Source organism: Roseibium sp. MMSF_3544 (assembly GCF_030732845.1).
Lineage (GTDB): Bacteria > Pseudomonadota > Alphaproteobacteria > Rhizobiales > Stappiaceae > Roseibium.
The window spans coordinates 114,645-170,797 of sequence record NZ_JASHKA010000011.1 but is presented as its reverse complement, the minus strand read 5'-3'; the positions used below and the strand labels follow the sequence as shown (position 1 = coordinate 170,797).

56 protein-coding genes (2 of these 56 cut by a window edge) are annotated in these 56,153 nt (G+C 57.2%); 27 read left to right on the top strand and 29 right to left on the bottom strand.

The window, feature by feature from the left end:
* Positions 1–948 carry the 3' portion of a DUF1963 domain-containing protein gene (locus RBB47_RS17430; protein ID WP_305987133.1) on the top strand. It extends 720 nt beyond the left edge of the window, so 948 of the gene's 1,668 nt are visible here — the last part of the coding sequence; its start codon lies beyond the left edge, outside the window; it ends in the stop codon at positions 946–948.
* A 345-nt stretch (positions 949–1,293) separates the two neighbouring features.
* Positions 1,294–1,887, top strand: a complete 594-nt coding sequence (locus RBB47_RS17425) for a L,D-transpeptidase (RefSeq protein ID WP_305987132.1) — start codon at positions 1,294–1,296, stop codon at positions 1,885–1,887.
* Positions 1,888–2,007: 120 nt separating this feature from the next.
* Here RBB47_RS17425 and RBB47_RS17420 read toward each other — a convergent pair whose 3' ends face one another.
* The 3 genes from RBB47_RS17420 to RBB47_RS17410 all read right to left on the bottom strand — a co-directional run bounded on the left by RBB47_RS17420 (position 2,008) and on the right by RBB47_RS17410 (position 4,782).
* Complete coding sequence (locus RBB47_RS17420) at positions 2,008–2,715, bottom strand: DNA helicase (RefSeq protein WP_305987131.1); 708 nt, start codon at positions 2,713–2,715, stop codon at positions 2,008–2,010.
* Between the two features lie 195 nt (positions 2,716–2,910).
* The gene (locus RBB47_RS17415) at positions 2,911–3,279 is read right to left on the bottom strand and encodes a DUF971 domain-containing protein (RefSeq protein ID WP_305987130.1); all 369 of its coding nucleotides are present in this window, start codon (positions 3,277–3,279) and stop codon (positions 2,911–2,913) included.
* Between the two features lie 66 nt (positions 3,280–3,345).
* Entirely contained in the window at positions 3,346–4,782 is a 1,437-nt protein-coding gene (locus RBB47_RS17410; protein WP_305987129.1) for a deoxyribodipyrimidine photo-lyase, read from the bottom strand.
* 288 nt (positions 4,783–5,070) lie between these two features.
* On the opposite strand from RBB47_RS17410, the gene moaA reads away from it, so the two are divergent.
* The gene (gene moaA / locus RBB47_RS17405; RefSeq protein WP_305987197.1) at positions 5,071–6,060 is read left to right on the top strand and encodes a GTP 3',8-cyclase MoaA; all 990 of its coding nucleotides are present in this window, start codon (positions 5,071–5,073) and stop codon (positions 6,058–6,060) included.
* Positions 6,061–6,087: 27 nt separating this feature from the next.
* Here moaA and RBB47_RS17400 read toward each other — a convergent pair whose 3' ends face one another.
* Positions 6,088–7,326 carry a multidrug effflux MFS transporter gene (locus tag RBB47_RS17400; protein WP_305987128.1) on the bottom strand — a complete coding sequence of 413 codons (1,239 nt, stop codon included), beginning with the start codon at positions 7,324–7,326 and terminating at the stop codon, positions 6,088–6,090.
* A gap of 355 nt (positions 7,327–7,681) precedes the next feature.
* Here RBB47_RS17400 and RBB47_RS17395 point away from each other — a divergent pair, with 355 nt between their 5' ends.
* Positions 7,682–8,380, top strand: a complete 699-nt coding sequence (locus tag RBB47_RS17395) for a hypothetical protein (RefSeq protein ID WP_305987127.1) — start codon at positions 7,682–7,684, stop codon at positions 8,378–8,380.
* A gap of 55 nt (positions 8,381–8,435) precedes the next feature.
* Here RBB47_RS17395 and apbC read toward each other — a convergent pair whose 3' ends face one another.
* Entirely contained in the window at positions 8,436–9,578 is a 1,143-nt protein-coding gene (apbC, locus tag RBB47_RS17390) for an iron-sulfur cluster carrier protein ApbC (protein ID WP_305987126.1), read from the bottom strand.
* Between the two features lie 201 nt (positions 9,579–9,779).
* Between apbC and RBB47_RS17385 the strand changes: the two genes are divergently transcribed.
* The 7 genes from RBB47_RS17385 (at position 9,780) to glp (ending at position 15,323) form a co-directional block, all read left to right on the top strand.
* Positions 9,780–10,460 (top strand): SDR family oxidoreductase, encoded by a 681-nt coding sequence (locus RBB47_RS17385; protein WP_305987125.1) that lies wholly within the window; start codon positions 9,780–9,782, stop codon positions 10,458–10,460.
* Positions 10,461–10,491: 31 nt separating this feature from the next.
* Positions 10,492–11,082 carry a GNAT family N-acetyltransferase gene (locus RBB47_RS17380; protein ID WP_305987124.1) on the top strand — a complete coding sequence of 197 codons (591 nt, stop codon included), beginning with the start codon at positions 10,492–10,494 and terminating at the stop codon, positions 11,080–11,082.
* A gap of 207 nt (positions 11,083–11,289) precedes the next feature.
* Positions 11,290–11,748, top strand: coding sequence for a BLUF domain-containing protein (locus RBB47_RS17375; RefSeq protein WP_305987123.1), 459 nt, complete (start codon positions 11,290–11,292; stop codon positions 11,746–11,748).
* 269 nt (positions 11,749–12,017) lie between these two features.
* Positions 12,018–12,881 carry a formate dehydrogenase accessory sulfurtransferase FdhD gene (gene fdhD, locus RBB47_RS17370; RefSeq protein ID WP_305987122.1) on the top strand — a complete coding sequence of 288 codons (864 nt, stop codon included), beginning with the start codon at positions 12,018–12,020 and terminating at the stop codon, positions 12,879–12,881.
* Entirely contained in the window at positions 12,878–13,531 is a 654-nt protein-coding gene (gene mobA / locus RBB47_RS17365) for a molybdenum cofactor guanylyltransferase MobA (RefSeq protein WP_305987121.1), read from the top strand. Before fdhD ends, mobA begins: the two co-directional genes overlap by 4 nt.
* Positions 13,528–14,049 carry a molybdopterin-guanine dinucleotide biosynthesis protein B gene (gene mobB, locus RBB47_RS17360; RefSeq protein ID WP_305987120.1) on the top strand — a complete coding sequence of 174 codons (522 nt, stop codon included), beginning with the start codon at positions 13,528–13,530 and terminating at the stop codon, positions 14,047–14,049. The genes mobA and mobB overlap by 4 nt, the downstream gene beginning before the upstream one ends.
* Entirely contained in the window at positions 14,046–15,323 is a 1,278-nt protein-coding gene (gene glp / locus RBB47_RS17355) for a gephyrin-like molybdotransferase Glp (RefSeq protein ID WP_305987119.1), read from the top strand. Before mobB ends, glp begins: the two co-directional genes overlap by 4 nt.
* A gap of 40 nt (positions 15,324–15,363) precedes the next feature.
* Here the strand turns inward: glp and RBB47_RS17350 are convergent, their stop codons facing one another.
* Positions 15,364–16,359 carry an MBL fold metallo-hydrolase gene (locus RBB47_RS17350; protein WP_305987118.1) on the bottom strand — a complete coding sequence of 332 codons (996 nt, stop codon included), beginning with the start codon at positions 16,357–16,359 and terminating at the stop codon, positions 15,364–15,366.
* A 183-nt stretch (positions 16,360–16,542) separates the two neighbouring features.
* On the opposite strand from RBB47_RS17350, the gene RBB47_RS17345 reads away from it, so the two are divergent.
* Positions 16,543–17,481 (top strand): LysR family transcriptional regulator, encoded by a 939-nt coding sequence (locus RBB47_RS17345; protein ID WP_305987117.1) that lies wholly within the window; start codon positions 16,543–16,545, stop codon positions 17,479–17,481.
* On the opposite strand, the gene RBB47_RS17340 is transcribed toward RBB47_RS17345, so the two are convergent.
* Positions 17,478–18,125, bottom strand: a complete 648-nt coding sequence (locus RBB47_RS17340; RefSeq protein ID WP_305987116.1) for a glutathione S-transferase family protein — start codon at positions 18,123–18,125, stop codon at positions 17,478–17,480. The two genes, RBB47_RS17345 and RBB47_RS17340, sit on opposite strands and share 4 nt — an antisense overlap.
* 405 nt (positions 18,126–18,530) lie before the next feature.
* Between RBB47_RS17340 and RBB47_RS17335 the strand changes: the two genes are divergently transcribed.
* The 4 genes from RBB47_RS17335 to RBB47_RS17320 all read left to right on the top strand — a co-directional run bounded on the left by RBB47_RS17335 (position 18,531) and on the right by RBB47_RS17320 (position 22,189).
* Complete coding sequence (locus RBB47_RS17335; RefSeq protein WP_305987115.1) at positions 18,531–19,307, top strand: ABC transporter substrate-binding protein; 777 nt, start codon at positions 18,531–18,533, stop codon at positions 19,305–19,307.
* Positions 19,308–19,433: 126 nt separating this feature from the next.
* Positions 19,434–20,147: an ABC transporter permease gene (locus RBB47_RS17330; RefSeq protein WP_305987114.1), complete on the top strand. Its 714-nt coding sequence runs from the start codon at positions 19,434–19,436 to the stop codon at positions 20,145–20,147.
* Positions 20,144–20,971 (top strand): ABC transporter permease, encoded by an 828-nt coding sequence (locus RBB47_RS17325; RefSeq protein ID WP_305987113.1) that lies wholly within the window; start codon positions 20,144–20,146, stop codon positions 20,969–20,971. The genes RBB47_RS17330 and RBB47_RS17325 overlap by 4 nt, the downstream gene beginning before the upstream one ends.
* A gap of 51 nt (positions 20,972–21,022) precedes the next feature.
* The gene (locus tag RBB47_RS17320; protein WP_305987112.1) at positions 21,023–22,189 is read left to right on the top strand and encodes a PLP-dependent aspartate aminotransferase family protein; all 1,167 of its coding nucleotides are present in this window, start codon (positions 21,023–21,025) and stop codon (positions 22,187–22,189) included.
* A gap of 72 nt (positions 22,190–22,261) precedes the next feature.
* On the opposite strand, the gene RBB47_RS17315 is transcribed toward RBB47_RS17320, so the two are convergent.
* Positions 22,262–23,167, bottom strand: a complete 906-nt coding sequence (locus tag RBB47_RS17315) for a LysR family transcriptional regulator (protein ID WP_305987111.1) — start codon at positions 23,165–23,167, stop codon at positions 22,262–22,264.
* Between the two features lie 450 nt (positions 23,168–23,617).
* On the opposite strand from RBB47_RS17315, the gene RBB47_RS17310 reads away from it, so the two are divergent.
* Both RBB47_RS17310 and RBB47_RS17305 read left to right on the top strand, forming a co-directional pair.
* Complete coding sequence (locus tag RBB47_RS17310; RefSeq protein ID WP_305987110.1) at positions 23,618–24,499, top strand: NAD(P)-dependent oxidoreductase; 882 nt, start codon at positions 23,618–23,620, stop codon at positions 24,497–24,499.
* Between the two features lie 11 nt (positions 24,500–24,510).
* Positions 24,511–25,212: a DNA alkylation repair protein gene (locus RBB47_RS17305; protein WP_305987109.1), complete on the top strand. Its 702-nt coding sequence runs from the start codon at positions 24,511–24,513 to the stop codon at positions 25,210–25,212.
* A 7-nt stretch (positions 25,213–25,219) separates the two neighbouring features.
* Here the strand turns inward: RBB47_RS17305 and RBB47_RS17300 are convergent, their stop codons facing one another.
* The 3 genes from RBB47_RS17300 to RBB47_RS17290 all read right to left on the bottom strand — a co-directional run bounded on the left by RBB47_RS17300 (position 25,220) and on the right by RBB47_RS17290 (position 29,714).
* On the bottom strand, positions 25,220–26,293 hold the full coding sequence (locus tag RBB47_RS17300; protein WP_305987108.1) for a hybrid-cluster NAD(P)-dependent oxidoreductase: 1,074 nt from the start codon (positions 26,291–26,293) through the stop codon (positions 25,220–25,222).
* A gap of 4 nt (positions 26,294–26,297) precedes the next feature.
* Positions 26,298–27,533 carry an aromatic ring-hydroxylating dioxygenase subunit alpha gene (locus RBB47_RS17295; RefSeq protein ID WP_305987107.1) on the bottom strand — a complete coding sequence of 412 codons (1,236 nt, stop codon included), beginning with the start codon at positions 27,531–27,533 and terminating at the stop codon, positions 26,298–26,300.
* Positions 27,534–27,677: 144 nt separating this feature from the next.
* Positions 27,678–29,714 carry an NADH:flavin oxidoreductase gene (locus RBB47_RS17290; RefSeq protein ID WP_305987106.1) on the bottom strand — a complete coding sequence of 679 codons (2,037 nt, stop codon included), beginning with the start codon at positions 29,712–29,714 and terminating at the stop codon, positions 27,678–27,680.
* 183 nt (positions 29,715–29,897) lie between these two features.
* Here RBB47_RS17290 and RBB47_RS17285 point away from each other — a divergent pair, with 183 nt between their 5' ends.
* A complete protein-coding gene (locus RBB47_RS17285; RefSeq protein ID WP_305987196.1) occupies positions 29,898–30,527 on the top strand; it encodes a TetR/AcrR family transcriptional regulator in 630 nt (209 codons plus the stop codon).
* A 25-nt stretch (positions 30,528–30,552) separates the two neighbouring features.
* Here the strand turns inward: RBB47_RS17285 and RBB47_RS17280 are convergent, their stop codons facing one another.
* Together RBB47_RS17280 and RBB47_RS17275 are read right to left on the bottom strand one after the other, a co-directional pair.
* A complete protein-coding gene (locus RBB47_RS17280; protein WP_305987195.1) occupies positions 30,553–31,038 on the bottom strand; it encodes an Lrp/AsnC family transcriptional regulator in 486 nt (161 codons plus the stop codon).
* A 169-nt stretch (positions 31,039–31,207) separates the two neighbouring features.
* Positions 31,208–31,846: a uracil-DNA glycosylase family protein gene (locus RBB47_RS17275; protein ID WP_371932808.1), complete on the bottom strand. Its 639-nt coding sequence runs from the start codon at positions 31,844–31,846 to the stop codon at positions 31,208–31,210.
* A gap of 132 nt (positions 31,847–31,978) precedes the next feature.
* On the opposite strand from RBB47_RS17275, the gene RBB47_RS17270 reads away from it, so the two are divergent.
* Positions 31,979–33,529, top strand: a complete 1,551-nt coding sequence (locus RBB47_RS17270) for a HAMP domain-containing sensor histidine kinase (protein WP_305987105.1) — start codon at positions 31,979–31,981, stop codon at positions 33,527–33,529.
* A gap of 126 nt (positions 33,530–33,655) precedes the next feature.
* On the opposite strand, the gene cobT is transcribed toward RBB47_RS17270, so the two are convergent.
* On the bottom strand, positions 33,656–34,678 hold the full coding sequence (cobT, locus tag RBB47_RS17265) for a nicotinate-nucleotide--dimethylbenzimidazole phosphoribosyltransferase (RefSeq protein ID WP_305987104.1): 1,023 nt from the start codon (positions 34,676–34,678) through the stop codon (positions 33,656–33,658).
* A 105-nt stretch (positions 34,679–34,783) separates the two neighbouring features.
* On the opposite strand from cobT, the gene cobS reads away from it, so the two are divergent.
* From cobS to RBB47_RS17245, 4 genes are all read left to right on the top strand, one after another.
* Positions 34,784–35,656, top strand: coding sequence for an adenosylcobinamide-GDP ribazoletransferase (gene cobS, locus RBB47_RS17260; RefSeq protein ID WP_305987103.1), 873 nt, complete (start codon positions 34,784–34,786; stop codon positions 35,654–35,656).
* Positions 35,657–35,684: 28 nt separating this feature from the next.
* Positions 35,685–36,872 (top strand): alpha/beta hydrolase, encoded by a 1,188-nt coding sequence (locus RBB47_RS17255; protein ID WP_305987102.1) that lies wholly within the window; start codon positions 35,685–35,687, stop codon positions 36,870–36,872.
* Positions 36,873–36,943: 71 nt separating this feature from the next.
* The gene (locus RBB47_RS17250) at positions 36,944–37,123 is read left to right on the top strand and encodes a DUF1289 domain-containing protein (RefSeq protein WP_305987101.1); all 180 of its coding nucleotides are present in this window, start codon (positions 36,944–36,946) and stop codon (positions 37,121–37,123) included.
* Entirely contained in the window at positions 37,123–37,836 is a 714-nt protein-coding gene (locus tag RBB47_RS17245; RefSeq protein ID WP_305987100.1) for a TIGR02281 family clan AA aspartic protease, read from the top strand. Before RBB47_RS17250 ends, RBB47_RS17245 begins: the two co-directional genes overlap by 1 nt.
* A 10-nt stretch (positions 37,837–37,846) precedes the next feature.
* Here RBB47_RS17245 and dusA read toward each other — a convergent pair whose 3' ends face one another.
* From dusA to RBB47_RS17215, 6 genes are all read right to left on the bottom strand, one after another.
* Entirely contained in the window at positions 37,847–38,848 is a 1,002-nt protein-coding gene (dusA, locus tag RBB47_RS17240; RefSeq protein WP_305987099.1) for a tRNA dihydrouridine(20/20a) synthase DusA, read from the bottom strand.
* A gap of 604 nt (positions 38,849–39,452) precedes the next feature.
* Entirely contained in the window at positions 39,453–40,142 is a 690-nt protein-coding gene (locus RBB47_RS17235; protein ID WP_305987098.1) for an imm11 family protein, read from the bottom strand.
* 1,111 nt (positions 40,143–41,253) lie between these two features.
* Complete coding sequence (locus RBB47_RS17230) at positions 41,254–42,096, bottom strand: sugar phosphate isomerase/epimerase (RefSeq protein ID WP_305987097.1); 843 nt, start codon at positions 42,094–42,096, stop codon at positions 41,254–41,256.
* Positions 42,096–43,247, bottom strand: coding sequence for a dihydrodipicolinate synthase family protein (locus tag RBB47_RS17225; RefSeq protein ID WP_305987096.1), 1,152 nt, complete (start codon positions 43,245–43,247; stop codon positions 42,096–42,098). Before RBB47_RS17225 ends, RBB47_RS17230 begins: the two co-directional genes overlap by 1 nt.
* Before the next feature lie 10 nt (positions 43,248–43,257).
* Positions 43,258–44,028, bottom strand: coding sequence for a 3-ketoacyl-ACP reductase (locus tag RBB47_RS17220; RefSeq protein ID WP_305987095.1), 771 nt, complete (start codon positions 44,026–44,028; stop codon positions 43,258–43,260).
* On the bottom strand, positions 44,025–45,170 hold the full coding sequence (locus RBB47_RS17215; protein WP_305987094.1) for an acyl-CoA dehydrogenase family protein: 1,146 nt from the start codon (positions 45,168–45,170) through the stop codon (positions 44,025–44,027). The genes RBB47_RS17220 and RBB47_RS17215 overlap by 4 nt, the downstream gene beginning before the upstream one ends.
* Positions 45,171–45,299: 129 nt before the next feature.
* Between RBB47_RS17215 and RBB47_RS17210 the strand changes: the two genes are divergently transcribed.
* Positions 45,300–46,313 carry an aldo/keto reductase gene (locus RBB47_RS17210; RefSeq protein WP_305987093.1) on the top strand — a complete coding sequence of 338 codons (1,014 nt, stop codon included), beginning with the start codon at positions 45,300–45,302 and terminating at the stop codon, positions 46,311–46,313.
* The gene (locus RBB47_RS17205; RefSeq protein ID WP_305987092.1) at positions 46,310–46,780 is read left to right on the top strand and encodes a MaoC family dehydratase; all 471 of its coding nucleotides are present in this window, start codon (positions 46,310–46,312) and stop codon (positions 46,778–46,780) included. The genes RBB47_RS17210 and RBB47_RS17205 overlap by 4 nt, the downstream gene beginning before the upstream one ends.
* A gap of 54 nt (positions 46,781–46,834) precedes the next feature.
* Here the strand turns inward: RBB47_RS17205 and RBB47_RS17200 are convergent, their stop codons facing one another.
* Genes RBB47_RS17200 through RBB47_RS17190 form a run of 3 tightly spaced genes read right to left on the bottom strand, consistent with a single transcriptional unit; the run spans position 46,835 to position 49,518 of the window.
* On the bottom strand, positions 46,835–47,146 hold the full coding sequence (locus tag RBB47_RS17200; RefSeq protein WP_305987091.1) for a Dabb family protein: 312 nt from the start codon (positions 47,144–47,146) through the stop codon (positions 46,835–46,837).
* Positions 47,147–47,164: 18 nt separating this feature from the next.
* Entirely contained in the window at positions 47,165–47,938 is a 774-nt protein-coding gene (locus RBB47_RS17195; RefSeq protein WP_305987090.1) for an enoyl-CoA hydratase/isomerase family protein, read from the bottom strand.
* Entirely contained in the window at positions 47,935–49,518 is a 1,584-nt protein-coding gene (locus tag RBB47_RS17190; RefSeq protein ID WP_305987089.1) for an acyl CoA:acetate/3-ketoacid CoA transferase, read from the bottom strand. Before RBB47_RS17190 ends, RBB47_RS17195 begins: the two co-directional genes overlap by 4 nt.
* A gap of 127 nt (positions 49,519–49,645) precedes the next feature.
* Here RBB47_RS17190 and RBB47_RS17185 point away from each other — a divergent pair, with 127 nt between their 5' ends.
* Complete coding sequence (locus tag RBB47_RS17185; RefSeq protein ID WP_305987088.1) at positions 49,646–50,461, top strand: aldo/keto reductase; 816 nt, start codon at positions 49,646–49,648, stop codon at positions 50,459–50,461.
* A gap of 54 nt (positions 50,462–50,515) precedes the next feature.
* Here the strand turns inward: RBB47_RS17185 and RBB47_RS17180 are convergent, their stop codons facing one another.
* The 6 genes in view from RBB47_RS17180 to RBB47_RS17155 are tightly spaced (at most 49 nt apart) and all read right to left on the bottom strand, a layout consistent with a single transcriptional unit that may run on beyond the window.
* Positions 50,516–52,117, bottom strand: coding sequence for a GMC family oxidoreductase (locus RBB47_RS17180; RefSeq protein WP_371932807.1), 1,602 nt, complete (start codon positions 52,115–52,117; stop codon positions 50,516–50,518).
* Positions 52,117–53,619, bottom strand: coding sequence for an aldehyde dehydrogenase family protein (locus RBB47_RS17175; protein ID WP_305987086.1), 1,503 nt, complete (start codon positions 53,617–53,619; stop codon positions 52,117–52,119). Before RBB47_RS17175 ends, RBB47_RS17180 begins: the two co-directional genes overlap by 1 nt.
* Positions 53,620–53,668: 49 nt before the next feature.
* Entirely contained in the window at positions 53,669–53,968 is a 300-nt protein-coding gene (locus RBB47_RS17170) for a putative quinol monooxygenase (protein WP_305987085.1), read from the bottom strand.
* On the bottom strand, positions 53,968–54,537 hold the full coding sequence (locus RBB47_RS17165; protein WP_305987084.1) for a flavodoxin family protein: 570 nt from the start codon (positions 54,535–54,537) through the stop codon (positions 53,968–53,970). Before RBB47_RS17165 ends, RBB47_RS17170 begins: the two co-directional genes overlap by 1 nt.
* A 17-nt stretch (positions 54,538–54,554) precedes the next feature.
* Entirely contained in the window at positions 54,555–55,586 is a 1,032-nt protein-coding gene (locus RBB47_RS17160; RefSeq protein ID WP_305987083.1) for a zinc-binding dehydrogenase, read from the bottom strand.
* Positions 55,587–55,596: 10 nt separating this feature from the next.
* Positions 55,597–56,153, bottom strand: partial view of an ABC transporter permease gene (locus RBB47_RS17155; protein WP_305987082.1) — the 3' portion only. The gene runs 385 nt beyond the window's last position; only the last 557 of its 942 coding nucleotides appear in the window; the start codon falls outside the window, past its right edge; it ends in the stop codon at positions 55,597–55,599.

The window sequence follows — 56,153 nt, the reverse complement described above, 5'->3', positions numbered from 1 at the left end:
GCGCCGCCCAAGGAACTTCCACCAATTGCAGGCGGCAACTACCAGTACGATTTGCTGTTTGGTCTCCCGGGCGACGAAAAGACACGCGTCTTTGCCGAATGGCCGCTGAATTTCGCGCAGATCGAAACATTGCCGAAGGGCTCAGACCTGCCGTTCACGGCACCGGACGGGTACGCCGAAGCACAAAACCGCCATCTGACGAAGCAGCTTGAAAAGGCCTTCGGCACACTGCAATCGGACAACGCGGAACTTTCCGGATTTCAGCTGTTTCAGCCGAGAACCGAAGAAGAGCGGCAGGAAGGCAAACCGATTGCACTGCGGCCATATTCGGAAACCGGATTTCCATACGATCCGCGCGGGATTGCCCTCACCTGCCGGATCCTGCGCAACAGGCATGCGGCAAAACTGGAAGAGACCGGCTTTGAGACCTGCTTCGAAGACTGGCAACTCCAGGCCGAGACTTCTGAAGAAAGCGCAATCGACCGGCGCATGGTGGACGCCTTCATAGAAGACCTGAACGATTTTCTGGCGCAAGCCGCGGACAAGCGGTATGGCCATTACCTGAAGTCCGATCTTGAACGCGCCCTGCACCGCCTTGTCACCGAGGCCGGCGTAAACAAGACGCTGGCGAGCCGGATCCCGGATGGCATCTACACGGCCGCGGCCGACAGACATCCGGTATTCCTTCGGGACTCAAACGGTGTGAAATATCCGAATTATCCCGGTGCGCGATCCAACCACAGCTATCATCAGCTTTTCGGGCATCTGTCCTCCGTGCAATTCGACCTGCCGCTCGACAGCCCCGAGAATCTGCTCTTTCAACTCTTCAGTGACTGGGGTGCGGATCTCAACATCGGTGATGGCGGTGAACTCGATTTCATGATCGATCAGAATGACCTCGCAGAACAGTCATTCGACAAGGTCTCAGGTGCCTATTGTGGTCACTGAAATTCCCCGCTGATCGAGCGTGCCGACGTGTTTTGATTGAAGAACAGCGCGATTCCTGTAAAATCCGTCCTGCATATTTTGAAGAAAATCCGATTTGATCATTTCCAAAAGAGGAGAAATCCTACAATCTTTTACTGTAAATCAGCCTGAAAACAGGCTTAAATTGAAATTCTCGTTGCAATTTCGGCACATTTGATCGAACTCACGCGCGCTCACATCAACGTGAGATTCCTTTTCGGCCAATTTTAGGCCATGATTGTTAATAGTGCGGCAAGGAGATTTTCCTAACGTAACCTTCGAGACAATGCGCGCCTTGACGTGGGCAGGCGCTGAAGGGGGACTAAGATGAAGAGTTTGTTTTATGCAGTGATTGCTGTCGTTGTGGGAGCGTTCATGCTGCCCGCAGAAGGATTTGCGCGTGCTGGATTTTTTGATCACAGCACCAATACCTGGGTAACACCGAAATACCATCCGGGCGGCCCGTCTCCGGTCAAGCGCCGGAAGGTCAACTATGACGGCCCCTATTCGCCGGGCACGATTGTTGTCGATACGTCGGAGCGCCGTCTCTACCATGTCCTGCCGAACGGTAAGGCTATGAAGTACGGTGTTGGCGTCGGCAAAGAGGGTTTCCAGTGGGCCGGTACGCACCGCGTTACCCGCAAGGCCGAATGGCCGAGCTGGACACCGCCGGCTCAGATGCGCGCTCGCGAGCGCAAAAAGGGACGCATCCTGCCGACCTATATGCCGGGTGGCCCGAACAACCCGATGGGTGCACGCGCACTTTACATCGGCTCCACTCTTTACCGCATTCATGGCACGACCGAGCCGTGGACGATCGGGTCTGAGGTTTCTTCCGGATGTATCCGTCTGGCCAATGAAGACGTGATCCATCTCTACAACAACGTGACCGTCGGCGCCAAAATTGTTGTGAAGCGCTGATTGGTTCCAATTGTTCAGGAAAGCCGGGCCATTTGGCCCGGCTTTTTTGTTTGTGAACTGCGAAACGCGCACCCAGAGCCCTTTTCGCGGAATAAGGCCATGTGGTGAGGATCCAAATTGCTAGATCGGGTGAAATGCCATTTCGCCCGAATGCAGAAAGCAGCCTTTGTCAAAGAGTGACAGGTCGACCGGATTCGGCAACCTGACGTCGGCGAGAGCCGGCAACCGTTTGTCCGAAGACTCAAAGGCCGGATGCACTTGAGACAGGAAAATCAGTCTCGTGCCGCTGTCAGAAGCGAAACGTTTCAGGGCTTCGATCTGGTCGGAAAGCTCCGGAGCTGTGCGGCGCTGGTCCAGAACCTGAAGATAATCGACAACGGCAACAGTCCCCCGAGGTGCGCCTGAAAGCCCGTCCATCACAACATCGGCGCGGAGATCGTCCCGAAAGTTCAATTCGATGCCGGTTCCAAGAAGTTTTTCGAACCCAAAATCACGCGCGCTTTGGCGCATCCCACTTTCCGAAAACTCGGACGACAGAAAGACGGATCTGCACTTTCTACTTGACGCTTCTGCGAGCAACTGCAGACCGAAGACCGTCTTTCCATGACCGGGCCTTGCGGCAATCAACAGCAGTTCGCCGGGTTCAAGTTCCGCAATCACGCTAGTTTCGGGCCTGTGCGCACGCAGGGTGCTCACCAGATGCCCCCAGCTTCTGAAGCCCTCGTCTACCGCAATACGGTCGAGAGCCAAGTTGAGAGCGATTTTCTTGCGCCGGGCCAAGTTCCTGGCGTTTCGTTTCAAGCGAAATATGGGTGCTGAAAGGATCATACGCAGCCTCCTGAGCCTAGGGTCCTTGCCCTAGTGCGGCATTTGCAATCCCTCCTTATGCAGACGCGGGTCAGATGGTGCGGTGAAATCATGCCCTGCAGATTGGCTGCTGCTCCGGTCGGAGGGGGAAGGCGCGGGTCGAGCCTGAAAAGAGCTTACCCGATTCTGGCGCACGCGATCCAGAAGCTCTGCACCTCAAAGATCGCGGCTGAGGCCTTTTTGCTCCATTTCCTGGAGGTAGACCTCCCAGTGGTTTTCCGGTTCCGTGGCAAGCTCACGAAAATAGCGCCAGGAATAGATACCCGAGTTGTGCATGTCGTCGAAATGGATCCTGACGGCGTAGTTTCCAACAGGCTCGACCTTCATGATCTCCACGTTGCGCTTTCCAGGAACAGTCTGCTTTTGCGACGGCGAATGTCCCTTGACTTCAGCGGATGGAGAACACACCCGCAGATATTCGGCCGGAAGTTCGTAGCGTTCGCCGCTGTCAAAGGCGATCGTGAGTGCTTTCTTGTCGCTGGATACGCGCAATTCGGTTGGCCAGGGGGCATTGTCTGCTGACATGGAACTCTCGTTTCGAGATTGATGACGTGCCGGACCCCGCGGACGATAACGCGCGTGCCTTATCCGTCAAGCGGCGTTTTGCCCCGCCAGCTTCACCGCTTCGTAGCCTTCAAGCGCTGCCTGGCGGGCCGCGCCATGATCAACGATCGGCAAGGGGTACGTCTTTCCAAGCGTCACCCCTTCCCGCTCCAGCACCACTTTGGGCGCATCAAACGGGGCAAAGAGATTGGCAGTCTCAAGATCCTTCAGCTCGGGCACCCAGTGCCTGACATATGTTCCTTCCGGATCGAATTTCAGGCCCTGCGTGATTGGATTGAAGATCCGGAAATAAGGCGCGGCGTCCGCACCCGATCCTGCGACCCACTGCCAGCTTGCAGAATTGTTGGCAAGATCGGCATCAAGGAGCGTGTCACGGAACCAGGCTTCACCGTGGCGCCAGTGAAGCCGAAGATGCTTTATCAGAAAGCTCGCAACGATCATACGGACCCGGTTGTGCATGTATCCTGTGTGCCAAAGTTCGCGCATTCCGGCGTCGACAATCGGATATCCGGTCAGGCCCTTCTGCCAGCGCTCGAGATCTTCATGGCTTTCCCGCCAGGGATAGGCATCAAAAGACCCGCGCCAGTTCGCGGAAGGAAGATCAGGGAAATGATACAGAAGGTGATATGAGAATTCGCGCCAGGCGATCTCGGACAAAAACTTCATGCCGTCCTTGTGAGATCCGGGGTCAACTGACATGCGCTTCCGGGTCTCATGCCAGATCTGGCGAGGCGAGATATCGCCGAAGTGAAGATGCGGCGATAATCTTGATACGTTGGGCAGATCAGGCCGGTTCCGCAATTCTCCGTATCCGTCCAACCCGGACGCAAGGAACCTTCTCAGGCTTTGCAGGGCTCCTTGTTCACCCGGTGTCCAGAGCGCCTCCCAGCCTGCCGCCCAGTTCGGTTTTTCAGGCAAAAGCGCGAGACGGTCGAGTGGTTCGTCATGCTGGTAGTCGACATAGCTCACGTTTCCAGGAACCGGGAGCGGTTCGCTCACATCCACTTGTTGTGCTGCCTTCCAGAATGGCGAATAGACCTTGAAGGAGCCGCCCGACTTGTTCTTCAGTTCCCACGGTTCATAAAGCAGTGATGCCTTGAAGCTTTGAGCGTCTGTACCATTGGCCTTCAGATCGGCCTTGATCTCTGTGTCCCGCTCAATTGCGTGCGGTTCGTAGCACCGGTTCCAGTAAACCGCGTCCGCGCCCGTTTCCCGGGCTATGGCGGGGATCAGATGGCGGGCATCGCCCCTCAGTATCTTAAGACCCGGCAGAGCCTTCTTGAGCGCAAGAAGACTGTGATGCAGCCACCATTTGCTTGCACCGCCCAGCGGATGGGTTTCACCGGTCTGCTCAGGGTCCTCGTGGATATAGACCGGTAAGACATCACCTTTGGCAGCTGCTTCGAACAATGCCGGATTATCAGCGGTTCTGAGGTCCTGCCGGAACCAAACGAGTGTCTTCATGACATTCCTAAATTTCTGCGCCTCACTTTCATACGGCGCCCGGTCCGAACAGATCAAATTCCCGACAGCATGGCCGCCCGCGGGATCGGTTGGATTGACAAGAATACACTGACAAGTTTACCTGAGTACGAAAACCGGATGTTGGCAGTCCGGTTTCAATTGATATTGGCCCAGACAGCGCCATATGATGTGGTCAATAACAAAGAGTTCGTGGGAGAGCAGAGCGTGACAGACGGTAAGATTGTAGTACCTTCAAAACCAGCGGATACCGTCGGCTCGCCGTCTCCGATGATAGACCCGTTCGGCCGCGCCGTAACGTATCTGCGCGTTTCCGTCACCGACCGTTGTGATTTCCGTTGTGTCTATTGCATGGCGGAGGACATGACCTTTCTGCCAAAACGCGAAGTGCTGAGCCTGGAAGAGCTCGACCGCCTTTGCACTGCGTTTATCGAAAAGGGCGTTCGCAAGCTGCGCCTGACCGGTGGTGAGCCACTGGTCCGCAAGAACATCATGAGCCTGATCCGGAGCCTCGGACGGCATTTGGACAGCGGTGCACTTGAAGAACTGACGATCACGACAAATGGCTCACAACTCGCCCGCTACGCGAATGAGCTTTACGATTGCGGTGTCCGGCGCATCAACGTTTCCATCGACACACTGGATGCCCAGAAATTCAAGGCTGTCACCCGCTGGGGAGACCTCGGCAAGGTCATGGACGGTATCCGCGCGGCGACCGCGGCCGGATTGAAGGTCAAGGTCAACATGGTTGCGTTGAAGGAGGTGAATGAACACGAGATCGTTTCGATGCTCGAATGGTGCCACGATCAGGGCCACGACCTAACGCTTATCGAAACCATGCCCCTTGGCGAGATCGACGGCGACCGCACAGACCAGTATCTGCCGCTGTCCAAAGTACGCGCCAGCCTCTCGGACCAATTCACTCTTAACGATATTCCCTACAAGACCGGTGGCCCGGCCCGCTATGTGACGATTGAAGAAACTGGCGGACGGCTTGGCTTCATTACGCCGCTCACGCACAATTTCTGCGAAAGCTGCAACAGGGTGCGCGTAACCTGCACCGGACAGCTTTACATGTGCCTGGGCCAGGACGACATGGCGGACCTTCGTGCACCATTGCGCGCTTCAGAGGGCAATGACCTTCTGAACGATGCCATTGACGAGGCGATCGGGCGCAAGCCGAAGGGTCATGATTTCGTCATCGACCGGAAGTCCAGACAACCTGCAGTGTCCCGCCATATGAGCGTTACCGGCGGCTGAAGCTGAGGTGATGCTCTAGCAGGCCGCTTATTCCGCCGGCATCAGTTTTTCTGTTGTTTCGATACGCTTGATCGAGAACGCAGCGATCAAGCTTGCGCCTATGCCCAGAACCATGATCAGTATCATGCTCCAGGGTGAACCTGCCAGGAAGCTGTCGGCAAAGAGCCAGGCAACGAGTGATCCTGCAATTGCGCCCATACCGACCTGCAAAGAGGCGACAAGGCCTGAGGCTGAACCGGAAAGTTCCGGTCGAACACTGACAGCACCCGAAATTGCGCTTGGCAGGCAGACACCGTTTCCAAGACCGAGCACGAACATCGGCAAAAACAGGCTCGCAGCCGTGACAATGCCGAAATAGGCAAATCCGCCGATCAATCCGACCGCCAGCGCGCCGATCAGCGTTCCTGCAACGATCATCGGATAAAGACCGAAACGCTCGGAAAATCTGCCCGAAATGAAGTTTCCGACAATGTATCCGAGTGCCACGAACATGAAATAGAACCCCATCTCCGCTGCGCTCAAAGACAGAAGCTGTGCGGAAATGAAGGGAGCGCCGCCGAGATATGCGAAATACGTAAGCGCGGAAAACGCGGCTGTAAGTGCATAACTCCAGAACAGCGGTTCTTTCGTCAAAACGCGGTAGGAGCGCAGCACTTCACCGGGCCCGACCGACACTCGATCCTTTTTGGTTTCCGGCAAATAAAAGACGGTTGCAGCCAGCACTGCGATGCCGAACAGAAGCAACAGGAAGAATCCGCCCTGCCAGCCGTAAAACTCATCCAGCAGACCACCGACAGCAGGTGCAATCGTCGGCATGACGGCCATGCCCATTGTCACGTACCCGATCATGCTTGCCGATTGCCGCGGACCGTAGAGGTCTCTGACGATCGCACGGCCGAGCACCATGCCTGTACACCCGCCGGCAGCCTGCAGAACCCGTGCCGCGATCAGCGCTTCGATCGTCGGTGCGACGAGACACAAGATGCTGCCTATTACAAAGAGGATCATGCCGGCAATGATCACGGGCCGGCGGCCGAACTGGTCGGATAATGGCCCCCAGAACAATTGGGAGACCGCAACCGCAACAAAATAGGCCGACATGGACAGCTGGATTTCGCTCGCCGAGGCGCTGAACACAATCATCATGCCCGCGAGAGACGGCAGATATATTTGCATCGCCAAAGGACTGACCGTCGATATCGCGACCAACACGCTTAGCGAAGGTTTGCCTTCGACAACAGTGCGCTCAAGACGGCGGGGAAGCATGCCCTGTGATAAACCTCTAAAGTGAATTGAATCTGCCCGGTATTCGACAGCTATCACTCTACAGGGTTGGCGTGATCTGCTCGTGAAATCTCGCTCCGGTGCTACAACAGCCGGATGACTTCGAGAATATTCGTTATCATTCAAAAACTTAATAGTGTTGCCCGCGTACGATGGCGCTTTCGCCAAAGACACGTTGGCAGCGCAGCAACGAAGTCATTTCACGCTTGATTGCCGGTCGCGATTTGTCTTTCGCCGAATGATTCAACATTGCACATCGCGATTAAGCCGGGCTTTACCCAGGGTTGTTAAATACAACTTCAAATGCTTTTGACTGCTTTGAAGGGTGTATCGTCTCATGGCTGTATTTGGAAAGCGCAATCCGGCTACCGCAAAGCCAACCAATATTCCCCGACCGAGCCCCGATCCAGACGGGGTGACGCGCCTGATTCCCAAGGAGATTTTTTCGGGCCCACATGGAAACATGCTCCGGGAGTTGGGACTTGGACCAGACGACCCAAGCAATCTTGTTCCGACACAGGAAAGCATCGACGCTGAGTTCGCCCGCAGACGTGCGCAGCAGGACCAGTTTCTTGAAAAAGTGAATGCACGTCCGCTAGGTGGTGCAAAGGTTACTCCGTTTGCAATGTTGCCCTGGACGGTCTGGCGATCCGACCATGCTTCATTTCTGATGATCAGCTGCGATTACTATCCCGTCGACCCTTGGAACACGGCGCTGCTGCCCCAGGACGAGGATGCCTCAATAATACTTGGCTTGCCCAAGCATCCGGGCGGATACCCGACAAGCTATGAAGCGGCCTGCATCGAAGCCGTGGGTAAAATCCGTCGTGACCATCAAGAAGTCTACCAGACGATTTATCAAAGGATGCAACAGGGTGATCAGACGGCACTTCAGGATCACGCTGCTTCGCTCAATCGCACCAAGAGCAGTGTTTATGCGCACGCTCATACCCTGTTTTCGATGCTCTTCGGCGAAGACGTCTACAAGCGCCACAATAAACTCTTCGGCGAAGTGTTGAGCCACTCGATTATCTAACCGAAGAGATTGGCTTGATTGCTGTATCGCCTTGGCATGAATGCTATCGCTGGTCTTAGTCGAACACGATCTGCGGTGCTGCCCGCTCAGCAGATGAAGCGGCGGTTTCAACTTCGCCGGCGACCTTTGCCGCGATGTCCTTGTAAATGCCCGCAACAGTGCCCTCAGGGTCCGACACGACAATCGGTGTGCCCGCGTCCGACGTTTCCCTGATCTTCATCAGCAGAGGAATTTCCCCGAGAAACGGAACACCGAGACGCGACGCTTCGTCCCGTGCGCCGCCGTGACCGAAGATATCGTGGCGCGAACCGCAGTCCGGGCACAGGAAATAGCTCATGTTTTCGATAATTCCGAGCACCGGCACATCGACCCGCTTGAACATGTTCAGCCCCTTGCGGGCATCGATCAGCGCAAGATCCTGCGGTGTCGAAACGATTACGGCGCCGGCAAGTGGTACCTGCTGTGCCATTGTCAGCTGTGCATCTCCGGTTCCCGGGGGCATGTCAACGACAAGGACGTCGAGATCGCCCCAGGCCACTTCCCGCAGCATCTGCGTCAGCGCCGAGATGACCATCGGGCCGCGCCAGATCATCGGGGTTTCCTCTTCAACCATGAACCCCATCGACATCACCTTGATGCCGTAACCCTCCAGCGGTTTGAGTACACGCCCGGACACGGACTCTGGGCGGCCGGATACGTTGAAGAGGCGCGGCACGGACGGTCCGTAAATATCTGCATCAAGAACACCGACCTTTAGGCCGTTGGCGGCCATCGCGAGCGCAAGGTTCGCCGTGGTCGTCGATTTGCCGACACCGCCTTTGCCGGAGGCAACGGCAATGATGTGCTTTATTCCCGGTACGCCCGGTTTTGACGCTGCCTGTTCCTCGGGTGCGCGCTGCGGCCGGCTGGGCGCCGGTCGCGACGGCGTGTTTCGGGCACCACCCGGTGCGCGTTCGGCGGTCAATGCGACCATTGCGTTTTCAACGCCGTCAACTTCCTTGACCACTTTTTCGGCAGCTTGCCGCAAGGGCTCCAGTTCCTGGGCTCGTTCAGCCGGAACCGTAATGGAGAAAGCAACACGGCCGTCGGACACAAAAACATCGGAGACGAGGCCGAGCGAAACTATGTTGCCCTCAAGGTTGGGGCCCTTGATTTGCCGAAGTTTTTCGATGACGGCATTCTTGATGGTATCGCTCATTTCTCAGTCCTGTGCCTGCGCCAGCCGGCAAGCTGTCTCACCGGTGTTTGAACGCAAATCTAATTTGCGCGGCAACAAAAACAAGTCGCCTATCGCAGCCTTTTTCACGTCTCAAAACAGTTGCGCTTCCGTTTTGCTGGCGTAAATTGCTGGTCCAGCCGTCCACACGGCAGATCTCAAGAGTTCATTTCAGGAAATTCAATGCCCGCCTGCCTTATTACCGCGACCAACCGCGGGATCGGATTTGAACTTGCCCGCGTTGCCCTCGCCGAGGGCTGGACAGTCTATGGTTCCGTAAGATCACAAGAAACAGCGCTGCGAAGTGCCGACCAGTTGGGTGCTGGATACGTTCCGATTGTTTTTGATGTCACCGATCATTCCGCTGTCGGTACGGCAGCGGCAGAACTTTCCGCCGATCTGGACCTCCTCATCAACAACGCCGGCATTATCACTCCGGATCGGCAAACGCCGCTGGACATGGACTTTGAGGGATTTGCCAGGACGCTTGAGGTGAATACGCTCGCACCGCTGGCCGTCTCACAACTCTTCCTGCCGCACCTTAGACGCGCGGAGGACAGCAGGATCGTGACCATTTCGAGCCAGATGTCCTGGATGGGCTATCGCAAGCCCGACACGCTCGCCTATCGCGCGTCCAAGGCGGCCGTGAACAAGGTCATGCAGGGACTTGCTACCGCCTTGGAGCCGGAGGGCATTCCGGTTGCTTTGATCGATCCGGGCTGGGTGCGCACGGACATGGGTGGACCATCCGCAGACAATTCTCCGATTGAAGTGGCACAAGGCATTTTCGACGTTGCAAAATCACTTCAACTTGCAGACACGGGCAAGTTCTTCAAATGGACCGGCGAAGAACGCCCGTTTTGAAACCCGGTAATACGACCTGGAGTTCCAAGACATGACTTGGCCCCTACCTGTCACCTTGAGCGGAGACTTTGCATCACTCGTACCGCTTACCGATGCTCACACCTCCGACCTTGCGGAAGCCACCGCTGAAGGGGATCTCTGGAAAGCCTGGTACACAACGATCCCGGCACCCGACCAGGTGGCCGCCGAAATCGAACGACGTCTCGGCTTGCAACGGGACGGATCAATGCTCCCGTTCGCGGTTCTGACGCCGGACGGTAAAGCCGTCGGAATGACGACTTACATGAATGTTGATGCCGTCAACAAAAGGGTTGAAATCGGGTCGACGTGGTATCGAAAGGCCGTGCAACGAACACGCCTCAATACGGAATGCAAACGCATGTTGCTCGCGCATGCCTTTGAAGAGCTCGACTGTATCGCCGTGGAGTTCAGGACGCACTTCATGAACCGGCAAAGCCGCGCTGCCATCGAGCGACTGGGCGCAAAGCTGGATGGAATTCTGCGCTCTCACCTGCGTATGCCGGACGGTTCGCTTCGCGATACCGCTGTCTATTCGATTCTCCCCCACGAGTGGCCTGCGGTCAAAGCAGGACTGGATTTCAAACTTGCGGAGACGAGATAGATCTGTTCACTTCCAAAAGATGAACAAACGTTGTTTTTCACAGCTTTCTTTAACCATGAACGCATCTTTGAAGCACACACTCCCGCAGAACTGTTGGGGATGAGCGTAATTATCCACCCTCTTCTTCCAATTTGACTAAGATTTTAAGCAATTATGAGGAATTCGGGCGCAGGCTGATCTTATAGGCAAAATAAGATTGGACACGCAATGGAGCTTTACCGGGCCTGCTACCGCAGCAGAATCAAGTGGGACAACATGCGTTTGCCCCTCCCCGATGAAATCGACAGAACGCTGCTTCGCATTCGCCGCATCAACCGGAAGGCCGGTGTTACCGGCGCACTTCTTCTGGTGGACCAACACATTATCCAGGTTCTTGAAGGCCAGACCGGCCAAGTGCTGGAAACTGTCTACTGCGTCATGAACGATCCACGTCTCCATGACATTGAGGGCATCATCCACGAACCGGTCGATTTTCGCCTGTTTCCAAACTCCCTGATGTTCTTTCGGGATCTGACCGACGGCGTCGCAGCGCACCGGCATCCGGTTCTGCGTCCGGTGCTCGATCATCCCGCAGACGTCTCGCGGGAAGAGGCGTACCTTGCCTTCAGCCACTTCGCGATGGAACTGCAGGCAGGCAGGCTGACGAACGACATGCTCATGATCTGATCGGGTGTCTTTTCCATCCGTTCGTTCATGAATTGCGGGCTACAACGTCTGCAACGTCATACCGAAGTCGTCCCTTGTTTGAAGCCAGCGCCCTTGGGCAATTGACTGCCTGATCGTCTCTGTCAGATGAGCCTGTGCTATCCGGTGCCGCCAAGCCGTGTTCACAACGCCGGATTTTGCGAAGTAAAGCCTTGCCCTCCTCCTCCGGCGTCCCATAGTGTTTCCAAAACAAACACATATGGAGTCGTGCGCCTTTGTCAGGCTCATTCGTGCTGAAACCAGACCCCCTGGATCCCAGGCTTTCAACTTCCGTTGTCGGTATCGACCAGAACAGCGACCCGGTCGAAACCAGAGTTGTGACCGAAAAACCCCTGACGCTCTATCTCAATTCTCAGGAAGTCGTCACGATGATGACCATCGGCGATCATCCGGATCTGCTGGCCGTCGGTTATCTCAAGAACCAGAACATGCTTGATGCCGACGATGTCATTACCGGTATCGACTATGACGAGGATCTTGAAGTCGTCATTGTGCGAACCGAGCGGGAAACGAATTTCGAGGAAAAGCTCAAGAAGAAGGTGCGCACGTCCGGTTGCGCTCAAGGCACTGTTTTCGGTGATGTCATGGAGGGCTTTGAAACCGTCTCCCTTCCTTCCGATGCCCGTCTCAGAACCTCGTGGCTCTACGCGCTGACCAAGACGATCAACACAACCCCATCGCTTTACCTGGAGGCGGGAGCAATCCACGGATGCGTGTTGTGCAGTGAGGACCAGCCGCTCGTCTACATGGAAGACGTCGGACGGCACAATGCGGTCGACAAGATCGCCGGCTGGATGGTCCTGAACAACATCCCGGCGGGTGACAAGATTTTCTACACGACAGGCCGCCTGACCTCGGAAATGGTCATCAAGACCGTCATGATGGGCATTCCCATTCTCGTGTCGCGGTCCGGATTTACCGCCTGGGGCGTCGAACTTGCGCGCCAGTCCGGGCTTACTCTCATTGGCCGCGCACGTGGCAAACGGTTCGTCGCCCTGTCCGGCGCAGAGCGAATTGATTTCGACATGGACCCGTCCGTCGCGGAAGAAGAACCTGAGAAAGCAAAGCGCAAGGGGAGCCTGGCAGCACGATGATGGCGAAGCGTAAAACCTTGACCACAGACAAGGTGCTTGGCTGCGTTCTCGCTGGTGGCCAGTCGAGACGTATGGGCGGCGGCGACAAGAGCCTTCTGGATGTTGGCGGAAGGTCCATGCTGGAAATCATTCTGGCGCGGCTGTCAAACCAGCTTTCGGAGATCATATTGAACGCCAACGGCGATCCCGGCCGGTTTGCGCAATTCAATCTCCCTGTCGTTGCTGATCCGGTGGGTGAATATGCGGGACCGCTTGCCGGTGTGCTTGCGGGCCTGACCCATGCGAGGGAACAAAATCCGGATGTGACCCATGTGGTCTCTGTTGCCGGCGACACGCCGTTCTTTCCGACCAATCTCGTCGAGCGCCTGTGTTCCTCCGTTCCTGCCGACAAACCCGTTATTGCGCTGGCGTCCTCCTCCAGCAAGCTTCACCCTGTCTTCGGGCTTTGGCCGGTCGCTCTTTACGACGACCTGCGAACATGGCTTCAAACAGGACAGAGCGGCAAGGTGCTCGCTTTCGTCGACCGGCATGACAGCGTTGAAGTTTCCTTCGATGTCGATCCAGCAACGGGGCTCGACCCGTTCTTCAACGCAAACAAACCCGATGACCTGGTCAAGGTCCGAAATACTCTGAGCTCTCGCTTCTCATGACAGAAACTCCCGTCTTTGGCATTACGGGCTGGAAAAACTCCGGCAAAACACAGCTTGTCACCAGGCTCGTTGCGGAATTCACCGCGCGCGGCTTCAAGGTGTCGACGGTCAAGCACGCCCACCACAACTTCGATATCGACAGGCCTGGGGCCGACAGCTACCGCCACCGGGAAGCCGGTGCGAGCGAAGTCGCGCTCGTTTCCGGGCGAAGATGGGCACTGATGCACGAACTTCGCAATGAAGAGGAACCTCCGCTCAATGAGATTCTGTCACGGCTGGCTCCATGCGACCTGATCCTGATTGAGGGATACAAGCGCGAGAACCATCCCAAAATCGAAGCACGGCGCACGGAAACCGTTGACAGAGGGCCGCTTTCACCGTCCGATCCGAATATCATGGCTATTGCTGCCGATCACAGTCTGACCGGTGAAACCTTACCGGTTTTCGATCTGGACGACGTGGCGGCGATGGCAGACTTCATTCAGGAACACCTGGGTCTCAAGAGATCGGGACAATGACCGGCAAGAAACTTCTGGACGACTGTTTTCTTCATGACAAGGACAGGCTGAAGCACCACGAGGCGCTTGAAATCCTGAAAGAGCGGCTGTTTCCGATTGCCGGCAAAGAAAGCGTCAGGCTGGAACACGCCCTGGAACGTATACTCGCCGAAGACATTACCGCGCCGCGCGACGTGCCGCTTGCCGACAACTCCGCGGTCGACGGGTATGCCTTCCGGCATGCCGATTTTGATGAGGCGGGTGGTTTTTTCAGGCTGCAGCAACGCGTTGCCGCCGGTCACGCAAGCAGCGCCGCGCTTGGCCCATGGGCGGCCGCCAGGATCTTCACCGGCGCTGTCATGCCGCCGGGCGCCGATACTGTTGCCATGCAGGAAGATTGCGAGCCTCATCATCAGGACGGCGAAGATTTTGTCATCGTGCCGCAAGGACTCAAGCCGGGCGCAAATTGCCGAAAGGCCGGGGAAGACGTTGCTGAAGGGGCCGCCGTCCTGGCGGTCGGCCAAAGGCTCCGCCCTCAGGACCTTGCCGCCATTGCTTCGACCGGTCAGGCCGAAGTCAGCGTCTACCGGAAACTCAAGGTTGCCCTGATTTCAACAGGGGACGAGTTGCGCCGGCCGGGAGACCTGATCACCGTTGGCGATGTCTACGACGCGAACCACTTTCTTCTGCGCGGCCTCGCGGCAACCGTTCCTGTTGAGGTCGAGGACCTCGGCATCCTGAAAGACAACAGGGAAACAGTGGAATCGGTTCTCAGGGACGCAGCGTCCCGATTTGACGTCATCCTGACGACCGGCGGAGCAAGCCGTGGCGAGGAAGACCATATTCTGGAAGTGTTGGATGCGCTCGGTAACAGACACATGTGGCAATTGGCCATCAAGCCTGGTCGACCGATGATGTTCGGCAACATCGGGTCCTGCGTCTTTCTCGGCCTTCCCGGAAACCCTGTCGCCGCGATGGTTTGCTTTCTTCTTTATGCAAGGCCTGTGCTGAACCGCCTGTGCGGGGGACCGTTTCTGGAGCCACAGGGGTTCCAGATGCCCGCCGCTTTTGAAATCCCCAAAAAGAAGCCGGATCGACGCGAGTTTTACCGCGGATACCTTGGCAAAGACGATGAAGGCCGGCCTGCTGCCTGCAAGTTCATGCGGGACGGTTCCGGCCTGATCACAGGTCTGCGTGAAGCAGACGGGCTGATCGAAATCCCTGAAGAGGTCACTTCGATCAAGGCTGGCGACATGGTGACCTACCTGCCCTTCTCCGGCTTCGGAATCAGGTGAGCCCGGCAAAAATCCACCGGGCCCATCCCTTCATTCGCGATCAGTAAGTGTAGGGCCAGCCGGCAGGTACGAACCGGTAACCGTCACCATGCTTCGCAACACGGCCCATGCCCGGGAACGGGATGTGAGCTCCGGCAAAGAACAGCTTGTCGCTTGCGGCCTGATCGAAGAATTTCTTGCGGGTTTCGGCTGCCTGACCAGAATCGATATCGAACCCGATACCCCACTCCGGCTTGTCGAACTGGTAGACGGTCATGTGGATGATGTCGCCGGCAACAACAAGCGTTTCGCCGTTGCTGTCGAAAACATACCCGGTGTGTCCGGGGGTGTGGCCCGGCAAAGCCATTGCCTGAACGCCGGGCAGCAGCTCCTTGTCGCCTGCAAACAGGGTCTGGTTGCCCTTATAGGCCTCCGCCGCCTTGCGCGCGCCGAGGAAGAAGGGCTTGAATTGCTCCGGAGCGCCGTTCATGGCGGCATCGTCGAACCAGAAGGCATTGTCGAGTTCGGGCAGTATCAGCTCCGCGTTGGCGAAAATCCTATTTCCGTCCCCGTCAATCGCGCCAAACAGATGATCCGGATGCATGTGGGTGATCAGAACGGCGTCGATCTGATCTGGAGACACCCCGGCGGCCTCCAGCGCTGATGGCAGACGGCCCATCGTCGGACCGAGCGCATCTGATGTGCCGGCATCGACGAGAACGAGACGGTCGCCTGTATTGACGAGATAGGCGTTGACCGGAATACGCAGCGCCTCGCCCTCAATCAGCGCGACATCCCGCAACCGCTTGCCTTCGGCGGCATCGTATCCGACGACAACTTCCGGGGTCACGTCGAGATGCCCGTCCAACAGGGCGGTGACTTCCATGTCGCCCACCTTGTAACGCAACGCACCCGGTAGCGGCGCTCCGGCCTGCGGCGCAGCTGCACTGGCAGCACCTGAACCGATCGTGACGCTCCCGGCGGCAGCGAGCGCTCCAGCACCAGCGGCGGCTCCCAGCAAGGATCGTCTTGAAAGAGAAATGTCGGAAATGGTCATGAAGTGCCTCCCGGCTAGACCTGAAGAAGATGTTTCGGAGACGCCCCAACCACGACACAGGCGGGGCTCTCTACTAGGTGTTTCATTCGTTCTGTTTTTAAAGGTTGGCAAACCTTATAAAACTCATAAGTGAGGGTTATATAACGATCCCGTCATCTCGAATGTCAGAAACGAGAAGTTCCAATGGACAAACTCAGTGCGCTCTCCGGCTTCGTTCAATCGGTCAATCTGGGCAGTTTTTCCGCAGCAGCAAAGCGGCTGGGAATTTCTCAACCCGCGATCAGCCAACAGGTCCGAAGCCTGGAGGAGGAACTCGGCACGCGGCTCTTGAACCGGACCACGCGGCAGCTCCATCTGACCGAGGCCGGCGAACGCTATTACGCCTACGCCCGCGACATCCTTGAGCGGTTGGTTGAGGCCGACAGATCTGTCCAAAGCGAAGACGCACAGATGTCCGGCCCGATATCGATCGGCCTGCCGCTTGGTTTCGCCGAGAGTGTGCTCTCCGAGTTCCTGATCCGCTTCAAGAAGGAACACCCCTGCCTTCTTTTGGATGTTTCGCTCTCGGACCAGTTCGTGGACGTGATCCAGGAACGTCTGGACGTTGCCATCCGCATGGGTGAGATCAAGGACGAACGGCTGATCGTGCGCAAACTGGGTCTGGCGCAGCGCTGCCTCGTTGCTTCGCCCGAATATCTTGAAAGGACGGGCCGCCCGCGCCACCCGGCGGATCTGCCGGATCACGACTACCTGCTCTACAAGAACATCTCCACCGGCGACCGAGTGCCTTTCATCAGCACTCTCGGCGAGAAGCTCTCGGTCAAGATCACCCCCTCGATGATCGTCAACAATTCTGCGACCTTGCGGCAGGCTGCCCTCGCCGGACTTGGTATCTCGCTGGCAAACCGGTGGATGATCGAGCCCTATCTGAAAGCGGGCGAGCTTGAACTCGTTCTGCCGGACTGGCGATACCCGCCTCATCCGATCCATGCGGTCTATCCGTCCAACCGGTTCATTCCGCTCAAGGTTCGCCGTTTCGTCGACCGGCTGCAATCCTATTTCGACGAGATGGGAGCGCTGGAAGACACCTTTGGTGACGACAGCCGCACGAAGAGCAGCTAGATTTCGTCCTCGGCGACGTACCAGGTTTCCTTGAGCGCCTCTTTTTCCCACTCCTGCCACGCACCCGTTCCGGTCAGAGCCGCAGCATATTGCTGAAAGACCGGAGATTCGCTGAGCGTATAGGTGGCGAACCGGCTGACAACGGGCGCATACATGGCATCTGCGATCGTGAAGTCACCGAAGAGGAAGGGACCACCCGATCTTTCCAGGCATTCGGTCCAGACATCAAGAATACGATTCACATCGGCCGTGACCGTGTCGTCGACACCAAGGACTTCCACGGGTCGCCGCATGTTCATCGGGCAAGCGTTGCGCAAGGCCGCAAAACCTGAGTGCATTTCTGCCGACACGGCTCTTGCCCTTGCGCGTGCACTTATTTCCTCAGGCCAAAGGCCCTTTTCCGGAAAGCGGTCGGCGGCATATTCGAGTATCGCAAGGCTGTCCCAGACCGTCAGGTCGCCATCCTTCAGGACCGGAACTTTCATGCTTGGTGAAAAGTCGCGGAATTTGGGATTGCCGTTTTCAAAGTCGAACGGAACCAGTGTCTCAGTGAACGGGATCTCTTTTTGTCTAAGCGCAATCCACGGGCGGAGCGACCAGGAAGAATAGTTCTTGTTCCCGATGAAGAGTTCAAATGATGGCATCTTGTCCTCCGGTGTCATCTGCCACTGCGGTTCGCAAAACCGGAATACGCCCGGCTGACAGTTCTGAACTTGATTACCGCGTCAGCTTCAGCGGAACAAATTCAAGTGTTTCATGCATTTGATGAACAAGTCTGATCCATGCAGGCCACCGAATTGAGCGGACCGATACGACAGGCGATCCTCTCTCTCGATTTGCTCAATGATTGTGCGGCTTGCCGATTGTTTCACACCCTAACGATGCCTTCCCCTTGGACACACACGCGCAAGGCGCGAAAATACGCGCATTGCACTGTGTTTTTTTACGGGGCACGCTTGAAATTTGGTCTGAAGTGTATGGAATAGGGCCATCGGGCAAAAAGGCGGGAGGAACCCGTCTATGCCGCGAAAAAACTAGGGGAATAAGAAATGCGTGTTTTGCGTATGGCAGCGGCTGCTGTCGCAGTTTTTGCTGCTGTTGGTGCCGTTGAGGCGAAGGATTGGTCCAAGGTGCGTATCGGCACCGAAGGCGCCTACCCTCCGTTCAACTCTTTGACCGCTGACGGCCAGCTCGTCGGGTTTGACGTTGATATCGCCAAGGCTCTTTGTGAAGAAATGAAGGTTGAGTGCGAATTCGTCGTGCAGGACTGGGACGGAATGATCCCTGCTCTGCAGGCAGGCAAGTTCGACGCGGTGATCGCTTCCATGTCCATCACCGAAGAGCGCCTGCAGAAGGTCGACTTCACCAACAAGTACTACAATACGCCGCCGGCAATTGCCGTTCCGAAGGATTCCAAGATCGAAAGCACTTCGGACAAGCATCTTGACGGTGCGGCGTTGGGCGCTCAGTCCTCGACGACCCACTCCAACTATGCGGAAGAAAAACTGCCGTCGGCTGACCTCAAGCTCTATCCGACACCGGATGAGTACAAGCTCGACGTTGCCAGCGGCCGCATCGATGCGGTGATCGACGATGTTGTCGTGCTTTCCGAGTGGCTCGACACCGACGACGGTGCATGCTGCAAGATCCTCGGCACGCTGACGCCGGATCCGGTCATCAACGGCGCTGGCGCTGGTATTGCGATCCGCAAGGATGATCCTGAACTGAAGGAAAAGTTCAACGCAGCGATCGAAGCCATTCTGGCGAACGGAAAGTACAAGGAAATCAACGACAAGTACTTCTCGTTCGACGTTTACGGCGGCTGATTTAGCGCGGTGTTGACAAGACCGAGCGCGGCGCGTTCTGCGCCGCGCTCAACCGCAGGATCTTTCCAGCGGGACCGGCCTTAAGGGGGGCCGAAGCAACAACAACAACGAAAGAAGCGCCGGCTTATGGAAGACGCTTTGACGCTGCTGTCCTTCGGAGATCAGGGATGGGGCGACACCATTGCATTCGGTGTCATGATTACGGTCTCCCTGGCAATCGCGACTTTGCCCTTCGGGCTGTTGCTCGGTTTCCTGATAGCGCTGGCCAAGAACTCGAATGAACCGAGTCTCAGGCTCGCAGCAAACGTCTACACGACAATCTTCCGCGGCCTGCCGGAACTGCTAACGCTGTTCCTGGTGTATTTCGGTGTCCAGATCGGAATTCAGCAGGGTCTGAAGCTCATTGGTTTCGATGCCTATTTCGAGGTCAATTCCTTTGTTGCGGGCATGGTTGCGCTGTCGCTGGTGTTTTCCTCCTACGCCTCAGAAGCATTCTTGTCTGCCTTCAAGGGGATACCGCAGGGCCAGTACGAGGGTGGATACGCGCTCGGGCTCTCCAGATATCAGACGATGGCACTCGTCATCCTGCCGCAACTCATTCGCCTCGCGCTGCCGGCTCTTGGAAATCTCTGGCTGATCCTTTTGAAAGAAACCTCCCTTGTCTCTGTGATCGGACTGCCCGATCTCGTGCGCGAGGCAGGCATTGCAGCTCGCGTGACCAAAGAACCGTTCCTTTTCTTCGGGATCGCATGCCTGATCTATCTCCTGCTGGCAATGATATCGTCCGCAGGTCTTTCGCGCGTTGAGCGCTGGACGAAGAAGGGAGACGTTGCAAGATGATTGCCGCCAATCCCACAACCGGACAAAAGCGACCTCCGCCGCCGCCACGCGCCTGGACCCACGGACGCATTCTGGGCCACGTCCTGATGGCCCTCTGGATCATATCCGGCATATCCCTCGTTTATTTTCTGGCATCGAACATCGCCAGCCCGTTTGTGGAAAGATACTGGGGGAAATATGTCGACGGGTTCCTGGTCACGTTGCAGATCGTCGGGGTGTCGCTTCTGATCGGAGCGCTCCTGAGCCTTCCGATCGCGCTTGCCCGGAATTCATCCTGGAAGATTTTCGCCTGGCCGGCCTACGGATATGTCTATTTCTTCCGTGGAACACCTCTTCTTGCCCAGACGTTCCTGATCTATTACGGCGCCGGCACCTTCCGGCCCGAACTGGAGGCGGTCGGGCTCTGGGGCTTTTTCCGGGAAGCCTGGTATTGCGTCATTTTCGCGTTTTCTCTGAATACGGCCGCCTATCAGGCGGAAATCCTGCGGGGAGCGATCCTGAATGTTCCAAAAGGACAGTGGGAGGGTGCCGCAGCCCTCGGACTGTCCAGGCCAGTGACCTTCTTCAAGGTTATCTTACCGCAAGCCCTGATGGTCGCGCTTCGTCCCTACGGCAACGAGATCATCCTGATGATCAAGGGGTCGGCCATCGCGTCCATCGTCACGATCTACGATCTGATGGGGGAAACACGCAGGGCCTATTCGCGTTCCTACGACTTCCAGGCCTATATCTGGGCGGCGGTCTTGTATCTGATCATCGTGGAGACACTGCGCCGTGTCTGGGACAAGATTGAACAGCGTCTCACCCGCCACCTGAAGCGGTGATGCCAGCCCGCAGCTTTTACATGTCCCACCGCATTCAACGGAACTGTTGCCATGTCCAAATCGTCCTCCACTCCTGAAGGCCTTCACCCGGACAGTCTGCTCGCCCACGCCGGTGGCGGTTTCGATCCGGCGACGGGCGCCGTCGTGCCCCCAATCCAGACGGCGACGACATTCGTGCGCGACGAGGACTACGAACCCATTCTCGCCGGCCACGTCTACAGCCGTGACAGCAATCTGCTTTACAAGAAAACGGAGAAGCTGATTGCAGAGCTGGAAGGCGGAGCCGACAGCCGCCTGTTTTCGTCCGGCATGGCCGCCGTTGCCGCAATACTGCGCAGCATCAAACCCGGCGGCACGCTCCTTGCCCAGTCCGGGATCTATTGGGGCTCCACACTGCTTTTCAAAAAACACTGCGCCCGCAACAATATCGCGTTCATTGAAGCGGATGCGAGCGATCTCACAGCCTTTCGCGATGAGATTTCAGTCACGCAGCCGGACCTCGTCTGGATTGAAGTGCCAAGCAATCCGTTTCTGAAAATCGCAGATATCGGCGAAATTTCAGCACTCTGCAAATCGGCTTCCACCAAACTTGCCGTTGACGCAACAGCGGCGACGCCGCTGATCCTGAAGCCGCTCGCGCTCGGCGCCGATCTGGTCATGCATTCGGCGACGAAGGCTCTCAACGGTCATTCCGACCTGCTCGGAGGCGTCGTGACCACCAAAGACTCATCGAGCGACATTTGGAACCTTGTTTGCGAAGAACGTCAGACAGCAGGCGCGGTCCTTGGCTCGTTTGAGACCTGGTTGCTGCTCAGAGGGTTGAGAACGCTTGCGCTTCGGGTCGAACGCATGAATGCCAACGCACTGGCGCTTTCTCAGCACCTGGACTCTCATGCCAAAATCGACGCCGTACTTTATCCCGGACTGCGCGGCCATCCACAGCACAGCCTCGCCAAAGCCCAGATGTCGGGCGGGTTCGGATCGCTGATGTCTGTCTTGGTCAAAGGCGGCCGCGAGGAAGCGTTGAAAGTGGCCGGCAGTCTCGACATCTTTCAGCGCGCAACGTCCCTGGGCGGAACGGAAAGCCTGGTTGAACACCGTTTTACGATTGAAGGGGACCACTCAGCGGTTCCGGAAAACCTGCTGCGTCTTTCCATTGGAATTGAGCACGCCCCCGATCTGATATCCGACTTCGATCAGGCATTGGAAACCTTGTAGCGCAAATTTCCAGCTGGCTGCGGTGGCCGTATTTGAACCGAGCGACTTCAATCCAAAGCGTAGTTCCGTGCCTCAACAGTAACTGTTTTCGGATGTGTGTGTTTCATCTCGCATCGCGCGTAGCCAACTGAGGAACTTCTTGAGCGGCGGCCGTACCACTCCGGGCCGGGTGAGCATGTAATACCCCGTGCCCGGGCGAACCGTATCCTCAAAAAGGACCCGCAGGCTGCCGGATTGGACGTCCGGCTTGATGAACGCCATCGCGGTCGCAGATATCCCGTCTCCGCGCCGAAGCCCCTCCAGCACCATATAGCCGGGAAGATGAGTGATATTCAGTTTCCCTTTCGGAACGACACCCTGTTCCTCCATCCAGATAGCAAGCTCGTTGGTTCCATATTCCTGAAGCCAGGGAAACTCCAGGATGTCTTCCGGGTTTTCGATTGCCTTGTCACCGATCAGGCAGTTGGCTCCAACAACCGCAAAGGTGGTTGGCAAAAGCAATTCTGACTCCAATCCCGACCATTCCCCCATGCCGAACCTTATTGCCAGATCAACGCCGCCGGGCTTCAGCTCCATGACCTCGGCCGTCGGGTTTAGCATCAGTTCAATGTCGGGATTGTTCAGCCGGAAATCGTTGATCCGGGGCATCAGCCAGCTCACCGCGAATGTCGGCGTCATCGTTATGTTGAGTGGCCGCGCGGTGTCTTCTTTCAAAAGCCCGTCCACCGTTTCGAGAATCGCTTCAAAGCCACCGCTCAATCCGCTGTAGAGCTGCTCACCTTCAGGCGTGAGTGCAATACCGCGCCCTTCCCTCACAACAAGCTGCAGTCCCATGAAATTTTCCAGGCTGCGGACCTGCTGGCTGATGGCTGCGTGCGTCACGTTAAGTTCGCGACCGGCTGCTGAAAGGCTTCTTGTTTCCGCGACAACGGCAAAAACCTTGAGGCTATTGAGAGGTGGAAGCGAACGCCAATCCATATGTAACTTCACCTTACAGTTATTTAATCTTCCTGACTCGTCTTTTCGAGTAAAAGCCAACATATTCGACCCAGAGACGACGAAAGGAGTGTAAGCCAATGTTAGATATCTATGCACGTAGTTTTCTGGAAGCAACCCGCACTTCTGCAAATGACAGGCAGGACCCGAACACCAAAAAGCGTCTTGCCAGGGAGGCTGCCCAGGAAGCTATTCTTGGGAGAATCTGGAGACGCAGGCCCTACTGGCTCTGAAACCAGCGCCATTCCCGGCCTGTCAGGCTGACAGACGCCGGCAAATACCCTAAAACGCAGACGAACAATTCACTCAAAGGCCCGGTTCAAAAGCCGGGCCTTTGGGTGCGAACCCACAGATCAAGCCGGTTTCTGCACATTAGACGCAACGTCGGCTTCATTTGTGGGTCCGCACCCTAATCTGCGAAGGGAGCGCATCATGGCTAAGGTTGCATTTATCGGTCTCGGGGTCATGGGATATCCGATGGCCGGCTACCTGAAAACCAAGGGAGGCCATGAAGTCACGGTCTATAACCGGACGACGGCCAAGGCTGAGAAATGGGCCGCCGAATATGGCGGCAGCTTTGCCGAAACACCAAAGGCGGCCGCAGAGGGCTGCGACTTTGTTTTTGCCTGTGTCGGCAACGACAATGATCTGCGCTCGGTGACAACTGGCGAAAACGGCGCGTTTCATGGTTTGAAAGAAGGCGCAATCTTTGTCGACAACACAACGGCCTCCGCAGACGTTGCACGTGAGCTCTACGCCGCGGCGAAATCCAAAGGATGCGGATTTATCGATGCACCCGTTTCCGGCGGCCAGGCAGGCGCTGAAAACGGCGTTCTCACCGTGATGTGCGGCGGTGATGAGGACCAATTTGAAAAGGCCAAGCCGGTCATCGAGTGTTTTGCGAAATTCGTCGGGCTCATGGGCGAGAGCGGTGCCGGCCAGCTCACCAAAATGGTCAACCAGATTTGTATTGCAGGCCTCGTGCAGGGTCTTTCGGAAGCCATTCACTTCGCCAAGAAGGCCGATCTGGACGTTGAGAAGGTGATTTCGGCCGTCCGCGGCGGCGCGGCCCAGTCTTGGCAGATGGAAAACCGCTGGGAAACGATGCGGGACGGGAAATTCGAGTTCGGATTTGCCGTCGACTGGATGCGAAAGGACCTTGGAATGTGCCTGCAGACCGCAAATGAAACCGGTGCACGCCTGCCGGTGACTGCTCTGGTTGACCAATTTTACGCCGAAGTGCAGGCCATGGGTGGAAACCGCTGGGACACCTCCAGCCTGATCGCCCGTCTTGACCATGCCGACAAGAAATAGTCAGTCCCGCTATGGGCGCGAAGAAAACCGATACCTGGAGCGCCGCTGAGGTTCTCAAGCGGCTCAAGGAACTGGGCTCTGAGGATAACCGTGCCGGGATGGCGCGGTTCGGCATCGACATAGATAATGCCTTCGGTGTCCCGCTCTCGGTTCTGCGCCCGTTTGCCCGGGAGATCGGCAAATCACCCAAGCTTGCAAAAGACCTCTGGGCCTCCGGCTGTCACGAAGCCCGGTTGGTTGCAATCCTGATCACGCCTCCAAAGGACCTGACAGACGATCAGGCCATTGCCTGGATCGAGGACATTCAATCCTGGGACCTGTGCGATCAACTGACGAACGTGCTTGCACGCCGCGAAGGGTCGGCCTCTCTCATAGAGGGACTTGCAGGAGACGACCGCGAATTCGTCAGGCGCGCAGGTTTTGCCCTGATTGCCTGGCGCGTCGTTCACGCGAAGACGTCTCCAGACGACGAGTTTCTGGGCTATTTTGACCTTATTCGGCAGACGGCGACGGATGACCGCAATTTCGTCTGGAAAGCGGTCCACTGGGCTCTCCGACAGATCGGCAAACGATCTGCCACCCTTCACGGCCCTGCGCTCGCACTTGGCGAAGAACTGGCCGCCTCGGGCGACAAGACTGCCCGTAAAATCGGGCGCGAGACGGTCAAGGAACTGTCCTCGGACAAGGTCCGCGTCCGTCTGGGCTTGACCTGATCCGCCGTCAGACTTCTACCTCGACCGTGCCGATCGGATTGGAGCAGCAGGCCAGAATGTAACCCGCCTCGACATCGTCTTCGCTGATGCCTCCGGAATGGACCATATGGACATCACCGGCGACTTTCTTGACCTTGCAGGTTCCGCAGACGCCGAAGGTGCAGCCTGATGGAATGTTCAGTCCCGCGTCCTTTGCAACGGCCAGAACCGTGTCGGTTTCCGAACACCATGCAGACACACCGGAACTTGCAAAGACGATCTGCGCCTGCGTGTCTTCCTGCGGGACGACATCATCGAATTCGGTGAGCTCGGCCTTGGTTTCCGCCGGAGCCTGGAAGCTTTCCTGGTGGTATCGCTCCATGTCGTAGCCGAGCGCGTTGAGGATCTCGCGCACGGCGTCCATGAAGCCTTCCGGTCCGCAGCAGAAGACGTCTCTTTCCAGATAGTCGTTGCACATCAACCCCAGCATCAGCTGATTGAAGTGTCCGCGATATCCGGTCCACACTTCATAAGGATCGCTCTGGTTGACGACAAAATGCAGTTGCAGACCGGTAACCCGGCTCGCCATGTATTCAAGCTTCTGTCGGAAGATCAGGTCGGTGGGCCGGTGAGCGCACTGAATAAAACAGATGTCCGGATCTTCGCCGCGTTCAAACAGCGTCTGTGCCATGGACATCATCGGCGTCACGCCGGAGCCTGCCGAGATGAAGAGGTACTTTCCGTCCGGGCTTGGCGGCAGATGAAACAGGCCGGCCGGTCCGAAGGCCTTCAGCCGCATGCCGGGTTTGAGATTGTCCAGCATCCAGCGGGAACCCTGGCTGTCTGCCTGGGCCTTGACCGTGACCGAGACATAGGCGTTGGACACCGGGGACGACGACAAGGTGTAGGTACGCTGGACGTTGCCGCCCGGAACCGGAAGATCGAGCGTGATGAATTGACCGGCCCGGTAGACAAATGTCGCGCCCGACGGCGGGCGGAAGGAGAATGTTTTCACATTCGGCGCTTCCGGCACCACCATCACGCACTCCAGCATTTCGCTGTCGCTCCAGACCGGCGTGTCACGCCCCGGCATCGGTATCATGAGATTACTCCGCCGCGACGCGGAAGCGGCCGATCAGGGCAGCTTCGAGGGTTTGGGCGTACCAGTCGATGAACTGGATGACACCGCTTTCCTGAACGGGCGAATATGGTCCCGGTTCATAAGCGGGTGACAGAATACCGACCTGGTTTTCCTCAACGATCCGCCGATCCTCATCATTGGTGTGGATCCAGACCTCGCTCAAACGCTTCAGGTCATAATCAACACCTTCTTCGGCATCCTTGTGCACAAGCCAGGTTGTGGTGACTTCCGTTTCCATCGGACTAACCGGAAGAACCCTGAAAGTAAGAACCTGGTCGGACAGGAAATGGTTCCAGGTGTTCGGGTAGTGAAAGAACAGGCAAGTGCCCGCATTGTCGAACGGAACCGTTCCGATGCGTTTGGCGACCGCTGCCTTGCCGTCCATGGTGTAACTGATCGCATTGCCAAGAAATGGAATTCGGACGAATCGCCACTGTTCATTCGGTGAAATCAGGTATTTCGCCGGTAGCCCGGCATTCTCACATCGCTCTACATGGGCTTTGCCGGCATTTGATGTCGAAGCGTCGTCCGCGCCAACCAGGTTCGGGTCGTCCGGAAACGTCCGGCAAAGCGACGGGTGGGAACCGGAGCAGTGATAGCACTCCCTGTTGTTCTCCACGACCAGCTTCCAGTTCCCCTTCTCCACGATTGTCGATTGATGAGCGACTTTCAGATTGCCGAGGTCGTGGGGACCAAGATACCGGGCAGCCTGTTTTTCCAGGCCCGACATATCCGGTGCGACCTCTGCCAGGCAGACAAACACCATGCCGGAGATATTGGCGCAGTGGACGCTTTTCAAACCGTGTTCCTCGGGTTTGAAATCCGCACCCATCTCGCGAGCCCAGAGCAGTTTGCCGTCGAGCTCGTAGGTCCACTGATGGTAGGGACAGACAAGCTTGGGAGCCGATCCTTTCGCAGCAGCACATATCCGGCTGCCGCGATGGCGGCAGGAATTGTGAAACGCGCGGATGACACCGTCATTGCCGCGCACAATGATGACGGAATAAGCGCCGACCTGAATTGTGACGTAGTTGCCCGACTTCGGCAGTTCCGCGGCTGGAACCGCAAAAATCCATTCCTTCTGCCAGATGTTTTTCATGTCCGCCTGAAAAACATCTGCGTCGGTGTAAAAGGGCTGCGGCAGCGAGTACCCCGCCCTGCGGCCCAGCAATAGGGAGAGAATATCTGCGTCGCTATACATGGTGGAACGTCCTGATTCTGCCGGCCTTGCCGGTCCCTCGTCGGAAGGGAAAATAGGCTCGCAAAAGGCCAACGCCGTAGCACAAAAACGGCATTGGCTTATTCAAGTGAGACGCTGCTCGAAAAATCGTCAGATGCACGATTTTCAGATGTCTTTCACGAGCCTGAGGGCGTCGTATATGGCGGCGTGGGTGTTTCTCGCCGAGACCGCATCCCCAATGCGATAAAGCGCAAACTCACCCTCAGGATTGGCGTCCAGCGGCTGCGGCTGGCCAAATATCAACGCTTCCTGCTTCACGGCCCCGAGGTTTTTGGAGCGCGGCTTGAGTTCGAAATAGAGCTCGTCCATCGGGACGGTGCCGTGGTTGACGACAATCTGGTCGAATTCCCGTTCCTCGGTGAAGGCCGAGTAGTCCGTACCGATGACGGCCGTAATCATGTTTCCGGAGCGCTTTGCGGCCTTCAACCGGTAGGTCACGGTAAAACGCACATCCTTGTCCTGAAGTGCGCGCATGTACGGAACCAGATTCATCGCCATCACGTCCGGAGCAAAGGACCGGTCAGGCGTCATGATCTCCACATGCGCCCCCGACTCTGCCGCGATCTCGGCAGCCTGCAAGGCCGCGTGGTCTCCGGCATCATCGTAGACAAGAACGCGTCGGCCAGGTTTCACATCGCCTGCGATGATATCCCAGGACGACACCACCAGATCGTTGCCCTCGGACAGAACTTCAGTGTGCGGCAAACCGCCGGTCGCAACAATGACCACATCAGGGGCCTCGGTCGTCACATCGTCGGCTTCCGCGAAAGTGTTGAACCGGAACTTGACGTCCCTGGCCAGGCATTGATCCAGGCGCCATTCGATAATGGAAATCATTTCGCGCCGCCGTTCGGATTGAGCGGTCAGGCGGATTTGCCCACCGGCATCGGGCGCTGCCTCGAAAACTGTCACCTCATGACCGCGCTCTGCAGCGACACGCGCCGCTTCCATTCCGGCCGGTCCGGCGCCGACCACAACGATCTTTTTCTTCTCTTTGGCGGCAGGAATTTCGTGCGGCATGGTCAGTTCACGACCCGTGGCCGGGTTATGGATGCACAGCGCATCTCCAGCCTGGTAGATCCTGTCGAGGCAATAGGTCGCGCCGACGCAGGGACGAATGTCTTCCTCCCGTTTTTCTGCGATCTTCTTGACAAGCAGCGGGTCGGCCATGTGCGCGCGCGTCATCCCGACCATGTCGAGAAGCCCTTCGGCGATGGCATGGCGCGCCGTTGCCACATCCGGGATCTTGGCGGCATGAAACGTCGGCATCCCGAGTTCCTTGCGGATCTTGCCGGCAAAATCGAGATGCGGGGCGTTGCGCATCCCCTGGACCGGGATGACATCGGTGAGACCGGGGTCCGTATCGATATGGCCGCGGATCACGTTCAGGAAGTCAATCTTGCCGGTCTCCTTGAGGTGGCGGGCGATCTGAAGTCCCTCCTCCTCGGTGATGCCGCCTTCCATGTCTTCGTCTGCCGTGAAGCGAATGCCGACGATAAACTCGTCCCCGACCCGTTTGCGTACCGCATCGATCACCTCCAGCGAAAACCGCATGCGGTTCTCAAGCGATCCGCCGTATGGGCCCTCCAGCGTGTTTGTGGCCGGTGACCAGAACTGGTCCATCAGGTGCCCATAGGCCTGCAGTTCTATGCCGTCCATGCCGCCTTCCTTCATACGCTCGGCAGCGTCTGCATAGTCCTGGATGATCCTGGCAATGTCCCAGTCCTCAAGCTGCTTGGGAAACGCGCGGTGCGCTGCCTCCCGTTCGTGGCTCGGCGAGACCGCCGGGAGCCAGTCGCCCTTGTTCCAATGGGTACGGCGCCCAAGATGGGTGAGCTGTATCATCACGGCGCAGTCGTGGTCGTGGCAGGCATCCGTCAGTCGCTTCACCCACGGCACGACCTCGTCCTTGTAGGCCAGGATGTTGTTGAAAACGGGGGGTGAGTTCCTCGAAACAGCCGCAGACCCCGCGGTCATCGTCAGGGCTACACCCGCTTTCGCACGGGTTTCGTGATAGGCACGATAACGGTCCTTGGGCATGCCGTCTTCCGGGTATGCCGGCTCATGCGACGTAATCATGATCCTGTTTTTCAGCGTCAGATGTTTGAGCTGATATGGCTGCAGCAGCGGATCTTTTGACATGCCCTTCCCTCAATGCGCGTCCGGTCGTGATGAATATCGGCGACTGAAACGGACAGTAATTCGGGTTTTCGCGAGGTGAAAGACGCAAAAACGACATTTGTGTCGCTTTTGAAAACACTAGTGTCAATTTTCATTGTCAAACCCGGTTTCGGCTGTTATCGAGCCTTCATGAGCGAGCTTTTGATCGAAAAAACCAGCGGTTGGCGGGGGACCCGGGACGTCTGGATCCAGGCAGCCTATGAAGCCCTTCTGGAAAGCGGCATCGACGCGGTCAAGGTCATGCCGCTCTCCGAGCGGCTCGGTCTGTCGCGCACGAGTTTCTACGGCCACTTCGCCGACCGGAATGACCTTCTCAACGCTCTGATCGCCCTATGGCAGTCCAAGAACACAGGCAATCTCGTCAAACAGACAGAGGCCTATGCGGAGACCATAGCCGAAGCGATCCTCAACGTCTTTGACCTGTGGCTGTTGCCGGAGCTGTTCGATTCCCGTCTTGAGTTCGCGGTGCGCAACTGGGCGCATACGGACACAAGGCTTGCCGGAATGCTGGAGGAAGCCGACCGAGTTCGTGTCGATGCCTTCCAGGCGATGTTTGAACGCTTCGGCACCGATCCGGTCTATGCCAGTGTTCGGGCCAACACGGTCTACCAGACACAGATCGGCTATATATCGATGAAGAAGGACGGACCCAGCGATCCCCTGGAACCGCGGCTCAAACGGATGCGTTACTATGCCGAGATCTTTTCCGGAGAACCTGTCACAGATGCAGAGGCCGCACGTTTCTTTGCAAGGCATCCACTGACATCAGTCTGAGCAACCAACGGGAAGTCAGTCAGCTTCACGTTTCCGACCGAGGTTTCTCCGCTGCAACATAAGACAGGGGAAGTGCGGTGGTGTTTTTGATCTGCTCCATCGCAAACGTGGTTGAGACGTCCGAAATGTCAATTCTGGCGATGAGCTTCTTGTAAAATGCGTCGTAGGCTTCAATGTCTGGCACGGCAACCCGAAGCAGATAATCGACCTGCCCGGCCATGCGATAGAATTCCACGACTTCGGGAAATTCCTGAATGACATCGGCGAATTTCTTTAGCCAGTCTTCGGAATGCTGACTGGTTGTGATCGCGACAAAGGCCGTCACCTTTGCATTGACCTTGGCGGGATCCAGCAACGCAACGCGTCCTGTGATGACCCCGTCTTCTTCCATCTTCTGAATCCGCCGCCAGCAAGGTGTCGTCGACAGACCCACACGGCGCCCAATCTCGGCAACCGGAACCGTGCAGTCCTCCTGAAGGATGGACAGAATGCGTCGGTCTATTCGGTCGATCATCGTAATGGCTTCCAAGACTAGTGATGGCTTTCCTGACGGAGATCCCGGCCTCGCAGGAAATGATTTCAAATGAGATAGGAACCACGTAACGCTTTTCCAATGAGCCTGTCAAATGTCACGGAAAAGAGAATTTTTTTCGAAAGCCGCTCATTTCAATCATGCCTTATCACACAAGCCGGGAAACTTCGCGGCGCAAGACCGGCAGCAAGTCGCTTTCGAACCAGGGGTTCTTTTTGAGCCAGGCATTGTTCCGCCAGGACGGGTGCGGCAGCGGCAACACTTTCGGCGTGCCGACTTTAACGGGCGCTTCGAAATAGGTTTGCCAGTGTGCCACGGTCTCCGTCAGCGACTTCCTTCGTCCAGGCCCAAGGTGATATGCCTGCGCATATTGTCCGATGACGAGGACCAGTTCGATCTGGGGCATTTCAGAAAACAGTTGGTCGTGCCAGAGGTTCCGGCACTCCTTGCGTGGCGGCAGATCTCCGCCCTTTGCATCCAGGCCAGGAAAGCAGAACCCCATCGGTATGATGGCAAGGCGGTCCGGATCGTAGAAAACCTCCTCACCAATTCCCATCCAGTTTCTGAGCCGGTCTCCGGACGGATCAGTGAACGGCTTCCCGCTCTGGTGGACCCGGGTCCCGGGCGCTTGACCGCAAATGCAAAGCCTTGCCGCACCCGAAACTTGCAACACTGGTCGAGCCGCGTGCGGAAGCGGCGATCCAATCGGTGCTTCAACGCACTTTTGGCAATCGCGAATGTTCTGCACGAGTGCGTCGAGTTCTTCCGAATTCTTTATGCAAGACAAAGAGTTGCACCTTGAGACAGTCGTTTAACCGAATCCTTACCACGATCTTGAGGACGATCTTAAGGAATAGTGAGTCAGAGTGAAAAAACACGCAGTATCACAATAACGAAATCAATACCGTGCGGGCGGCAAATGAAATCGGATGCGTCAGAAATCGGTGGCGAAGCATTCGCCATAAACAGGCAGCGCGCCATTCGGCGCCGCGAGATGGCGCGTTCAGTCAGGGACATTCGCAGCCGTCTCGGTGCGCCAGAAAATCGCCATTCGACGTTCGAGCACGAACGTCAGCATCTCTTTGCCGACACTCGCATCAACGCGGCCTTTGCTGCCCCGCTGCTGGCACTGATTGTTGCCGCCATCTCCTCGCTGTGGATCAATCCCCATTTCATGGGTGCGTGGTTTCTGGTCACGGTCTGCACCCATTTCCTGATGGTGATGATCAGCCATTCATACGAAAAAGCGCCTTCTGACCAGAAAGTGCGGGTCATCTGGCACCGCAGGTTCGTGATCGGCGACCTGATCTATGGCTGCAGCTGGGCGCTGTTCTTCCTGATGCCAAAGGCAAGCGGCGCTGGTGAAGGACTGGTCATCTTCCACTTTGCGACGCTGCTGATCGTCATTGCAATGAACACCATGCAGTCGGCCAATCTGCCGAAGTGCCTGCTTGCCAGCACGTTGCCGATTACACTCGTGGTAACGTTCAGTTTCCTTCAGCAATCAAGCGCGGTGCACTATACGCTCGCGGCGATGGCGATCGGCGCCCAGGGGTTCTTCCTGATCCTCGGCAACCAGCTCCTCAAAAATGCGAACACGATGCTGGAATATCGGGCCGACAAGGACCATCTGATCGCCGAACTTGAAACCGCCAACGCCATGTCGGACGAAGCGCGCCGCCGTGCGGAAGCGGCGAACCTGGCAAAATCGCGCTTCCTTGCCACGATGAGCCACGAACTGCGCACACCGCTCAACGCCATTCTCGGCTTTTCGGAAATCATGAAGGACGAAGTCCTCGGACCGATGGCAAACAAGAATTACCGGTCTTACGCTGAAGACATTCACGGCTCAGGCGAACATCTTCTCAACCTCATAAACGAGATCCTCGATCTGTCCCGCATTGAGGCAGGTCGGCATGAACTGCATGAAGAGCCGATCTACCTGGAAAACGTCGTTGCAGAATGCGGGACGATGATGAAAGTGCGCGCAAAGGCGAAGTCGATCGCGCTGCATCAATCTCATCAGGCGGATCTGCCGCGGGTTTGGGCCGACGAACGCGCTCTGAGGCAAGTCGTTCTCAACCTCTTGTCCAACGCAGTCAAGTTCACGCCTGTGGGTGGAGAAGTTCGCGTCATTCTGGGGCCGACAAGCGATGGCGGCCAGTATGTGTCCATCCGCGACAGCGGACCTGGAATTCCGGAAGAGGAAATCCCGACGGTTCTGGAAGCGTTCGGCCAGGGATCTCACGCCATAAAGAGTGCTGAACCTGGAACCGGGCTCGGTCTGTCGATCGTGCAGGCGCTCGTCAACATGCACGATGGCAAGTTCACGATTAAGTCCAAGTTGCGCGAAGGTACGGAAGTCACCGTGAGCCTGCCGCCGTCGCGAAACATGAACTATGTCGAGGAAGGCGGCGTGCCTGAAAAACACGCATCGGGTCCGCGGCTCAAGAACGCCCAGACAGCCTGACGCCAGCGGTACGGCCTCCAAAACCTCACAGATTTGGCGCCAAGATGACTTTGCCTCGCGGCCTGTTTGTGGCTGGCCGGGCAAATGGCCCGCTTTTCACACGCTTCCTCGCGAGGTTTCGGTGCCCTAGGACTTTTCCGAAACACCGGCATCGGCAAACGTTGCCATACCGGAATGCATCTCGGCAGCTGCCTTGATGATGCCGGTCGCAAGCGCAGCGCCCGATCCTTCGCCAAGCCGCATCCCGAAGTCGAACAGGGCATCCTTACCCATGCGTTCAAGAACCCTGGAATGAGCGTGTTCTGCGGAAACATGCGCGAACAGGCAGTGATCGAGACCCGCCGGGTCCATCGAGAACACGACGGCCGCCGCAGCAGTCGTGACAAAGCCGTCCACAACAACCGGAACGCGCTGCAGGCGCGCGGCGATGATCAGGCCCGCCATGGCGGCGATTTCGCGGCCGCCAACCCTGCGAAGGATCTCTAACGGGTCGCTCTCGCCATTCAGTCTGGCAACCGCCTTTTCGACTGCGTCTCGCTTGCGTGCCAAACCTTCATCGTCAACACCGGTGCCCCGGCCAATCCAGTCAGCGGCATCACCGCCGAAAAGCGCATGGAAAACGGCTGCGGCAACGGTGGTGTTTCCGATACCCATTTCACCAAGGCAAATCAGGTCAATGCCGCCGGCGAGCGCTTCCATGCCATAGGCCATCGTCGCGGCACAGTTTGCTTCGTCCATCGCATCTTCGCTGGTGATGCTTGGCGTCGGCATGTCGACAGCCAGATCAAAAACCTTGAGACCGACATCGTTGATCCGGCAGATCTGGTTGATTGCAGCACCGCCGGCAGAAAAGTTTTCCACCATCTGCTTGTTCACGGCACTCGGAAAGGCGGATACGCCTTCGTCGGCGACACCGTGCGCAGTTGCAAAGATCGCAACCATCGGGCGGGTGACTTTTGGCGGTGCGGTTCCGGACCAGGCCGCCAGCCATTCAGCGATCTCCTCCAGCCGCCCGAGCGATCCTGCCGGTTTGGTCAGCTGACTGTCCCGTTCCTTGACCTTTTGCAGCGCTGCCTCATCAGGGCCCGGCATGGATTTCACCAGGTTGCGGATATCGTCGAATGGCAGCGCGGTTTCGGATAGGGACATGTTCTTTTTCCCGTTTGTTTTGACGATTTCGACCCGATACTTGGTCCTCTTAGGCGGCTGATCTATAACGGCGCGTCGAGAAAACTCAAGCACAGGACCGGCCTGATGGGTACTGAAACCGACCAAAACCCCAATTCTCAGGCGAAACCCGATTCAATCCGGCAAACGAACGGTCATGGCGCGATGTTATCCGGCTTTTCCGGACTGGCAGCCGATACGGCGGCCTGCGTCCGCTTCTTTTCGCGGCTGCCGCTTCCAAAGGTCAATTCCGCCGACGACCCTGCTGCGCCCCCGAAGTTTGACAGGATCGCAAGATCCGCACCGCTCGCCGGCGTGACGGTTGCGTTACCTGCGGCCGCTTTGGGAATGGTCCTTGCCTATACGCACTTGCCGTCGTTTGCCGTTGCCACCCTGGCTGTCGCGTTGCTGGCAGCGACTACGGGTGCGCTGCATGAAGACGGCTTGAGTGACGTTGCAGACGGTTTCTTCGGTGGTGCATCTCGCGAAAAGCGCCTCGAAATCATGAAAGACAGCCGGATTGGTGCTTTCGGCGCACTTGCTCTGACAGTCTCCACGCTTCTTCGGATTTCACTTCTGGCGGCCCTCTGGCAAAGATTTTCTCCCGCCGACGCTGCGCTCCTGTTCCTGACCAGCGAAGCGCTGTCCCGGACCTTGCTGGTCTGGCAGTGGACCCAAAGGCCGCTCGCGCGCCCTGAAGGTCTTGCCGCCCGGTTTGGAAAACCGACCTCGCGAACGCTGCGCGAGGCTCTGTTCATAACTCTTCCGCTGATGATCCCCGCTGTGCTGCTTCTGTCTTTTCCTGCGCTCGCGCTCGGGATTGCTGTCGCCCTTGGTGCAGCTTACGGGATCGGCAGACTTGCAGTTGAAAAGGTCGGCGGCGTCACGGGCGATGTTTTAGGTGCCCTTCAGCAAATCTGCGGGCTTGGATTCTTGGCCGGGATGCTTATGGTGCCTTGAAAAGGTGACGTCCGGGCAGCGACTGAATATGGCACACATCACATTGAACAAGACGAGCGATACGGGCGCGTGGCCGGTACGGGTTCTGGTCCTGCTGGCCGTCCTGTTTTCGCTGGCCGCCTGCGGTAGCCGGCCGGACGTCGGGGCGCTCGCCTTGAATGAAACACCAGCAGCTGGCGCAACGTCGCATGACATCATGGTTGTCACGACCCGCGAACGCGACAGCCGCCCGGATACTTATTTCAGCGGAGAACGGTCCACGCAGGTCAATTATGCGCACGCGACCATTTCCGTGCCGCCGAGCCACGAGCCGAGCCAGGTTGAGTGGCCCAAGAGCCTGCCGGGCGATCCAGAGACAGAATTTGTCGCCCGGGACGCCGGTTACATCGATAACCAGGATGCCTTTGCACGTGAAATCAACAGAAAACTGGCAAAGCTGCCCAAGGGCGAGCGCAAGGTCTTCCTATTCATTCACGGCTACAACACGCTGTTTCCCGAGGCGCTTTACCGCTTTGTCCAGGTTGTTCATGACGGTGACATTGACGGCGTACCGGTCCTGTTCACCTGGGCGTCCCGCGGAAAGCTCCAGGACTATGTGTACGACCTGAACAGCGCCGCGATCGCCCGCCAGTCACTGGCGGAGACAATGCTTCTGCTTGCGAAAACCAACGCGGAAGAAATCACGATCCTTGCCCATTCCATGGGGAACTGGCTGCTCATGGAAACAGCCATCCAGTCAAGCCCGGCACAACGCAAAGCGCTTGAAGGAAAGCTTGATCTGGTCATTCTCGCAGCGCCCGACATCGATATCGATCTCTTCAAGGCTCAGCTCAAAAAGCTCGGCACACCGGCAAACCCTTACGTCGTCGTGGTGTCTCGAGACGACAAGGCCCTACGCGTCTCCAGGGCAATCGCCGGCGGCAAGGAGCGTGTCGGGGCCTATTCCAATGATGAGGAGCTTGCGGAGTTGGGAGCAATCGTGATCGACGTGACCGAGCTCGATTCACTTGACGCCGCAAACCACTCCAAATTTGCCCAGCTGGCGCAGCTCAGTCCGCAATTCCGAAGCACGCTGGGGCAATCTGGCCTGCGCGCCAGAACCAACGCGACCCGTGGCGCCACTCTCGGTGACAGCCTTGGAACGTTTGTCGGCAATACTGTCGCCTTGCCTGTCAACATCGTCACGGCACCCTTCACTTATTCTGGAGCGCGCTGACGCCGCTTTTGAGTATCTGCCGGACGCATTCCCGTCTTGGCAAAACCACAATCTGTCGCCATATGGGCCTCATGAACTCGCCTTGCATTCAATACTGTCAGATCGATCAGGACACCGGTCTATGCGCCGGTTGTCTGCGCTCGCTCGAAGAAATCGCCGGTTGGACACATTTCAGCGAAGAAGAACGCGCGAATATCATGTCCGACCTGAGCAGCCGCCGCATTGCACCGGGCGAAGAAGGCGGTGAGTGATGCCGGGTCCGGGACAAATCCGCGGTATCGTGCTTGCCATTTTGATCATCATTCTTGGCGTGGTGGTCTTTTTCGCCGTTTTCGGCGATCCAACCGATCCCGCCAACGCCAATTTTGACACCACCGGTCCGCGCATTGTCGGCCTTTCGGCAATTGCGGCTGTGTTGCTGGCAAGTTTCATCTTCGGTCAGCCGAGGTTCCGTGAAGTCCTGCAAGGCATCTTCTTCTGGGGCGGCCTGTGCGCCCTCCTGGTCGTTGGCTATACGTACCGCACAGATCTCGTTCAGGTCGGCTATCGCGTGCTTGGCGCATTGGCGCCCGGGATGGCCGTCACGCAGCCTGACGGGTCTATCCTGATCGTTCGCGATGCCAGTGGTCATTTCGTTGTTGACGGCCGTGTCAACGGTGAGCGGACACATTTCCTGCTCGATACTGGCGCCAGCGCGGTTGTGTTGACCTATGACGATTCGCGCAGAGCCGGGTTTCATCCCGAGGATCTCATGTTCACCGTACCCGTCTCGACGGCCAACGGTCGCACCATGGTCGCGCCCATTCGCATCGACACGATTACGGTCGGCGATCACACGCTCCGCAACATTCGAGCTTTTGTCGCCCGTGAAGGCTCACTGGAAGGCAGCCTGTTGGGGCTGACGGCGCTCGACCGGCTCAGGAGCTGGCGGATTGAAGGCGACCAGCTGATCATGACCCCCTGATCCGGCCCTGTTACTCAGCAGCCTCCACGTCATAGCCCGCCGGACTGACGGCCGCCAAAGCCTTCTCGACAACTTCCAGACCCGCGCCCGGTTTGATCGCCTCGACGGTCAGAATACGCCGCCATGACCGCGCTCCAGGACGCCCGTGAAAGAGACCCAGCATGTGTCGGGTCATATGCGCCAGTTTAACCCCTTGCGCCAACTGCTCTTCCAGATAGTCCATATGAGCCCTGACCGCCTCCCAGGGAGAAACATCATCAGCTGTAGCGCCGTACAGCCTGCGGTCGACGTCACCCATGATCTGCGGCGTGTGATAGGCCGCGCGGCCGAACATCAGACCATCGAGTTCCTCAAGGTATGGCAGGGCCTGATCGAGCGATTGAAGGCCGCCATTCAGCCCGATGAACTTTTCAGGGTAACGGCGCTTCAGGCGCATGACCCGGTCGTAGTCGAGCGGCGGAATGTCTCTGTTTTCTTTCGGGCTCAACCCCTTGAGCCAAGCCTTTCGGGCATGCACCCAAAGTGCATCTGTGCCCGCACCGAAAACCGCATCAGCGATTCGGTCGAGCGCTTCTTCCGGGTCCTGGTCATCAACACCGATCCGGCACTTGACGGTCACGGGAATATCGACGGCGTCTTTCATGGCCTTGACACAAGCTGCAACCAGATCCGGCTCCCGCATCAGGCAAGCGCCGAAGCGGCCCGATTGCACGCGGTCGGACGGACAGCCGACATTGATGTTGACCTCGTCATATCCGTAAGCCGCAACAATCCGCGCCGAAGCAGCCATATCCTTGGGGTCGGACCCGCCTAATTGGCACGCGATCGGGTGCTCCAGATCAGAAAAGCCAAGCAAGTGGTCCCGGTCACCATGTATGACCGCGCCTGTCGTCACCATTTCGGTATAAAGCAGCGCATGGCGCGACAACTGCCGGTGAAATGCACGGCAGTGCCTGTCGGTCCACTCCATCATCGGCGCGACTGCGAACTTATACTCTTGATATTTAGACACTTTTTCTTTGTCTTCAACGACCTTAGGGGCGGACACGCAAAACCCGTACACGTCAGTTTTAAACGCTCAGGCCCCTTTTGACCTCAATCCGAGAACGCTTTTCACACGCTGGATAGCAAAATTGGACGTTTTTCAAAAGGCCGTATGTGGAAATTAGCGAGGAATCGCTTGTCGCAAAGGCGATAACAAATCAGGCACCTTTCGGAGACGAAAAGATGCCGGGCATTGAGCAGAAACCGCGTGAAGCAATGATCATGGTGAAAGCGTCTCGACCAAGCGCGTCACCAATATATCAACGTTCGGCGACCTAAGCGAAATTCACGTTACCGATATGCATGAAATGAACAAGCCGCATAGGCGTTCCAAGGCTTATTCATTGAAAAATTGAAAAAGACTTTGAGCCAATCATGCTTGGACATGCCGCACCGAGAAAATCTCATAGAAGATGGCAAGAATCACGCGCGTGAAGATGCCGGTCCAGTCACTCCCAGTTCACTGTTCTCTTACATTAACACCACCATCACACATGGCTTGACGGCTAACTCATGGCACACTTAGCCGGCGGAGAGGCCGTCCGCAGTGTCAGGTCATTCCCATCCAAGTTTTACTTGAGTTCATCTTGATGTTGGAGAAGCCAAGGCTTCATGCCTCGCTCCAATCCGTGCTTCTTTTCCCAATCGAGAATTGGCTGCACATTTTCCGATGCAACCCAAGGAATGTCTAACTCCTCACAAAAAAAACTTTCACAATAACGGATCTTCTCATCCTTTAATTGTCGATGAAACGCATCGGAAATATAAATTCCAGGGCAGCGGAGGCGAAAATTGCTCCATATGTGGCGCCCTTGAATTGCAGGTTTACTTAAAGCATTTACACGAAAATCTTTAATCTCTAACCATGGACATTTATTTTTGCTCTCCGAATAAATCCAATCTACTTCAGAATGCTGAAACAGAAGCGAGTCAAAAGAAACAGTGCAATTGAAGATGAAGTATTCGTCTTCAACGAGAGAACCATCTTTCCTTGTGAGACGCAGAGGAAAGAATTGGTGCAGCTCTGGTTCGAATTCTTCGACGATTTGTTTGAACTTAGCGCTCACTGCGTTCAACCCAGGCATCGTCATAATGTCTGGGTAGACTTTTTTTTCCGTGATCTCGCGTGCCTTGGTTGGCAATCGCTCTGTGCCGACTGGTATACCAAGGCTAAGACCGAACAGACGCATTTTTTCGGGTTCATCTTCAAATTCGAAGCTTGGTTCACGAGCGTCAAACGCCATTTTAAGCCAATAAGCCATCGGTTACGCCATCCCGCGTTTGCCAAAGGTGCTTGAGAGACGAGCACCTTTCGACGACGCGCGCCTTTCGCGGTTGTGGGGGTGGAACATCAGGTGGAGAACCGGCACTCCCGACCGCGCACCTTGCTGCAAATGACGTATTTGAATCTTTTCCGTTTCACTCATCCCGAGACTCTCACCAACCTTCAACACAGGCCTTGGGTGAGCGGGCAAAAAGCAATGTTGAGCACTCGTATTGCGTGAGGCTGTCACAATTCACGTTGGTTGTAAATGCCACCCAAATTACACTCATAGTATAGTAATATTCACTTTAAGGTCGCTGAAGTGAGCACGAATTTGCGGTTAAATCTACGTTCGCACACGCAATCATCAAGTGTGCATCTGACTGCTTCTGTGCTGACTGCACCAAAAAAGTGATCAGTTGTTCATAGGCACACGAACCAACCCTTCAGACAGTCACCGCCGTAAATCTCTTCTGAGGTTCTTGAACTAGTGTCTTTTCTTTGGTCGGTCCAAACATTACCGCATCGGCAGTAGAAACTTAAACATGCGCGGCGCTGCCTCAACTTGGACAGTGCCTTTAACATGTTCTGCAAGACGTTGGCTACCCAAAGACCACCTTGTGCGTTGAAAGCGGAGCGGTGCTTCCCGGCAAGCCTGTACTTATCTTCAGAATTTCGACCTCAGCGTTGTAACAGTCAAGGTTTGTGGACACGTTTTCACGAAACGAAACTCGAGATTTCTTGGGTGATTTTGTTGGACTAAACAGCACTGCGAGCATCAAATTACCACCCACTCAAGTCTTTGATTTTTTGCTTTTTCCTCCGCTCTATCGTGGGCGTAACTGCAAACCTATGCTCTTGAAGTTTTGAAACTTCTTTATCTTCAACAATCGGAGGGAAAACGGGTAAAAGTCCAAGCTGGACGTTTTAAGTGTTCCAACCCCTTTTGACCTCAATCCGAGAACGCTTTTCACACGCTGGATAGCAAAATTGGCCGCTTTTCAAAAGGCCGTGTGCGGAATTTGGTGCATATGCTTCCTCGCACGACTGGAGGGTCTCATCCTCCCTTCCAGCTGCGCGCTGTCTTTGCAGCGAGGAGTAATCTTATCTCAGCAGACCGTCCTGAAACGCTCGACAATCGTGTCGAGCACGGTCTCCGGCGGCCGTTTCCACCAGTTCTCGGCAGAAAAGATTTCCACTTCGCACAGGCCGCGATACCCGGTGTCTTCAACGGCGGCCCTCAGCGCCTTCAAATCGGCAACGCCGTCGCCCATCATGCCGCGGTCAAGCAGCATGTCGGACGTTTCTTCCAGCCAGTCGCACAGGTGATAGCCCAGAACCAGGCCTTTTGCCGCCTGGAGGCTTTCTGGCAGCGCCGTGTCCCACCACACGTGGTAGACGTCGACGGCAATGCCGACATTGCCGGCGCCAACCATGTTGCAGACATTGAGGGCATCGCGCACAGTCATGACGCAGGTTCTGTTGCCACCGAACATCGGATTGAGGGGTTCAATGGCGAGGCTGACGCTCCTGTCGGCTGCGTAGTCGGCGACAGCCGCGATCCGTTCGGCCAATCGTTTCTGGCTGTCAAGAAGACCCTTCGTATCTGGTTCGGTACCACCTGTAACGATTGTCAGAACAGTGGTTCCGAGCCCTGCCGCCATGTCGATCGACGCTCTGACCGCGTCATCCGCGCCGGCCTGAGAGCCGGTCAGGAAAGGTGTCCTGCACAACCCCGTCACCTCCATCCCCGAGGCGCGGACGCGCTCGCCGATGGAAACGGCCCGCTCTCCGATTTCCCGTGTCCAGAAAACGATGCCTCCGTAACCCCGCTCCGCGCATGCGTCGACAACCTGTTCGGGCGACCAGCCTGCCCCGAACCCGTCGAGATTGTGGCCGAGCGTTGCCGTGTTCAGCGCCAAAGCAGAGTGATCGTCGGTGAAGTCCCGCATCAGTCCGCGCCATAAAGAGAAAGCAGACGTCTCATTCGCGCAACTGCAAGATCCGGGTCTTTCAGCAGTCCGCACTGGTCGGCCTGGCGGAAGATTTCGGTGAAATACGGCAGCGGCCGCATGGACTGTGCACCACTGAGCATGACGAAGTGGTCCTGAAACCCGTTCAGCCAGGCAAGGAAGACCACACCGGTCTTGTAGTACTGCGTCGGTGCACGGAAGATCAGTCTCGCCAGAGGCACCGTCTGGTCCAGGGTCGACCTGAAACCTGCCAGATCTCCATGCCCGAGCCGGTCGACAGCATAGGCTGCCGACGGGGCAATCGGATCGAAAATCCCCAGCAGTGCATGGGAAAAGGCCTCATCGTCACCAGCCATGAGTTCCGGGTAGTTGAAGTCATCGCCGGTATAGAGCTTCACGCCTTCCGGCAGCCGGCAGCGCAAGGCGATCTCTTTGTCCTTGTCGAGCAGCGAGATCTTGATGCCATCCACTTTTGCCGCGTTTTCCTCTATGATTTCAACAACGGTCTCAAGTGTTTCCGTAAAGTTGCCGCTCCCCCAATACCCGGCCAGTTGAGGGTCGAACATTTCCCCGAGCCAATGCAGGATAACCGGGTGTTCGCACTCCGAGAGCACAGCACGATAGATGGCCTTGTAGTCGGCAGCAGACGCCGCCACACGCGCCAGCGCACGGCTTGCCATCAGGATCACACGCGCATCCAGCTTCTGGATTGCGCCGAGCTGCTCCAGATAGGCCCGCTTGACATCGTCAACGGTTCTTGCGTCAGCCGGATCCAGCTGTTCGGTCCCGCAGCCATTGGTGACGCGTGCATCGGGAAGAGTCTCGCGGGTATGCCGGATCAGCTCCAGCGCTGTCGGCCAGTCCAGTCCCATGCCGCGTTGCGCGGTGTCCATTGCCTCTGCAATACCAAGCCCCAGACCCGCGAGGTAGCGCCGGAATTCCAGCGTCTTTTCCCAGTCAATTGCGGGGCGGCCCGACGGCTCGTTCGCCGTGAAAGGGTCGGCAACCACATGAGCGGCCGAATAAACCACGCGCGCCGGATTTTCGGGAAGTTTCACGACAGGAACCGGCGTTCCGCTCAAAGCATAGTCGACTGACCGGCCGCTGGTATCAGGCAGCGCAATTTTCACGTCTATCTCCTCAAAAGCGCGGGACGAGCATGCCGCCGTCAACCGAAATGACCTGGCCGGTCGTGTAGGGAAGTTTGTTTGTTGCCAGAGAAGCGATCACGACACCGACCTCCTTCGCCTCACCGACGCGCGGCAGGAGGCAAAGGCCGTCCTCGGCGCGCTTGCGGTAGCTCTCGATGACCGGCTGGGTCATATCGGTTGCGATCAGGCCGGGCTGAACGTCGTAAACGGCGATCCCCTCTGGGCCAAGCCGCGCTGCAAAGAGCTTTGAAATCATTGCAGCGGCTGCTTTCGACGCGCAATATTCACCACGCGGCACCGCGACAGCCACCGCGTTCGACGAGCTCACGTTGACGACCGAATAGGTCAAATCCCGGTCGCGCGGCTTTAAAACCCAGCGCCGTGCAACTTCCTGGGTCAGAAAGAAGACCGCTTTCGCGTTGACCGTCATGCACCGGTCAAAACTCGCTTCGCTCACATCAAGCGGGTCCCCGCGGCTCATGACACCAACGCCGGCATTGTTGACCAGTGTCGTGACGGGTCCGAGCTCGCTTTCGACTTCATCAAGGACCGATTTGTGCCTGGAAAGATCGCCAACGTCGAAAACGGCCTTGCAGACCCGAACGCCCTCCGCTTCGACAAGCTTTGCCGCGGCTGCCAGTTCATCATCGTCGGCAAGTGTGTTGAGCGCTATGTCGAAGCCCGCCCTTGCCAGCTCTCTTGCTGCGGCCAAGCCGATGCCGCGGCTGGAACCGGTGATGAGCGCGACCTGCCGGCTCATACATAGGCTCCTTTCGCAAGAAGCTCACGCGCGATGATCATACGCTGGATCTGGTTTGTGCCTTCGTAGATCTGCGTGATCTTGGCATCACGGTAAAGGCGTTCGACCTCGAACCCGCGGATATATCCAGAGCCGCCAAAAACCTGAACCGCATCGGCGGACCGAGCAACCGCCATGTCCCCGGCAAAGCACTTCGCCATGGAGCAGTATCGGGTCGCGTCGGCGCCCGTGTCGATCTTGTACGCCGCCTGGTGAACGAGAAGGCGGGCTGCCTCGACGTCCTTGGCGATATCGGCCAACAACCACTGAACGCCCTGGAACTCCGAAATCGGCTTCTTGAATTGCTTGCGTTGCTGCGAATATTCAACAGCCGCTTCAAGCCCGGCCTGGCCGATGCCCACTGCAAGGGCGCCAATGCCTACCCTGCCCTTGTCGAGCACACTCATCATCATGTGAAAACCGCGCCCCTCCACGCCGAGAAGCGCTTCGGCGGGCAGATGAACGTCGTCGAAATTCAGCGCGCCGACCTGGCTCGCCCGCTGACCCATCTTGTGTTCCTTGGGCCCGCGTGACACGCCTTCCGCGTGCAGATCGACGATGAAAATGGACATTCCCCGGTGACCGGCGTCCTTGTCCGTGCGAGCGAGCACAAAACCGACATCGGCGACAGGTGCATTGTGGATCCAGATCTTGCCACCGTTCAGGACCCAGCCGTCTCCCCGCCTGACAGCTTCGGTGCGGATGCCGGACACATCTGTCCCGGCCTCGGGCTCGGTAATGCAGTAGGCGACCCGTTTCTTCGCCTTGAGAATGTCTGCGAGCCAATGAGCACGCTGTTCTGCCGATCCATGCTGAACCAGCAATGTCGATATCAATTCGACGAGGCCGCACTGGTCCGCAACAGAGGCATAGCCCCGCGACAACTCCTCCATCACAAGTGCATAGGTCACCGTATCGAAGCCGGGGCCGCCCATCTCTTCCGGAACACAAATGCCGAACAACCCGAGTTCGGCCATCTGCTCATAGATCTCGGCCGGAAATCGCTCTTCCCGATCGAGTTCCTCCGCGACAGGTCGAACGACATCGTCCGCAAATTGCCGGGCCATGTCCCTCACCTGCTGATGCAATTCATTTACGAACATACCGACCCTTTCAGTAACTAGTTAGTTACTTATAGAGTCATAATTCCAACCGGTCAAGCCACGAGACGCTTGAACTGAGGGCGTGCGAGCTGCTATATATAACTAACTAGTTACTTCATGGAGGAAGATATGAGACCTGACAGCAGGGTAAAGTTCGGTAGATCCGGTCTGGAGGTGACCCCATTCGGATTCGGCACGGCTCCGATCGGCAACATCTTCCGCGAAATCGATGAAGAAACCTCGGACGCAATGATCCAGGAAGCCTGGAACCAGGGTGTCCGATACTACGACACGGCCCCAATGTACGGGCATGGCCTTTCCGAACTTCGCACCGGTCATTCCCTGCGCTGGAAAAACCGCGATGACTTTGTCCTTTCCTCCAAGGTCGGGCGTATCCTGAAACCTGCTCGGAAAGAAGACATTGAATATGCACCGTGGACAAATGCCGGTCGCTTCACCATGCATTTCGACTATTCCTATGACGGCACGATGCGTTCGTTCGAGGACAGTCTGCAGCGCCTGAATCTGGAACGCATCGACATCTGCTTCATTCACGACATCGACGTTTTCACACGTGGAGACGAGCAGCCCGAGGTTTTTGAGCACGCAATGGACGGCGCCTGGAAGGCACTTTCCAAGCTGAAAGAAGAAGGTCTCGTCAAGGCGATCGGCGTTGGCGTCAACGAATGGGAGGTCTGCCACGCGGCCCTGGAGCGACGCGACTTCGACTGCTTCCTGCTCGCCGGCCGGTACACGCTCCTGGAGCAGGATGCCCTGAACAAATTCCTGCCGCTGTGCGAAGAACGCGGCGCGGCGGTCGTCGTCGGCGGCGGCTTCAACTCCGGCATCCTGGCAACTGGCGCCAAAGAGGGAGCGAAATACAATTACGCCCCTGCACCGGAAGACATCATGGAAAGGGTCCGCAAGATTGAGGCAGTCTGTGCGGATTTCGACGTCCCCCTGCCCGCCGCGGCGCTTCAGTTTGTCGTAGCGCACCCGGCTGTTCCAACCTTCATGGCCGGCACACGGACAGTCGAACAACTAAAGCAGAACCTTGACTGGTTCAGCCACCCGATCCCCTCCGAGTTCTGGGGTGTGCTCAAGGAAAAGGGTTTGCTTCGCGAAGACGCACCGACCCCATGAATGAGCGTATCTACGACGCGAGGGAACTTGGCCCGGGGCATTACGCCATGGGCCAGCTCTCGCCCGGCGACCGGATCCATACCGGAACGAGGCAAATCACGGCGCAGATGATCGACGATTTCGCTGCTCTGTCAGGCGACCGCTTCGAGATCCACATGGACCGGAAACGGGCGCAGGCGCACGGTTTTGAGGACCGTGTCGCGCACGGATTGCTGGTCCTGTCGGTCGTTGACGGCTTGAAGAACCAGGCCGCCGCCCAATTCAAGGCAATCGCCTCGCTGGGATGGTCGTTCCAGTTCAAAGCGCCCGTTCTTGCCGGCGACACGATCGGCGTGACGATCACAATTGAAGCGATGCGCCCGACATCGCGGCCGGAGCGCGGAATTCTCACCCTTCGTTTCGATGTTCAGAACCAGCGCGGCGAGACGGTGCAAACCGGCGAAAACCGGCTGATGGTCTACAGCTGATCGTCGAAGGTTCCTTAGCGGCCCGACAGCAATACCGGGCCGAAGCCGCACCGTTCAGACTTCGATATCGCAGACGAACACACCGTCCGCGCCACCCTCAAGCTGCTCCACGATTTCAGCACCGATGGACTGGTGAACCGGATCGTTCAGATATACGTCCCTGACGCCGGAATCCCTGAAATCGAACCAGAACATGTCCAGAAAGCCACGCACCAGCGGGGTCTCAACGGAGACATTCGGGCGATGTTGAAAGTCAGTGATGCCGTCGATATGTCCGGAAAGCCCCGACAGCTTGTCCATGAGGGTCGACTTTGTTTCGGCACTGACGTCCTGACGGAACCGGAGATGCACAAGGTGCCTGATCATTGAATTTTCCCCTTGGATTTAGTTGCGGAAATCTGGAGATCGTTTTTCCCGGAACGCCGCAACACCTTCGCGTAATTCATCGCTGGCGGCTGCAATTCGACCGGCCAGCGAGTCCAACACGCGCTCGCGCTCTTCTCCTTCGGCGGCGTTGATCATCATTTTGGTGAGTTCGGTCGCCAGTGGACCTCGCCCCAGGACCTTCTCCGCCAACTCCAGAGCACAATCGAGGCCGCTGCCTTTCGCCGCAACCTGATCGACAATCCCTGCGTCGTGTGCCTGGCCAGCTGTCAGGATTTCGCCGAAGAGCGCCATTCTGCGAACCCATTGGCTGCCGAAGCGGCGAGTGGCGCGCTGGGTGCCGGACCAGCCTGCAATGATGCCGAGCCCGGCTTCCGGCATCCCGATTTTCACATGATCCTCGGCGATCCGGTAGTCCGCACAGGCGGCTAGTTCCAAGCCACCCCCGAGCGCGTGCCCGTTAAGGACTGCAATGACCGGCTGCCTCAGACGAGCCAAGCGGTCGAAGATGTCGTGCCCGTCGCGAATCCAATGTCGGCCGAAACTGGCGGCGTCGAGCCCACTCCAGGCTTCGATGTCACCGCCTGCGCAAAAGGCCTTGTCGCGGCCCGTCAAAATGAGCACTTGCAAGTCATCGCGATGCTCGATTTCCCACAGCTTCTCGCCGAGTGCTTCCAGCATCGGCGCATCGAGAGCGTTCCGCTTCTCGGGTCGTTCCATCCTCAGGATTCCGACACGTCTCTCGACACGAAGGGAAAAGGGAGCCGAGTTCATGAAGCCTTCGCCAGTTCTAGGTCCATCGGGCCCGGTTGAAACAGGCGCGGGTCCATCTGGCTGACATTTTCGGCGACCGATACTTCGGTGCTCACCTGGTCGAGGATATCGCGCTGGATATCGATCCCCGGGGCGACTTCCGTCAGGACCAGACCGCCATCGACAAGACGGATCACGCAGCGCTCGGTGATGTAGCTGACGTCCTGGCCCTGCGCACTCGCCCTGGCTCCAGAGAACGAGACCTGATCGACCTTATCGACGAACTTGGCGATCCGGCCTTCCGTATCAATGTGCAATTGCCCGTCTTCCAGGCGCATTTTGGCGCCCGCGTTGAAGTTTCCGGAAAACACGATCTTGCGGGCCCTGGTGGTGATATCGACAAAGCCGCCGGCACCGGCCGTCCGATGCGGGACCGCGGACAGCCTGGAGACATTCACAGACCCGTCTTTGCCGACTTCCAGAAACGACAGGAGCGACGCATCAAAGCCGCCTGCCTGGAAATAACTGAACTGGTGCGGCGACGCGACGAAAGCTTCGGCATTGGCGGAACATCCGAACTTGAAATCCAGAAGAGGAATGCCGCCGACAGCCCCCTGCTCGATCATCCAGGTAACAGCGCCGTGCAGGCCTTCCTCAACCAGGATACGCGGGACATTCGCAGAAATGCCGAACCCGATATTGACGGCCCAGCCTTCTTTGAGCTCTTGCGCAACGCGCCGTGCGATCACCTTGCCGACGTTGAATTCCGCTTTGCGGAATGTGCTGAGCGGACGGATGAGTTCGCCGGAAATGGCAGGGTCGTAGTCTGTGGCAGTTGTCTGCAATTGGTCCGCAGCCTGAACGACCGCGTCCACCAGTATACCGGGAACGCGGACATCGTGCGGCCGAATGCTGCCGTTCTGCGCGATGTGCTTGACCTGGGCGATGACGTAGCCGCCGTTGTTCCGCGCCGCAAGCGCCATTTCCATGGCCCCAAGATAAGCACCTTCCTGCTCGAAACTCAGGTTGCCGCGTTCATCTGCCGTCGATGCGCGGATGATCGCGACATCAGGTTTGAGCGACCTGAAGTAAAGCCAGTCCTCACCGTCGAATTCTGTCTTCGAGACGATAGGCTCTTCGCGTGCTGCGTCATTCATGGCGCAACCTTCAAGATCGGGGTCCACAAAGGTTTGCATGCCGACCTTCGTCAGGACACCGGGACGTTTTGAAGCGCCTTCGCGCAACATGTCGAAGATGACACCTGAGGGAACATTATAGGCCTTTACCTGGTTGGCCGTGATCATCTGCCAGACAAGTGGCGGATCCGCCTTGGTCGGTCCAGATGGATAGGACCCGCCGATAATGCGGGACAAGAGACCCGGCTTTGCAATGTGGTCGACACCTTTCGTGCCGAACATATCTCCGGCCGCAATCGGATGGATTGTCGTCAGGTTTTTCGGCGCACCTTCTGCTTCGAAACGTTCGCCCAAAGCAGCCAGCACCGCATCGGGACAGCACAGTCCGGACGAGGAATTCACTGCAACGACCGAATCGTTCCCGATCATACGAACCGCTTCCGAAGCAGACCTGACCTTTGACATGAAAATCCCCATTAGTAACTAACTAGTTATTTTATTATGACTGGATATCTTTTTTGGTCAAGTGGCCGTAGCGCACTTTTAATTAAGTAACTTTTTAGTTACATTGATGCCAATGAGGAGGTGTGAAATGAGCTACTTCAAACAAACGAACCAACGCTGCTTCGGCACTTTTCCGTTGAATGGCAACGAGTTACGCGAAGCGATCCAACATGCGATCGACGTTGGATACAGGGCGTTCGACACGGCGCAAATGTATCAAAATGAATCTGACACCGGCGCGGCCCTAAAGGCATCTGGTGTGCCGCGCGAGGAATTGTTTCTCACAACAAAGGTCGACGTTGCAAACTTCGGAGAAGCAGAGTTTCTCCCCTCCGTAGAAGCCAGCCTGAAGGCCTTGCAGACTGACTATGTCGACGTTTTGCTGCTTCACTGGCCCGCTCCCGACGGTGATATTGCTCCCTCGCTGAAGCGGCTCGAACAAGCTCACAAACTGGGTCACGCGAGACATATTGGCCTGTCCAATTTCACCGCACAGATGATGCGCGACGCGCGCAACATCGTCGAGACACCATTCGTCACAAACCAGGTTGAATTTCATCCGCTGCTGAACCAGGACATCTTACTGTCCGCCGCTGCCGAGACGGACATTCCTCTTGCGTCCTATTGTTCGGTAGCACGGGGAGAAGTTTTCAAATATCCGGTCTTTGGCGAAATCGGAGAGCGGTACGACAAGTCGGCAGCTCAGGTCGTTTTGCGCTGGATCCTGCAAAAGGGTGTCAGCATCAATACCATGTCGACGAAACGGAAGAATATTGAAGCGAATTTCGACGTGATGGACTTCACATTGTCATCCATCGACATGAACCGGATCGACGAAATGACGCAGACAGGTTTCCGGATCGTCGGCAAGGACCTCGTCCCCTACGCTCCCGACTTCGACTGACACGAAAAAGAAAAGGGCGGCATTCGGCCGCCCTCAGTTGGGGAGGTAACCGGCTTACTTGTTTCCCCGGATCATGTCCGCAGCCTTTTCTCCGATCATGATCGTCGGTGCATTTGTGTTGCTCCCAACGAGGCTCGGCATGATGGAGCTGTCGCAGATCCGCAAACCTTCGATGCCACGAACCCGCAGTTGCGGATCGACGACCGCCATTTCGTCGACACCCATCTTGCAGGTACAGGTGGGGTGATAGGACGTGCGCCCGTACTGGCGGGCATAGTCCTCGAAATCCTTTTGTGTTTTGACGTTGTCGTCCGGAAACCTGATCTTGCGTATGTACTTTTGCAGGCTCGGTTGGCTGAAGATCTCCTTGCTGATCTTGACGCCTTCAACCGATGTTTTCAAATCGTCCGGATGCCCGAGGAAATTGGGATCGACAATTGGCATTGCGGCGGGATCGGCCGAGCGCAGCTTGACGGTTCCCCTCGCCTTGGGACGAAGCGTGTAGCTGTTCAGCGTGATACCCGATGACCCTTTCGGTACGCTCGGAACACCGGCCTCTGCACCTGCCCCCGCAAGGAAATGGAATTGCAGGTCCGGAACGGCGTTTGATTTGTCCGCGTACCAGAACGCGCCGCCTTCGACCACGTTCGACGTTACGGGACCGCTCTTGAAGAGGTAGTATTGCGCCCCAGCCCATACCATCCAGTGCGGCTTGTTGTACTTGTCGAGCGAGTAATGGCCGTTGAGTTCGGCGACGATGTCTATGCCGAAATGGTCATTCAGGTTTTCGCCGACGCCCTGAAGGTCCTGCACCACGTCAATGCCGACATCCTTCAGATGTGCCGCCGGACCAATGCCGGACAACATCATCAGCTTGGGTGATCCGATTGCACCCGCCGTCAGCAGAACTTCACTTTCCGCCTGGACAGTCTGCGTTTCACCATTTTGGGAGAACTCCACGCCGACTGCCCTGTCCTTTTCGATCACGAGGCGATGGACAAGGCATTTCGTAAGGACCGTCAGATTCGGCCTCTTCATGACCGGGTGCAGGTATCCGACCGCAGCCGAACACCGTTTTCCGTCCCGGGTCGTGATCTGGTAGACACCAGCGCCTTCCTGCACCGGGCCATTGAAATCGTGATTATGGGGAATGCCGAATTCCTGGCAGGACTGGGCAAAGGCGCGTGTCATCGGCTGGGGACTGGGCACATTGGAAACTGCCAGTTCGCCATCGGTCCCGTGCCAGTCGCCGGACAGGCTCGTATTGCCCTCGGATTTCAGGAAATATTTTTGAATGTCCTTGAAGGCCCAGCCCTCGGCGCCCTCCTCGTTTGCCCAACGGTCATAATCGACGGGGTTTCCACGAGTGAAAACCTCGGCATTGATGGAAGATCCACCACCGATCACCCGCGCCTGGGCGTAGGGAATTTCCCGGTCATTCGCATTCTTCTGCGGTTCGGTTGTGAACCCCCAAGTCAGCGGCCCGGTGGTCATCTTGGCAAAGCCCACCGGCATATGGATGAAGGGATGGGTATCCTTCCCTCCCGCTTCCAGCAGAAGCACCCGGCAGCTTGAATCTTCCGAAAGGCGATTGGCCAGGACACAGCCGGACGAGCCGCCCCCTACGATGATGTAGTCATAACCGCGCTCTGCCATCATTCAATCCAGGGTGTGCGTTTGCCGATCTCGATATGTACCGACTTGATCTGGGTGTATTCCTCAACACCGTACATGCCTGCCTCCCGGCCCCAACCGGATTGCTTGAAGCCACCAAGCGGCAGTTCGGGGCCGCCAGCAAGCGTGGTGTTCACCCAGAACCTGCCTGCCTGGACCCGTCGCGTTACCGAAAGAGCCTTGTCGATGTTCTTCGTCCAGACACTTGCAGCCAGACCGTATTCTGTGTCATTGGCCAATTCGATGGCTTCGTCGACACTGTCGAACGGCATGATTGTCAAAACGGGACCAAAAATCTCCTCACGGGCAATTGCCATATCCCGGCTGACGTTCCCGAAAAGGGTCGGCGAAATATACTGCCCGCGACCAAAGTCGAGCTGGTCGCCGCCGCAAATCAACGTCGCCCCTTCGTTTTGCCCTTTCTCGATATAGGACATGATCGTGCTGTTCTGAGCGTCGGTGGTGATCGCACCGATCTGGGTCGTCACATCAAGCGGATCTCCGACCCTGACCTTGGCGAATTTCGCCTGAACCATCTCCGCGAACTTGTCGGCGACTGATCGTTCCACGATCAGCCGGGAGCCCGAGACGCAACACTGACCCGTATTGAAACCAATGCCGAAGGCGACGCCATCGGCTGCGTCTTCAAGATCGGCATCGGCAAAAACGATCTGCGGGTTCTTGCCGCCGAGTTCCAGACCGAGCTTCTTGAAGTTGGACTTGCCGGCTGCCTCGACGACGGCACGGCCGACTGCCGTAGACCCGGTAAAAGACAGCATATCAACGTCGTTGTGCTCGATAAGTGCTTGTCCGATCGAACGCCCTGATCCGGTCACGACATTCATGCATCCGTCCGGCAAGCCGGCTTCCGTCAAGATTTCCGCGAGCATCAATGTGGTGGCGCTCGTCACTTCGGAGGGTTTGGCGACAATGGTGCATCCGGATGCCAGAATGTAAGGGACACGTTCACACAGGATCAGGAACGGGAAATTCCACGGTGTGATCAGGCCAACAACACCGACTGGCTCACGCGTGACAAGCCCGAACATCCCGTCGCCGAGATTGTTGAAGCTGTCGCCGTGAAGGCTGCGCGCCAGACCGCTTGCATATTCGAACATGTCTGAACAGCCGGCCACCTCGGCACGGGCCTGGCTGATTGGCTTGCCGTTTTCCAGCGTTTCGAAATAAGCGATTTCCTCGGCTCTTTCCCGTATCAGGCTGCCTGCCCGGAGCAGAACCGCAGCCCGGGCGGCACCGTTCAATCCCGACCAGCGACGGTCGTCGAATGCTTTCCGAGCGGCGCGAACAGCGGTATCGAGGTCGTCACGGGTGCATTTGGGAATCTTGGAAACCGGCACGTCATGCCCGGGAGAATTGCGGACAAAAACCTCGCGCCCACCGGCGGCGACCCATCTGCCGTCGACGTAAAAGCCGAATTCCCGCGGTTCTCCGGGAAGATCCAATTTCTGGTTTAACTGATCCATTTTAACCTCCCTGCTCCGGCCCGCTCTGTTTCCCAGAACGGGCGGGGTCTTAGTCTTCGACCGATGAAAGGGCGCGAACCACCAGCGGCGATTCCTGCATCTCTTCCATCTTGGGTGCCCAATCCGCGAACCAGGCTTGTCCAAGATGGGTGTCGAGATGCGCCTGGCTCGTCCAGACCTCGACGATAGTCATGCGGTTGGGTTCCTTCGGGTCCTTCCAGAGCTCATAGAGTTCACAGCCATCTTCGCTGCGAGACCGGGACATGAACTCTGACTTGAACATGGCAATGAAAGCCTCCGCGTGATCGGGCTTTACATTGAGTTCAACGAGCAATCGTGCCTTTGCCATCAGTCAGCGAGCTCCCAGAACCGGCTGTAAGTCGCTTTCAGGGGATGCAGGTCCTCGCGGCCTTCCTTGTAGAAACCGACCCATTCGGCGAGCCTTTGCCCGGCGCGGCGGCAGGCTTCCTTAGCGTGTTCCGCGCGCGGTTCGCCAGCGACCACAGCGCCGTAGTGAAGGCTTTCCTTCTTGGCAACGTAGTCGGTGATACCGAAGACGAAGTAACCCATGTTCATCATCATCAGGCTGAGCGCGTTGCAGGTCAGCTCGCCGCCGCCGCCGAGCGAACCGGCCGAGGTAAAGGGTACGGCGAACTTGCCGTCGGTCTTGAACCAGATTTCCTCAACGCGGGTGTCCCACCACTTCTTCATGCGCCAGGATATGCCCGCAAAATGCGTCGGGCAGCCAATGGCGATGCCATCCGCCCAGAAGACGTCGTCCGATTCCGCCTCGTTGACATGACGAACGCGGGTTTCCATTCCCTCGATACGCTCGACGCCTTCCTTGACCAGCGGCACCATGGTGCTGGTGAATTGCCGGTCACTTTCGCTGTCATAGATGATCAGTATCTTGCCCATTTGCCCATACCCCTTACTCAAATCACAATTTGTGTTTTCAGATCCCCCGGTCGTTGGGAGATCGTGTCGAATGCCTCTTGTATGTCTGCGAGCGGATAGGAAGCGCCTGTGAAGCGCTCGGTTTTGATCCGGTTGTGCGTCAGGAGTGTCAGAGCGTCGTGCATGTCCTGCCCCATGCCGGCGACGGACCCCTTGATGGAGTTCTCCTGAAGGATCGTTTCAAGAATATTCAGTGGCAGCTCCGCATCCGGCCCGGTCAACCCGAAGGCGGCGATGTGCCCGCCCTTGCGGATCAACCTGCCCGCCTCCGCATAAAGCGCCGCCTGACCGACACTCTCGATCACTATGTCAGCACCGCGTCCCTCGGTTGCGTCCATCACGGTCTCAAAGAGGTCCGCAGGATTGCTCACCCCGTAATCCGCCCCCGCCTCCATGGCCATGGAGATACGATCCGCCGAGACGTCGGCGACAATGATGGGTGCAGCCCCGATGGTGCGCAAAAGCTGAACATGAAGATTGCCGATCGGCCCGGCCCCGATCACGACGACGGACTGCCCGAAGGTGACATTTGCCTTTCTTGCCGCTCTGACAACGCATGCCAAAGGCTCCGTCAGCGCCAGAACATCGTCCGGAATCAGACCGGATGCCGGTATGACAAGCCGGGCTGGTACCGCCATGTATTCGGCAAAAGCGCCGTCCATGGTGATCCCCATCTGTTGCATATCGGGGCAGTTCAGGATTTCGTTCCGGCGGCACCAATAGCAGGTGCCACAGCCGATATTCATATCGACAACCGCCTTGGCGCCAAGCTCAAGACCGGTCACGTCCGAGCCGAGCGCCTCGATCGTGCCGGTGAACTCATGCCCGGGGATCATCGGCAGGTTCTCGGATGCATAATGTCCGTTGAAAATATGCAGATCCGTTCCGCAGATGCCGACCCTGGCAATCCGGATCAGCACCTCGCCGCGGCCCGGAACCGGCACTGGCCGTTCTTCGATCTCGAACAGTCCTTGCTGGACCAGAACCGCTGCTTTCATCGTGTTCGTCATCGGCGCGTCCCTACTTCACGATCCGCATTTTGCTGCGATCGATCGTTGCAGCGATTGCGACAATCAAGATGATGCCGAAAACCATCTGCTGCATGGTCGCGTCGATCTCGAAATAGAGCATCGAGGACCGGATCACGGCCACGATCAGTGTTCCGATCAGGGTGTTGAGGACCCCGCCGACACCCCCGGTCAAGGGTGTTCCGCCGACAAGAACGGCAACGATGGCCGGCAGGAGAAATCCGTTTGCAAGCGTCGGCGAACCACCGGACAGCTTGACCGCAAACAACAGCCCGGCGATTGCCGCCAACATTCCGGACAGGGCAAACGCGATGATCTTGATACGCGCAACGCTCAAACCAGAGGCCACGGCGGCGAGCTCGCCTGCCCCGACGGCTTTCAGCGCGCGTCCGAAAGTGGTCCGGTGCTGCAGAAACAGCATGATCAGCAGCAGTGCTGCACCGATGAAGATCTCGTGGGAGATGCCGAAGCTGTTGCCGACCATCCAGCCGAAGGAATTGTCCCGCAGGGTCGCATCCATGTAGAGCGCCCGCTGTCCGGACAGATACT

Excerpts from the sequence above, each read along its gene's own strand:
- RBB47_RS17425 (WP_305987132.1), top strand. The coding sequence starts at position 1,294 with ATGAAGAGTTTGTTTTATGCAGTGATTGCTGTCGTTGTGGGAGCGTTC.
- RBB47_RS17420 (WP_305987131.1), bottom strand. The coding sequence starts at position 2,715 with ATGATCCTTTCAGCACCCATATTTCGCTTGAAACGAAACGCCAGGAAC.
- RBB47_RS17415 (WP_305987130.1), bottom strand. The coding sequence starts at position 3,279 with ATGTCAGCAGACAATGCCCCCTGGCCAACCGAATTGCGCGTATCCAGC.
- RBB47_RS17410 (WP_305987129.1), bottom strand. The coding sequence starts at position 4,782 with ATGAAGACACTCGTTTGGTTCCGGCAGGACCTCAGAACCGCTGATAAT.
- moaA (WP_305987197.1), top strand. The coding sequence starts at position 5,071 with ATGATAGACCCGTTCGGCCGCGCCGTAACGTATCTGCGCGTTTCCGTC.
- RBB47_RS17400 (WP_305987128.1), bottom strand. The coding sequence starts at position 7,326 with ATGCTTCCCCGCCGTCTTGAGCGCACTGTTGTCGAAGGCAAACCTTCG.
- RBB47_RS17395 (WP_305987127.1), top strand. The coding sequence starts at position 7,682 with ATGGCTGTATTTGGAAAGCGCAATCCGGCTACCGCAAAGCCAACCAAT.
- apbC (WP_305987126.1), bottom strand. The coding sequence starts at position 9,578 with ATGAGCGATACCATCAAGAATGCCGTCATCGAAAAACTTCGGCAAATC.
- RBB47_RS17385 (WP_305987125.1), top strand. The coding sequence starts at position 9,780 with ATGCCCGCCTGCCTTATTACCGCGACCAACCGCGGGATCGGATTTGAA.
- RBB47_RS17380 (WP_305987124.1), top strand. The coding sequence starts at position 10,492 with ATGACTTGGCCCCTACCTGTCACCTTGAGCGGAGACTTTGCATCACTC.
- RBB47_RS17375 (WP_305987123.1), top strand. The coding sequence starts at position 11,290 with ATGGAGCTTTACCGGGCCTGCTACCGCAGCAGAATCAAGTGGGACAAC.
- mobA (WP_305987121.1), top strand. The coding sequence starts at position 12,878 with ATGATGGCGAAGCGTAAAACCTTGACCACAGACAAGGTGCTTGGCTGC.
- mobB (WP_305987120.1), top strand. The coding sequence starts at position 13,528 with ATGACAGAAACTCCCGTCTTTGGCATTACGGGCTGGAAAAACTCCGGC.
- glp (WP_305987119.1), top strand. The coding sequence starts at position 14,046 with ATGACCGGCAAGAAACTTCTGGACGACTGTTTTCTTCATGACAAGGAC.
- RBB47_RS17350 (WP_305987118.1), bottom strand. The coding sequence starts at position 16,359 with ATGACCATTTCCGACATTTCTCTTTCAAGACGATCCTTGCTGGGAGCC.
- RBB47_RS17345 (WP_305987117.1), top strand. The coding sequence starts at position 16,543 with ATGGACAAACTCAGTGCGCTCTCCGGCTTCGTTCAATCGGTCAATCTG.
- RBB47_RS17340 (WP_305987116.1), bottom strand. The coding sequence starts at position 18,125 with ATGCCATCATTTGAACTCTTCATCGGGAACAAGAACTATTCTTCCTGG.
- RBB47_RS17335 (WP_305987115.1), top strand. The coding sequence starts at position 18,531 with ATGCGTGTTTTGCGTATGGCAGCGGCTGCTGTCGCAGTTTTTGCTGCT.
- RBB47_RS17330 (WP_305987114.1), top strand. The coding sequence starts at position 19,434 with ATGGAAGACGCTTTGACGCTGCTGTCCTTCGGAGATCAGGGATGGGGC.
- RBB47_RS17325 (WP_305987113.1), top strand. The coding sequence starts at position 20,144 with ATGATTGCCGCCAATCCCACAACCGGACAAAAGCGACCTCCGCCGCCG.
- RBB47_RS17320 (WP_305987112.1), top strand. The coding sequence starts at position 21,023 with ATGTCCAAATCGTCCTCCACTCCTGAAGGCCTTCACCCGGACAGTCTG.
- RBB47_RS17315 (WP_305987111.1), bottom strand. The coding sequence starts at position 23,167 with ATGGATTGGCGTTCGCTTCCACCTCTCAATAGCCTCAAGGTTTTTGCC.
- RBB47_RS17310 (WP_305987110.1), top strand. The coding sequence starts at position 23,618 with ATGGCTAAGGTTGCATTTATCGGTCTCGGGGTCATGGGATATCCGATG.
- RBB47_RS17305 (WP_305987109.1), top strand. The coding sequence starts at position 24,511 with ATGGGCGCGAAGAAAACCGATACCTGGAGCGCCGCTGAGGTTCTCAAG.
- RBB47_RS17300 (WP_305987108.1), bottom strand. The coding sequence starts at position 26,293 with ATGATACCGATGCCGGGGCGTGACACGCCGGTCTGGAGCGACAGCGAA.
- RBB47_RS17295 (WP_305987107.1), bottom strand. The coding sequence starts at position 27,533 with ATGTATAGCGACGCAGATATTCTCTCCCTATTGCTGGGCCGCAGGGCG.
- RBB47_RS17290 (WP_305987106.1), bottom strand. The coding sequence starts at position 29,714 with ATGTCAAAAGATCCGCTGCTGCAGCCATATCAGCTCAAACATCTGACG.
- RBB47_RS17270 (WP_305987105.1), top strand. The coding sequence starts at position 31,979 with ATGAAATCGGATGCGTCAGAAATCGGTGGCGAAGCATTCGCCATAAAC.
- cobT (WP_305987104.1), bottom strand. The coding sequence starts at position 34,678 with ATGTCCCTATCCGAAACCGCGCTGCCATTCGACGATATCCGCAACCTG.
- cobS (WP_305987103.1), top strand. The coding sequence starts at position 34,784 with ATGGGTACTGAAACCGACCAAAACCCCAATTCTCAGGCGAAACCCGAT.
- RBB47_RS17255 (WP_305987102.1), top strand. The coding sequence starts at position 35,685 with ATGGCACACATCACATTGAACAAGACGAGCGATACGGGCGCGTGGCCG.
- RBB47_RS17250 (WP_305987101.1), top strand. The coding sequence starts at position 36,944 with ATGAACTCGCCTTGCATTCAATACTGTCAGATCGATCAGGACACCGGT.
- RBB47_RS17245 (WP_305987100.1), top strand. The coding sequence starts at position 37,123 with ATGCCGGGTCCGGGACAAATCCGCGGTATCGTGCTTGCCATTTTGATC.
- RBB47_RS17235 (WP_305987098.1), bottom strand. The coding sequence starts at position 40,142 with ATGGCTTATTGGCTTAAAATGGCGTTTGACGCTCGTGAACCAAGCTTC.
- RBB47_RS17230 (WP_305987097.1), bottom strand. The coding sequence starts at position 42,096 with ATGCGGGACTTCACCGACGATCACTCTGCTTTGGCGCTGAACACGGCA.
- RBB47_RS17220 (WP_305987095.1), bottom strand. The coding sequence starts at position 44,028 with ATGAGCCGGCAGGTCGCGCTCATCACCGGTTCCAGCCGCGGCATCGGC.
- RBB47_RS17215 (WP_305987094.1), bottom strand. The coding sequence starts at position 45,170 with ATGTTCGTAAATGAATTGCATCAGCAGGTGAGGGACATGGCCCGGCAA.
- RBB47_RS17210 (WP_305987093.1), top strand. The coding sequence starts at position 45,300 with ATGAGACCTGACAGCAGGGTAAAGTTCGGTAGATCCGGTCTGGAGGTG.
- RBB47_RS17205 (WP_305987092.1), top strand. The coding sequence starts at position 46,310 with ATGAATGAGCGTATCTACGACGCGAGGGAACTTGGCCCGGGGCATTAC.
- RBB47_RS17200 (WP_305987091.1), bottom strand. The coding sequence starts at position 47,146 with ATGATCAGGCACCTTGTGCATCTCCGGTTCCGTCAGGACGTCAGTGCC.
- RBB47_RS17195 (WP_305987090.1), bottom strand. The coding sequence starts at position 47,938 with ATGAACTCGGCTCCCTTTTCCCTTCGTGTCGAGAGACGTGTCGGAATC.
- RBB47_RS17190 (WP_305987089.1), bottom strand. The coding sequence starts at position 49,518 with ATGTCAAAGGTCAGGTCTGCTTCGGAAGCGGTTCGTATGATCGGGAAC.
- RBB47_RS17185 (WP_305987088.1), top strand. The coding sequence starts at position 49,646 with ATGAGCTACTTCAAACAAACGAACCAACGCTGCTTCGGCACTTTTCCG.
- RBB47_RS17180 (WP_371932807.1), bottom strand. The coding sequence starts at position 52,117 with ATGGCAGAGCGCGGTTATGACTACATCATCGTAGGGGGCGGCTCGTCC.
- RBB47_RS17175 (WP_305987086.1), bottom strand. The coding sequence starts at position 53,619 with ATGGATCAGTTAAACCAGAAATTGGATCTTCCCGGAGAACCGCGGGAA.
- RBB47_RS17170 (WP_305987085.1), bottom strand. The coding sequence starts at position 53,968 with ATGGCAAAGGCACGATTGCTCGTTGAACTCAATGTAAAGCCCGATCAC.
- RBB47_RS17165 (WP_305987084.1), bottom strand. The coding sequence starts at position 54,537 with ATGGGCAAGATACTGATCATCTATGACAGCGAAAGTGACCGGCAATTC.
- RBB47_RS17160 (WP_305987083.1), bottom strand. The coding sequence starts at position 55,586 with ATGACGAACACGATGAAAGCAGCGGTTCTGGTCCAGCAAGGACTGTTC.